General features: G+C 57.4%; 56 protein-coding genes (1 of these 56 only partly in view). 18 read left to right on the top strand and 38 right to left on the bottom strand.

Going from position 1 to position 52385, the window contains the following annotated elements; all coding sequences use genetic code 11:
• From PHA01_RS24325 to PHA01_RS24310, 4 genes are all read left to right on the top strand, one after another.
• Positions 1-255: hypothetical protein (locus PHA01_RS24325; RefSeq protein ID WP_271898862.1), on the top strand; the 255-nt coding region annotated here is incomplete at its 5' end.
• 45 nt (positions 256-300) lie between these two features.
• Positions 301-642, top strand: coding sequence for a hypothetical protein (locus PHA01_RS24320; RefSeq protein ID WP_271898861.1), 342 nt, complete (start codon positions 301-303; stop codon positions 640-642).
• An 83-nt stretch (positions 643-725) separates the two neighbouring features.
• Positions 726-1001, top strand: a complete 276-nt coding sequence (locus tag PHA01_RS24315; protein WP_271898860.1) for a hypothetical protein — start codon at positions 726-728, stop codon at positions 999-1001.
• Between the two features lie 110 nt (positions 1002-1111).
• Complete coding sequence (locus PHA01_RS24310) at positions 1112-1501, top strand: DoxX family protein (RefSeq protein ID WP_271898859.1); 390 nt, start codon at positions 1112-1114, stop codon at positions 1499-1501.
• Here the strand turns inward: PHA01_RS24310 and PHA01_RS24305 are convergent.
• The 14 genes from PHA01_RS24305 to PHA01_RS24240 form a co-directional block, all read right to left on the bottom strand.
• Complete coding sequence (locus PHA01_RS24305) at positions 1498-2274, bottom strand: amino acid ABC transporter ATP-binding protein (RefSeq protein ID WP_271898858.1); 777 nt, start codon at positions 2272-2274, stop codon at positions 1498-1500. The two genes, PHA01_RS24310 and PHA01_RS24305, sit on opposite strands and share 4 nt — an antisense overlap.
• 10 nt (positions 2275-2284) lie before the next feature.
• Positions 2285-2950, bottom strand: coding sequence for an amino acid ABC transporter permease (locus PHA01_RS24300; RefSeq protein ID WP_370637077.1), 666 nt, complete (start codon positions 2948-2950; stop codon positions 2285-2287).
• 1 nt (position 2951) lies between these two features.
• A complete protein-coding gene (locus PHA01_RS24295) occupies positions 2952-3614 on the bottom strand; it encodes an amino acid ABC transporter permease (RefSeq protein ID WP_271898857.1) in 663 nt (220 codons plus the stop codon).
• Between the two features lie 68 nt (positions 3615-3682).
• The gene (locus tag PHA01_RS24290) at positions 3683-4528 is read right to left on the bottom strand and encodes a transporter substrate-binding domain-containing protein (RefSeq protein ID WP_271898856.1); all 846 of its coding nucleotides are present in this window, start codon (positions 4526-4528) and stop codon (positions 3683-3685) included.
• Between the two features lie 217 nt (positions 4529-4745).
• Positions 4746-5249: a YciE/YciF ferroxidase family protein gene (locus tag PHA01_RS24285; RefSeq protein WP_224506530.1), complete on the bottom strand. Its 504-nt coding sequence runs from the start codon at positions 5247-5249 to the stop codon at positions 4746-4748.
• A 125-nt stretch (positions 5250-5374) separates the two neighbouring features.
• Positions 5375-6247 carry an SMP-30/gluconolactonase/LRE family protein gene (locus PHA01_RS24280; protein WP_417021029.1) on the bottom strand — a complete coding sequence of 291 codons (873 nt, stop codon included), beginning with the start codon at positions 6245-6247 and terminating at the stop codon, positions 5375-5377.
• A gap of 5 nt (positions 6248-6252) precedes the next feature.
• Positions 6253-6891, bottom strand: a complete 639-nt coding sequence (locus PHA01_RS24275) for a 2-dehydro-3-deoxy-6-phosphogalactonate aldolase (protein WP_271898854.1) — start codon at positions 6889-6891, stop codon at positions 6253-6255.
• 5 nt (positions 6892-6896) lie between these two features.
• Entirely contained in the window at positions 6897-7814 is a 918-nt protein-coding gene (locus PHA01_RS24270; protein ID WP_271898853.1) for a 2-dehydro-3-deoxygalactonokinase, read from the bottom strand.
• A complete protein-coding gene (locus PHA01_RS24265; protein ID WP_224506534.1) occupies positions 7811-8578 on the bottom strand; it encodes an SDR family NAD(P)-dependent oxidoreductase in 768 nt (255 codons plus the stop codon). Before PHA01_RS24265 ends, PHA01_RS24270 begins: the two co-directional genes overlap by 4 nt.
• Positions 8579-8819: 241 nt before the next feature.
• Complete coding sequence (locus PHA01_RS24260) at positions 8820-9446, bottom strand: nucleoside triphosphate hydrolase (RefSeq protein WP_271898852.1); 627 nt, start codon at positions 9444-9446, stop codon at positions 8820-8822.
• A 220-nt stretch (positions 9447-9666) separates the two neighbouring features.
• The gene (locus PHA01_RS24255; RefSeq protein WP_271898851.1) at positions 9667-10356 is read right to left on the bottom strand and encodes a D-lyxose/D-mannose family sugar isomerase; all 690 of its coding nucleotides are present in this window, start codon (positions 10354-10356) and stop codon (positions 9667-9669) included.
• A gap of 107 nt (positions 10357-10463) precedes the next feature.
• Positions 10464-11234, bottom strand: coding sequence for an ATP-binding cassette domain-containing protein (locus PHA01_RS24250; RefSeq protein WP_271898850.1), 771 nt, complete (start codon positions 11232-11234; stop codon positions 10464-10466).
• Complete coding sequence (locus PHA01_RS24245; protein ID WP_224506538.1) at positions 11234-12313, bottom strand: ABC transporter permease; 1080 nt, start codon at positions 12311-12313, stop codon at positions 11234-11236. The genes PHA01_RS24250 and PHA01_RS24245 overlap by 1 nt, the downstream gene beginning before the upstream one ends.
• Before the next feature lie 270 nt (positions 12314-12583).
• The gene (locus tag PHA01_RS24240; RefSeq protein ID WP_271898872.1) at positions 12584-13600 is read right to left on the bottom strand and encodes a sugar ABC transporter substrate-binding protein; all 1017 of its coding nucleotides are present in this window, start codon (positions 13598-13600) and stop codon (positions 12584-12586) included.
• Between the two features lie 244 nt (positions 13601-13844).
• Here PHA01_RS24240 and PHA01_RS24235 point away from each other — a divergent pair, with 244 nt between their 5' ends.
• From PHA01_RS24235 to PHA01_RS24225, 3 genes are read left to right on the top strand one after another with little or no spacing between them, the layout of a single operon-like run.
• Complete coding sequence (locus PHA01_RS24235) at positions 13845-15071, top strand: ROK family transcriptional regulator (RefSeq protein ID WP_417021028.1); 1227 nt, start codon at positions 13845-13847, stop codon at positions 15069-15071.
• On the top strand, positions 15072-15512 hold the full coding sequence (locus PHA01_RS24230) for an RbsD/FucU family protein (RefSeq protein WP_271898849.1): 441 nt from the start codon (positions 15072-15074) through the stop codon (positions 15510-15512).
• Between the two features lie 2 nt (positions 15513-15514).
• Positions 15515-16450, top strand: a complete 936-nt coding sequence (locus PHA01_RS24225) for a carbohydrate kinase family protein (protein WP_271898848.1) — start codon at positions 15515-15517, stop codon at positions 16448-16450.
• Position 16451: 1 nt separating this feature from the next.
• Here PHA01_RS24225 and PHA01_RS24220 read toward each other — a convergent pair whose 3' ends face one another.
• The 9 genes from PHA01_RS24220 to PHA01_RS24180 form a co-directional block, all read right to left on the bottom strand.
• Positions 16452-16850, bottom strand: a complete 399-nt coding sequence (locus PHA01_RS24220) for a type II toxin-antitoxin system VapC family toxin (RefSeq protein WP_271898847.1) — start codon at positions 16848-16850, stop codon at positions 16452-16454.
• Positions 16847-17086 (bottom strand): type II toxin-antitoxin system VapB family antitoxin, encoded by a 240-nt coding sequence (locus PHA01_RS24215; protein ID WP_224506542.1) that lies wholly within the window; start codon positions 17084-17086, stop codon positions 16847-16849. Before PHA01_RS24215 ends, PHA01_RS24220 begins: the two co-directional genes overlap by 4 nt.
• Positions 17087-17163: 77 nt before the next feature.
• Positions 17164-18792 (bottom strand): ABC transporter ATP-binding protein, encoded by a 1629-nt coding sequence (locus PHA01_RS24210; protein ID WP_271898846.1) that lies wholly within the window; start codon positions 18790-18792, stop codon positions 17164-17166.
• Positions 18767-19906: an ABC transporter permease subunit gene (locus tag PHA01_RS24205; protein ID WP_210003565.1), complete on the bottom strand. Its 1140-nt coding sequence runs from the start codon at positions 19904-19906 to the stop codon at positions 18767-18769. Before PHA01_RS24205 ends, PHA01_RS24210 begins: the two co-directional genes overlap by 26 nt.
• A complete protein-coding gene (gene oppB, locus PHA01_RS24200; RefSeq protein ID WP_271898845.1) occupies positions 19899-20822 on the bottom strand; it encodes an oligopeptide ABC transporter permease OppB in 924 nt (307 codons plus the stop codon). Before oppB ends, PHA01_RS24205 begins: the two co-directional genes overlap by 8 nt.
• A gap of 239 nt (positions 20823-21061) precedes the next feature.
• Positions 21062-22657, bottom strand: a complete 1596-nt coding sequence (locus tag PHA01_RS24195) for a peptide ABC transporter substrate-binding protein (protein ID WP_271898844.1) — start codon at positions 22655-22657, stop codon at positions 21062-21064.
• Positions 22658-22895: 238 nt separating this feature from the next.
• Positions 22896-24344, bottom strand: a complete 1449-nt coding sequence (locus PHA01_RS24190) for a cryptochrome/photolyase family protein (protein ID WP_271898843.1) — start codon at positions 24342-24344, stop codon at positions 22896-22898.
• A 113-nt stretch (positions 24345-24457) separates the two neighbouring features.
• Positions 24458-26083, bottom strand: a complete 1626-nt coding sequence (locus tag PHA01_RS24185) for a cisplatin damage response ATP-dependent DNA ligase (RefSeq protein WP_271898842.1) — start codon at positions 26081-26083, stop codon at positions 24458-24460.
• Positions 26084-27100 (bottom strand): ligase-associated DNA damage response exonuclease, encoded by a 1017-nt coding sequence (locus tag PHA01_RS24180; RefSeq protein WP_271898841.1) that lies wholly within the window; start codon positions 27098-27100, stop codon positions 26084-26086.
• Positions 27101-27208: 108 nt separating this feature from the next.
• Between PHA01_RS24180 and PHA01_RS24175 the strand changes: the two genes are divergently transcribed.
• Together PHA01_RS24175 and pdeM are read left to right on the top strand one after the other, a co-directional pair.
• On the top strand, positions 27209-29728 hold the full coding sequence (locus PHA01_RS24175; RefSeq protein ID WP_271898840.1) for a ligase-associated DNA damage response DEXH box helicase: 2520 nt from the start codon (positions 27209-27211) through the stop codon (positions 29726-29728).
• 17 nt (positions 29729-29745) lie between these two features.
• The gene (gene pdeM, locus PHA01_RS24170) at positions 29746-30441 is read left to right on the top strand and encodes a ligase-associated DNA damage response endonuclease PdeM (protein ID WP_417021030.1); all 696 of its coding nucleotides are present in this window, start codon (positions 29746-29748) and stop codon (positions 30439-30441) included.
• A 16-nt stretch (positions 30442-30457) separates the two neighbouring features.
• Here pdeM and PHA01_RS24165 read toward each other — a convergent pair whose 3' ends face one another.
• A complete protein-coding gene (locus PHA01_RS24165; RefSeq protein ID WP_271898838.1) occupies positions 30458-30919 on the bottom strand; it encodes an Lrp/AsnC family transcriptional regulator in 462 nt (153 codons plus the stop codon).
• A gap of 121 nt (positions 30920-31040) precedes the next feature.
• Here PHA01_RS24165 and hppD point away from each other — a divergent pair, with 121 nt between their 5' ends.
• The 3 genes from hppD to PHA01_RS24150 are packed head-to-tail and all read left to right on the top strand — an operon-like array spanning position 31041 to position 32816.
• Complete coding sequence (gene hppD / locus PHA01_RS24160) at positions 31041-32153, top strand: 4-hydroxyphenylpyruvate dioxygenase (RefSeq protein WP_271898870.1); 1113 nt, start codon at positions 31041-31043, stop codon at positions 32151-32153.
• A 58-nt stretch (positions 32154-32211) separates the two neighbouring features.
• Positions 32212-32442 carry a type II toxin-antitoxin system Phd/YefM family antitoxin gene (locus PHA01_RS24155; RefSeq protein WP_183662915.1) on the top strand — a complete coding sequence of 77 codons (231 nt, stop codon included), beginning with the start codon at positions 32212-32214 and terminating at the stop codon, positions 32440-32442.
• On the top strand, positions 32439-32816 hold the full coding sequence (locus tag PHA01_RS24150) for a type II toxin-antitoxin system VapC family toxin (RefSeq protein WP_271898837.1): 378 nt from the start codon (positions 32439-32441) through the stop codon (positions 32814-32816). Before PHA01_RS24155 ends, PHA01_RS24150 begins: the two co-directional genes overlap by 4 nt.
• Before the next feature lie 10 nt (positions 32817-32826).
• Here PHA01_RS24150 and maiA read toward each other — a convergent pair whose 3' ends face one another.
• From maiA to hmgA, 3 genes are read right to left on the bottom strand one after another with little or no spacing between them, the layout of a single operon-like run.
• A complete protein-coding gene (gene maiA / locus PHA01_RS24145; protein WP_271898836.1) occupies positions 32827-33471 on the bottom strand; it encodes a maleylacetoacetate isomerase in 645 nt (214 codons plus the stop codon).
• Positions 33468-34487: a fumarylacetoacetate hydrolase family protein gene (locus PHA01_RS24140; RefSeq protein WP_271898835.1), complete on the bottom strand. Its 1020-nt coding sequence runs from the start codon at positions 34485-34487 to the stop codon at positions 33468-33470. Before PHA01_RS24140 ends, maiA begins: the two co-directional genes overlap by 4 nt.
• Positions 34484-35815: a homogentisate 1,2-dioxygenase gene (gene hmgA, locus PHA01_RS24135; RefSeq protein WP_271898834.1), complete on the bottom strand. Its 1332-nt coding sequence runs from the start codon at positions 35813-35815 to the stop codon at positions 34484-34486. The genes PHA01_RS24140 and hmgA overlap by 4 nt, the downstream gene beginning before the upstream one ends.
• A gap of 78 nt (positions 35816-35893) precedes the next feature.
• On the opposite strand from hmgA, the gene PHA01_RS24130 reads away from it, so the two are divergent.
• The 3 genes from PHA01_RS24130 (at position 35894) to PHA01_RS24120 (ending at position 37083) form a co-directional block, all read left to right on the top strand.
• Positions 35894-36346 (top strand): MarR family winged helix-turn-helix transcriptional regulator, encoded by a 453-nt coding sequence (locus PHA01_RS24130; protein WP_271898833.1) that lies wholly within the window; start codon positions 35894-35896, stop codon positions 36344-36346.
• A 75-nt stretch (positions 36347-36421) separates the two neighbouring features.
• Positions 36422-36649, top strand: coding sequence for a CopG family transcriptional regulator (locus PHA01_RS24125; RefSeq protein ID WP_271898832.1), 228 nt, complete (start codon positions 36422-36424; stop codon positions 36647-36649).
• Positions 36649-37083: a TA system VapC family ribonuclease toxin gene (locus tag PHA01_RS24120; RefSeq protein WP_224506559.1), complete on the top strand. Its 435-nt coding sequence runs from the start codon at positions 36649-36651 to the stop codon at positions 37081-37083. Before PHA01_RS24125 ends, PHA01_RS24120 begins: the two co-directional genes overlap by 1 nt.
• A 9-nt stretch (positions 37084-37092) precedes the next feature.
• Here PHA01_RS24120 and PHA01_RS24115 read toward each other — a convergent pair whose 3' ends face one another.
• From PHA01_RS24115 to PHA01_RS24105, 3 genes are all read right to left on the bottom strand, one after another.
• A complete protein-coding gene (locus tag PHA01_RS24115; protein WP_224506560.1) occupies positions 37093-37854 on the bottom strand; it encodes an ABC transporter permease in 762 nt (253 codons plus the stop codon).
• Positions 37851-38777 carry an ABC transporter ATP-binding protein gene (locus PHA01_RS24110; RefSeq protein ID WP_224506561.1) on the bottom strand — a complete coding sequence of 309 codons (927 nt, stop codon included), beginning with the start codon at positions 38775-38777 and terminating at the stop codon, positions 37851-37853. The genes PHA01_RS24115 and PHA01_RS24110 overlap by 4 nt, the downstream gene beginning before the upstream one ends.
• A gap of 201 nt (positions 38778-38978) precedes the next feature.
• Positions 38979-40199 (bottom strand): MFS transporter, encoded by a 1221-nt coding sequence (locus tag PHA01_RS24105; RefSeq protein ID WP_224506563.1) that lies wholly within the window; start codon positions 40197-40199, stop codon positions 38979-38981.
• Positions 40200-40327: 128 nt separating this feature from the next.
• Here PHA01_RS24105 and PHA01_RS24100 point away from each other — a divergent pair, with 128 nt between their 5' ends.
• Positions 40328-41155 carry an AraC family transcriptional regulator gene (locus tag PHA01_RS24100; protein ID WP_224506564.1) on the top strand — a complete coding sequence of 276 codons (828 nt, stop codon included), beginning with the start codon at positions 40328-40330 and terminating at the stop codon, positions 41153-41155.
• Here PHA01_RS24100 and metH read toward each other — a convergent pair.
• The gene (metH, locus tag PHA01_RS24095; protein ID WP_271898831.1) at positions 41140-44916 is read right to left on the bottom strand and encodes a methionine synthase; all 3777 of its coding nucleotides are present in this window, start codon (positions 44914-44916) and stop codon (positions 41140-41142) included. The two genes, PHA01_RS24100 and metH, sit on opposite strands and share 16 nt — an antisense overlap.
• Before the next feature lie 181 nt (positions 44917-45097).
• Between metH and parS the strand changes: the two genes are divergently transcribed.
• Both parS and PHA01_RS24085 read left to right on the top strand, forming a co-directional pair.
• Positions 45098-45535 carry a type II RES/Xre toxin-antitoxin system antitoxin gene (gene parS, locus PHA01_RS24090; RefSeq protein ID WP_224506566.1) on the top strand — a complete coding sequence of 146 codons (438 nt, stop codon included), beginning with the start codon at positions 45098-45100 and terminating at the stop codon, positions 45533-45535.
• 8 nt (positions 45536-45543) lie between these two features.
• Positions 45544-46005 (top strand): RES family NAD+ phosphorylase, encoded by a 462-nt coding sequence (locus PHA01_RS24085; RefSeq protein ID WP_271898830.1) that lies wholly within the window; start codon positions 45544-45546, stop codon positions 46003-46005.
• 15 nt (positions 46006-46020) lie between these two features.
• Here the strand turns inward: PHA01_RS24085 and PHA01_RS24080 are convergent, their stop codons facing one another.
• From PHA01_RS24080 to PHA01_RS24050, 7 genes are all read right to left on the bottom strand, one after another.
• On the bottom strand, positions 46021-46812 hold the full coding sequence (locus PHA01_RS24080; protein WP_271898829.1) for a heme ABC transporter ATP-binding protein: 792 nt from the start codon (positions 46810-46812) through the stop codon (positions 46021-46023).
• 2 nt (positions 46813-46814) lie between these two features.
• Complete coding sequence (locus tag PHA01_RS24075; RefSeq protein WP_271898869.1) at positions 46815-47912, bottom strand: FecCD family ABC transporter permease; 1098 nt, start codon at positions 47910-47912, stop codon at positions 46815-46817.
• 14 nt (positions 47913-47926) lie between these two features.
• The gene (locus PHA01_RS24070; protein ID WP_271898828.1) at positions 47927-48805 is read right to left on the bottom strand and encodes a heme/hemin ABC transporter substrate-binding protein; all 879 of its coding nucleotides are present in this window, start codon (positions 48803-48805) and stop codon (positions 47927-47929) included.
• Between the two features lie 9 nt (positions 48806-48814).
• On the bottom strand, positions 48815-49873 hold the full coding sequence (locus PHA01_RS24065) for a hemin-degrading factor (RefSeq protein WP_271898827.1): 1059 nt from the start codon (positions 49871-49873) through the stop codon (positions 48815-48817).
• A gap of 22 nt (positions 49874-49895) precedes the next feature.
• On the bottom strand, positions 49896-50105 hold the full coding sequence (hemP, locus tag PHA01_RS24060; RefSeq protein WP_271898826.1) for a hemin uptake protein HemP: 210 nt from the start codon (positions 50103-50105) through the stop codon (positions 49896-49898).
• Between the two features lie 301 nt (positions 50106-50406).
• Positions 50407-51354, bottom strand: coding sequence for a substrate-binding domain-containing protein (locus tag PHA01_RS24055; protein ID WP_271898825.1), 948 nt, complete (start codon positions 51352-51354; stop codon positions 50407-50409).
• Positions 51355-51467: 113 nt separating this feature from the next.
• Positions 51468-52385: the 3' portion of an ABC transporter permease gene (locus tag PHA01_RS24050; protein WP_271898824.1), read on the bottom strand. The gene runs 93 nt beyond the window's last position; only the last 918 of its 1011 coding nucleotides appear in the window; its start codon lies beyond the right edge, outside the window — the gene reads right to left on this strand; its stop codon occupies positions 51468-51470.

Genomic DNA, 52385 nt, shown 5'->3' with positions numbered 1-52385 from the left:
ATTAAAATCCATCCCAAAATCTGCTTCCCGAATCTCGTTGCGATGAACGAGAAGGTGACACAGCGACATTTCTACTTTGCAGAAACAGGACATTTTAACTTTGCGCTTACACCCTGCTACACATCCTTGCTGCATAAGAATGGTTATGGAACTACGGTTCTCGCCAGAAGCTTAGACCGGCAATCCCACCGAGTTCTCGAAGGAAGATCGGATTTTGGTTCCGCAGTCATCGATAAGATATTCAAGCATGGTTGATTGTCACACAAAAGGATGGATAGTCACCAGAATGGAGAGCCGAAAATGAATCTCAATGATGACGACGAACACCTGATAGAGACGCTTTTCCGCAACGGCACGATTACCGTCGTGGGTGTGGTGCTTTCATTTTCCCTGGGCTTCCTTACGCAGTGGGCCAGCAATCCAATACCGTGGAGACTTACCGACCTGCCGACGCTGGTCGTCATAGCTATAGGCATTGTCTTTCAACTGCGTTCCCTCGCTTTACTTTTGCAAACGTCGTCACTGAAAAAAGTCGTCTACGACAAGGCAAGCCGGCTGTTTCTGAATGGCGTGATCATCACCGGCGCCGGCGTTTTTCTGGCGATCCTCGTTGACACGTTCCGGTTGCTGACAGTGCATTAACCGACACTTGCGATTGAAGGTTTGCGCCTCTTGATTTGCAACCAGCTGCCTGTTGTGTTGCCGGTTATCAAGGAGACCCTTCAATGCGATTAGAGACTGACTTTCCCGATCACCGAAACGGCCGATTTTCACGCGAACCTGTGCCATCCCATTGGCCCCGGAACGTAAGGCAATTGTCGCTGAAAGGCAGTGCTTTATTCGGCATCAATGAAGAGACCGGCAATCTCTATTGGGATGGCAAGTTGATCCAGACTTCCAATCGACTCGGCAATTTCGAGCGGGGCCTCGGTATTGTCCTGACCACAGCGATTGTTGTGATGGCCATACTTGATGCTGCAGGGTTCTTCTTCGGTCGGTAATTGCCTTTGGCAAACGACAGTGCCTGTTTTCATTTTTGTTTCGAATAGAATGGTCATTTTCGGTGTTATTGGCACACACCCCTCGTGAAGTGTTGTTAGCGGAGGATAGTATGGAAGGTTTTCAGGCCCCCGTCGCGCTACTGGCCAGGCTGTTTCTTGCTTATATCTTTGTCATGGAAGGCTGGGGCAAGATTGCCGACTATGCCGGTACTGCCGCGTATATGGAGACCAACGGTGTTTCAGCCAAGCTGTTGCCGCTCGTCATCCTAACCGAACTCGGTGGCGGCGTTCTCATCGCTGCCGGTTTCATTACCCGCTATGCTGCTGTCGCGCTTGCCGGGTTCTGTCTGTTAACGGCTCTTTTGTTTCACACAGACTTTGGAAATCTCGAACAATTGATCAATTTTAACAAGAACATCGCCATTGCTGGCGGGTTTTTAGCATTGTTGGCTTTTGGTCCGGGTGCGTGGTCAGTCGATGCATGGCGGAAACGAGGCTAACGCTCCCCGAAACTCGATGTCTTGAGAAATTCGGAAAGCCGTTCGCTCTTCGGCTTGTGAAACATTTCGCGCGGGTTCCCCTCTTCACCGATCCGCCCCTGGTTCATGAAGATGACGCGGTTGGAGACCTCGTAAGCAAACCGCATCTCGTGGGTGACGAGCAGCATGCTCATGCCGTCTTGAGCCAGCGACTTGATGACCTGCAAGACCTCGTTCACAAGCTCGGGATCGAGCGCTGATGTCACTTCGTCGAAGAGCATCAATCTGGGATTCATGGCGATGGCACGTGCGATTGCCACGCGCTGCTGCTGGCCACCAGAAAGCTGGCCGGGGAAATGATCGGCACGTGAGCGCAGACCGACGCGATCGAGCCATTTCTCGGCAATCGATCGTGCTTCGTCTTTGCTCAACTTCTTCACCTTCATCAGCCCGAGCATAACGTTGCGAGCAGCGCTCATATGCGGGAAGAGGTTGAATTGCTGAAAGGCCATCCCGGTCAATGCCCGCTGGCGCGCGATCTCCTTTTCCTTCTTACGGCGGCGCTGTCCACCTAGCGTCTCATAGCCGATCTCCTCGCCGTCGATGCTGATTGTGCCGCCCTGAAATTCCTCCAGCATGTTGATACACCGCAGCATGGTCGTCTTGCCGGAGCCACTCGATCCGATGATGCTGATGACGTCGCCTTGCGCCATGGTGCAATCAACGCCTTTCAGTACTTCGACATCGCCATAGCTTTTGTGCAGGTCGCGGATTTCCAGAAGATGGTTTGGCATCGTTATCGCCTCAGGACGGAATAGCGGTCTTGCGTTCGACATATCGGCCGAAACGCTCGATGGCATAATTGATGATGAAATAGAGAAAGCCGGCGAAGAAATAGAACTCGAGGCTGAGAAACGATCGCGAGATAATTTCTTGCGTACGCAGAAGCAACTCGGCAACGCCGATGATGGAGAGCAATGTCGATGCCTTGACCATTTCTGCGGCCGTATTCACCCAGGCAGGCAGAACCTGGCGCAGCGCTTGCGGCCCGAGCACATAGGCAAAGGTTTGCGGGAACGTCAGGCCGATCGCCTTGGCGGCTTCCGTTTGGCCCTTTGGGATGGCTTGCAGCGCTCCTCGGACTATCTCTCCGACATGGGAACTGCAGAACACAGCGAGAGCCAATACGCCGGCCTGAAACGGGCTGAGATCAAGGCCAATGGTACTGAGCACATAGTAACTTGCCAGCACGAGAACCAGAACCGGCGTACCGCGAATGAAATCCGTATAGCCGCGCACGATCCAGCGCAGCGGCCGAACGCCATAGGTCAGAGCAAGACCGACAAATATTCCAAGCAACGTGCCGAAGCAAATTGCCAACAGGGAAATCGAAATGGTGAAACCGAGACCCTTGAGGATCGGTATGCGGGCCAGCCAGAGAATATCGAGGAAATGAGCAATGTCCATCATCTCACCTCGGCACTGACAGGCGACGCTCGAGAGCACGCATCAGCGCGGCGAGGATCGAACAGGTTATAACGTACAGGCAGCTGGCGACGATCCAGGTCTCAATGACACGGAAGGTCTCGACATTGATCTTGCGTGCCTCGAAAGTCAGCTCCGGAACGGCGATTGCCGCCGCGAGTGACGTATCCTTGAACAGCGAGATGATTGTACTGCTCAGCGACGGCAAGACATTGCGGAACATCAGCGGCGCGATGATCGAGGTCCGAATCTGGATTTCCGTAAGGCCGATGGCGAGCCCCGCTTCTCGCAGCCCAACAGGAATTGACAACAGACCTGCGCGGAAAACCTCTGCAAGATATGCGCCGGAATAAAGTGCGAGCGTGAAAACGAAACTCTCGATCTTGCCTAGCCGGAAGCCCAGCTGTGGCAGTGCGAAATAGGTGAAGAGAACAAGCACGAGGATCGGCGTGTTGCGGATGATCGTCACGTAAATTCCGGCTGGACGCCGCGCAAAGCCGTTCTTCGATATCAGACAGAATGCCGTGAACAGGCCAATCGCTGCGCCAATCAGGATTGCACCAAAGGCCAGGGCGAGGCTGAGCGCCAGCCCTTCGAGCAGAAGATCGAAGCTTCGCCACACTGCAGCAAAATTCAGCGTATAACCCATGATGTTCCTGTTATCCGGAACGAGAAGGAAACGGCTCCGGAAATTTCCGAAGCCGCAGCGTGATCGCGTTACTTGTATTCGACCGGGAAGCCGATTTGCGGGGGCGTCAGATCCTTGCCGAACCAGGTTTTGAACGATTTCGCATAGAAGTCGAACTCAACACCGGTCATTGCTTCGTGTAGCGCAGTGTTGACGAAGTTCAGCCAATCCTGATCGCCACGCTTGACGCCGCAGGCATAGGTCTGCGGATTCCAGCCATAGCCGGCATCCTTGTAGCGGCCCTGGTTCTGGGTCATGTACCACGCAAGCGACGACTGATCTGTCGCCGCCGCGTCTGCCCGACCGGACTCAAGAGCCTGATAGATAAGGTCGACGGATTCGTATTGGTCGACCTTGGCTTCCGGCAGAGCTGCATGAACCATGCTTTCAGCATAGACATTCTGTAGAACGGAGATCGTGACCGCCGAGCCGGCAGCTTTCAGCGCGGCATAATCGGCATATTTGCTGTCGGCCTTGAGCATGAGACCAACACCTTCCCGGTAGTAAGGAATGGTGAAAGCGATCTGCTGTGCCCGTTCGCCTGTCACCGTCATGAACTGGCAGGTGATGTCGACTTTGTCCGTTGTGATATTCGGAATGCGCGCGTCGGAAGATTGATTGACGAATTCGATCTTCTCCGGGTCATTAAACAGAGCTTTGGCGATGATATGACCCATGTCGACGTCAAAACCCTGAAGCTTGTCGTCTACGCTCTTGAAATGCCATGGCGCATTGGTGCTGCCGGTGCCGAGGACCAGATGACCCCGGGCCAGAACCTCATCCAGTTTGCTTTTGGTTTCCTGTGCGAACGCCGTAAGTGAAGACAGCATCGCGAATGCGGCTACAGCGGCCGCTACACGCAGTCGGTTGGTCATCTTCGTTCCCCTATTCGTCTAGCGAATGTTTTCATTATGATCCATTATTATGGAATATAGTACCTAATAATGGATCGCCAATAGAATGACAGCGGCTTCGACTTGTCAAGGGTCCTTGAACGATGATGAACTCGACTGTTTTATTTACATGCTGTGGGCGATAAAACAGAAAGCCCGCATCAGCGGCTGATGCGGGCTTTTGCAGAACGGCACTAAATCAGGCCGCTGCGGCGTTGACCCGGCTTTCAGCCATAGCTGTCAATGCCTTGTCCGTATTCATTTCTTCCTGGAGATTCTGCTGGAGCAGCGCCGCACAGTCGTTACGCCCGAGCTGTTTTGCCCAAGCGACAAGGGTACCATAGCGCGTGATCTCGTAATGTTCGACCGCCTGCCCGGCGGCGATGAGCGCAGCATCCAGAACCTGATCGTCATCGACCTCGCCCGAGACATCATCGGCTTCCTCGAGAATGCCATCGATCGCTGGGCAATTGACGCCAGCAATGTCTACTCCATGTAATTTGAACACTTGTTCCAGACGATCGATCTGCATCTCGGTCTCCTGAAGGTGTTTCTCGAAACCGTTCTTCAACTCCTGATCGGAAGCCTTGTCGATCATTTCGGGCAGAGCCTTCACGATCTGGTTTTCCGCATAGTAGATGTCACGCAGCGTATGGACGAAGAGATCGTCCATCGTCTTGATATCTTTGGAAAAAAATCCCATGTCGTCCTCCTGGTTGGCCACAGCTACCCCTTCGACAGCTTTGCAGCTTCCGCAAAAAGTAGCTCGCTCACTTGGTTTACAGGGAAGTAACGATGGGTCGGACGAATGGTTCCTTGCCCGATGAACTACAGTCGCACGGGCGGATCGAACCGGCCTTTGCCGGCAACTTCCACCAGATACGTCTTTCCCGCATCGGGATCGCTCTGGTGCATGGCGTCACTCATTTCGTGGTAAGCCGTTGTCACAATGAGGTTGGCACTGTCTTCACTGATAAACGCCGGGCAGGATGGCTGGCAGACCGGTATTTCGATCGAACGGAGCCGCTTTCCCGCCGGCGAAAAGACATTAATGCAGGAGCCTCCCCAGCAAGCATTCCACAAACTTCCTTCGGCATCGACCACGGACCCATCGACGCCGCCCTTCTCCTTATGCTGGTAGAACAACACGGGTTCACCAATAGGAAGGCCTGTCTTCGGATCGGTGTCGACGCGCCAAATGATGTTCTTGCCGGTGTCAGCAAAATAGGAAATACGGCCATCCGGCGAAAAACAGATCGAGTTGGGAATCGATATATCGCTGAATAACTTGCGCAATTTGCCTTGGCGATACCAATAGATCGAGCCGGCTCCCTTCTGTGTCTTTCCCATTGTGCTGACCCAAAACGCTCCAGCGGGATGAACGCGCGCGTCGTTGGACCGGGTGGCAGGATTGTCAGCCTCGATCGGCTGATGCATCGTTGTATGCCCGGTCTGTCGGTCGCGGATGAAGAGCCCGGTTTCGGTAGCAATCAGTTGCCGCTTCTCATCGATGACAGCAAGGGCGCTCGCCATTTGCCCAAGAGCATGAACTCTGGCCGTACCGCCAGCCAAAGGCTTCTCGAACAGACGGCCGGTGACAATATCGAACCACCACGCGGTCTTTGTCAGCGGATCGTAGCCCGGCCCTTCGCCGAGCTGGACGGGCTCATCGTGGAACAGACTGATCTTCGGTTGCTGCACAATCATCACCCGGCAAAGACGCGATCATAGGCCTCGACCGTCGCCTTCGCGCGTTCTCGGACGAACGACGAAGTGGCACCGACCTTGTAAAGGCTCGAGCCCAAACCAAACGTGCGAACACCGACCTTTTTATAGGCAGCAAACGTTGTCTCATCGACACCGCCGACGGCGCCGATCACCGTCCCCTTCGGCAAAATGGCGCTGATCGCCTTGATCCCGTCAGGTCCGAGTGCGCTCGCAGGGAAGAACTTGAGACCGGATGCGCCGGCCTTCAATGCAGCCAAAGCTTCAGTTGGCGTGAAGACGCCGGGCATCGTCACCATGCCCGCTTTGGCTGCAGCCGCCAGTACTTCGGCATCGACATTCGGACTGATCATCAGCCGCCCGCCAGCCGCATCGAGCCGCGCGATATCGGCAGGATCAAGCACGGTACCGGCTCCGATCAACACATGCGCGGGCATGTTTTTCACAAGCAATTCAATGGATTGGAATGGTTCCGGTGAATTCAGCGGTACTTCGATAACGTCGATACCCGCCTCGACCAGTTCCTCGCCAATGGCCAGAACCTCGTCCGGTTTGACGCCGCGCAGAATGGCGATGAGATCGCGCTTGAGCTTCGGCCACGGAGCGGAGACTTGAGACATAGAAACTATCCTTTGGCTGGCCAAATGCTGGAAGCGGCTACGAAAAGGCCTTTGCGCACGGCTTCGTCGGCGTCGACAAGGTCGAAATCGAGACCGGCGATATGAAGTGCCTTGCCGTAAAGGGCCGCCATCGCACCGGAAGCCACGAGTGTTACCCTGCTTTCAGATTTTGCTTTTGCGCCGGCAATTTCCGCGCCGATGAGCAGACCCGACAGACGCGATGCCGCGCCCTCCGGAGACAAATTATCAAGCAGCATGGCGGCGCGAATCCCGAAGAGTTCGCCAAGCATACGCTCCCCGGACAGCATGAGTTCGACGGCAGCCTTGAATTGTGGATGGTCCGGCGAAGCGTGTGTCGCGGCATCGCCAATGGAATGGCGCAAGATCGATTGCGAGGCGAGCAGCGCGTAAAGTTCGCCCGTAAGGTAGGTGGAAAAGCTCCTCGCCTTCCCCTCTTCCAATGCGACCCACTTGGAGTGCGTCCCCGGCATCGCAATGATTCCATTGGATAAATCACGATCGAGGATCGCGCCGAGCAGTTGCGTTTCCTCACCGCGCATGACATTCGGAGAACTCCCGGATTGCGACAGTCCGGGAATGATGCGCACATCGCGAGTGATGCCTTCGATCTTCACTGCACCGGAAAGGATGGCCTTTAGATCGGCCGGGACCGGGACGTAATTGGCTTCGACCCAACCCTGGCGCGATCCGGCCATTCCGCAGATGATAACCGGAAGATCGGCTGGCGCACCAAGCGCTGACAAATGGCCTTCCAGCGTCTCCGTAAAACCACGAGCACGGGATGTATCGAGGCCGTCGTCGGAGCGTTTCTCAGCTAGAACATGCCCGTTTCCGTCGACAAGCCAAAGGCGAAAACGGCTTGTTCCCCAATCGCTTAGCGCATAACAGGCCGCGTTGCTCACAGGTAACCGCCGTCGACAATCAACGTCTGGGCGCTGAGCATGCGGGCAGCGTCGGAGGCAAGGAAAAGGCACGGTCCAACCATGTCGCCAGGCAGGATTTCCTCGCGCAGAACCTGCTTGTTGAGATGGACCCGAAGGCCTTCTTCCGTGACCCAGTGAGAGCGCTGGCGATCAGTCATCACCCAGCCCGGTGCGATGGCGTTGACGCGAATTTTTTCCGGTCCAAGCCGCCCCGCCAACCCCTTGGTAAGGCCGATGATTCCGGCCTTGGCCGCCGTGTAGGCGGGCAGATTGCCCTGGTTGATCATGAAGGAGGTCGAGGTGAAATTGATGATCGAACCGCCACCCGATTGACGCATGCCGGGCACGACAGCCTGCGCCGCAAAGAACTGCGGACGCAGATTAATCGACTGGTTCTTGTCCCAATATTCGACGGTCACATCGTCGATATCGTGCCGGTCGTCCCAAGCCGCATTATTGACCAGCACTGTAATTGGTCCATTGTTATCAATGGCTTGCGCAATCGCGTTCCGCAGGGCTTCGATGTTGGAAAGGTCCGCTTTGAGGTAAAGGGGCCGGTTGCCGTACTGCTCGTCTAGGGAGTCTACGAGGGCCTGTGAGGCCGCCTCGGCGATGTCGATAAAGGCAACACGCGAACCTTGGGCGACAAAGCCTTCGGTGAGCGCGGCACCGATGCCCGACCCTCCCCCGGTAATGAGTACGGAACGATCTTTCAGATCCGGAAATATGGCAGAGGGCATCATAGCAGGAAACTCACACGGAAAGTTCCACTATTGGAACGGTATTGGCGGAGCAGGATTGTCATCTTGCAAGGGTGAAAGTCAAGGGAGTGAAAATGCCACTAGGCGCAAACAAATTTCCCGTATTGATTGAAAATTCTGCACCAGAATCGCACATTCTTGCACCAGTTTTGGGACTTCTTGTACAGGAAACGTCGAAGTTCGTGCGCAAAAATGTTTTGGTTTTCGCGCTCTATCCTAAAAATCAGTTTTTGACGGTATAGTCCGCCGCTCTCGACTCCTCCAACACCAGTTCGGCATTGGGCATATCGTTGGAGAGGGCGCGCGCCTGAGCCGAGCCGACATTATGTCCGAAGCCGAGCCAGCGCTGCACCAGCCGGTTTTCGAGTTCGAGCCGGTCGACGTCGAGGAAGATCGTCACGTCGAAGAGTGGCGCCAGCCGATTCCATGGCGGCTGATCGAGCAACAGGTAGTTGCCTTCGACAAGAAGGATGCGCTGATCCGCCTTGACGATGCCGGCCCCTGCCCTCGCCAGATCGAGCTTGCGATCGAACAGCGGTATGACGACATCCTCGCGTGTCTCGCGCAGCCGCCGCAACAGCTCCTCGAAACCGGCAACGTCGAAGGTCGGCGGTGAGCCTTTGCGCTTGCGCAGGTCCAACGCGTCGAGAATGGCATTGTCGAGATGAAACCCGTCCATCGGCACGACAATCGCTGCGTCTGCTTCCTGCAGGTTGATGGCCGCACAAAGCGAGGCGGACGCGGTGGATTTGCCAGATCCAGGAGGACCGGCAATCGCCACGATCAAGCGAGGAGTACCTGCCGCCTTGGCAAGTATCTCCGGAACCAGATCTTCGAGGGTAGTCAGCATGGTTGTGTGCTCATTGGAAGGTATGCCGGTTATCTCTCCCCTTGTGGGAGAGAAAGTGATTTCAGCATCTTAGCGTAAGCTAAGTGCTAGAAATCACAAGAGAGGGGATTTCGTAAGGTATGTTCCAAAATCGCCCCTCTTGGGTTTTCCAAGGATTTAGCGAAGAGGCTAAATCCAGGAAAACCCATTCTCCCCCACGAGGGGGGAGTAAGGTCAGGACTCACGCCAGCCATTTGTCGTAGTCGGAGACAAGCAAATGCAGCGGTGCCTCATCCTCGTCGATAGAGGAAAAACGGCCGATCGGCTCGCGGAAGATATTGTCGGTGAGATCGTCATTGACGGTGGAGACTTCGCCGATAAGCACGTCGCCACCCTCGCCCCAGAATGCATGCCAGTTGCCCGGCAGAAGCGTGACGCTCTCGCCCGGCTGCAGCTTGAGCAGCCCACCCGCCTTCTGGCGCACGATGCGCCCGTCGGTGGCCACTTCCACGTCGGTCTTCTCATCGACGCTGCCGTCGGGATCGGAGTTGAAGAGTTCGAGCACAAGTGTGCCGCCGCCGCGGTTGATGATGTCTTCCGCCTTGACGATGTGGCGGTGCATCGGCGACAGCTGCTTCTCGCGGCTGATCATGATTTTTTCGGCATAGAGCATGCCCCCGCCCTTTTTCAGGTCTTCCTGATTGCCATTGCGGGTGGTGAAGAGGAAGAGCCCAAGCTCATCAAATTTTCCCTGGCCGTAATCGGTGATATCCCAGCCAAGACGCGCCTGCAGGATGGCCTTCGAATCGGTCGCGGTACGGGTCTTCAGCTCTTCCGGCGACCAATAGGCGAAGGGCGGCATGACATAGCCGAACGAACGGATGAACTTGTCGCTTTCGCGGATGATCTCATTGACTTCAGAACGCTTCATCTCTCAAAAAAATCCTTTAACTGTAGTCGCTCAAGTGACGCCGGACTATCTCTCCCACAAGGGGAGAGATAACCAGCGCCATCGTTTCCATCCAAATTCGTCTCGTTCTAGCTGGGCGGCGGTGCCTTGGCGCCCGTCATGAAGGCGACGGCATCCGACATCGTATAATCCGTCGGGTTGATGACGGTAAGACGCTTGCCGAGACGATGGATGTGGATGCGGTCGGCCACTTCGAAAACGTGTGGCATATTGTGCGAGATGAGCACAATCGGTAATCCGCGCTTTTTGACGTCCTGGATGAGTTCGAGGACCCGGCGGGATTCCTTGACGCCGAGCGCCGCCGTCGGCTCGTCCATGATGACGACCTTGGAGCCGAAGGCGGCGGCGCGCGCCACTGCCACACCCTGCCGCTGACCGCCGGAGAGTGTCTCGACGGCCTGGCTGATGTTCTGGATGGTCATCAGGCCGAGCTCGGTAAGCTTGTCCCGCGCCTTCTTTTCCATCGCCTTGCGGTCGAGCATGCGGAACCAGTTGCCTAGGACGCCTGGCTTGCGGATTTCGCGGCCAAGAAACATGTTGTCGGCAATCGACAGTGCCGGCGAGAGTGCCAGGTTCTGATAGACGGTTTCGATCCCGGCATCGCGTGCTTCCATGGGCGAGCGAAAATGGATCGTCTTGCCTTCCAGCGTCATCTCGCCCTCATCGGGACGTACTGCGCCGGAAATTGCCTTGATGAGCGATGATTTGCCGGCACCGTTATCGCCGATCACCGCCAGCACTTCGCCCGGGTAGAGGTCGAAATCCGCGTGATCGAGCGCTGTGACGCGGCCGTAGCGCTTGACCAGTCCGCGTGCGGTAAGAATGGGTTCTCTTGACATCAGCCTGCTACCTTTCTGATCCACTGGTCGATAGCGACAGCGAGGATGATCAAAACACCGATGATGAGGTACGTCCATTGAACGTCGGTACCGTACATGCGCATCCCGAATGAGAAGACGCCGACGATCAACGCGCCGAAGAGCATGCCCATGATGGAGCCGCGGCCGCCGAAGAGCGACATGCCGCCGATCACCACAGCGGTGATGGATTCAATGTTGGCGAACTGGCCGATCTGCGGGGAAACCGAGCCGTTGCGTCCGATCGAAACCCAGCCGGCCAGCGCACAGATGAGACCGGCGAGCACGTAGACAGCAATGAGCACGCGCTTGGTACTGACGCCGGAGAGCTTTGCCGCCTCGGGATCATCGCCGATGGCATAGACATGGCGACCCCAGGCGGTGTGGTTGAGCACGTACCAAAGTACGGCAATCAGCAGGATCATGATGAAGACGCCATAGGTAAAGGTGGCGCCGCCTATGGGTACCTTCTCGCCAAAGAACTGCAGGAGCTTGGCGTTCGCCTCGATATCCTGGGCGCGGATCGTCTCGTTCGCTGAATAGATGTAGGTCGTCGCCAGATAGATCTGCCAGGTACCGAGCGTGACGATGAAGGGTGGCAGCTTGAGGTAGGCGATGAGGACGCCATTGATGAAGCCGCACAGGGCACCCAGCGCGATCCCGCACAGGATGGCCAACTCGACCGGCATGCCATAGCGGAAGGTGAACTGGCCCATGATGACCGACGTCAGCACCATGATGGCGCCGACTGAAAGGTCGATACCTGCGGTCAGGACGACGAGGGTTTGCGCAGCGCCGACAATGCCGACGATCGCCACCTGCTGCAGGATAAGCGACAGCGCAAACGGGGTGAAAAAGCGCGAGCCGACAATGACCGCAAAGATCACCAGCGACAGCACCAGAACGATGAGGGGAACGGAAGCCGGGCTGGAATGAAGGAAATGCCGGATCCTTTCGAGAAGACTTTTCTCATGGGTGTCGAAGCTGGCGACCGCGGTTTCCCGTGCCACCGCGCTTTCGAATTCTTGAGGCGTTCGAGGCGTTTGCGGTGTGTCTGTCATAATGTGACCTCCTGTAAATATTCATAGCAGTCCGACAAGGACATTTATACGGTGGAGTTCTTATGCGCGAGGATGCCGACTATCTCCCCCCTTGCGGGAGAGAAAGCGATTTCAACATCTTGGCCTTGGCTAAGTGCTAAGAAATCGCAAGCGAGGGGATAGTGATGGTGTACTGCAAATTCCCTCGCCTGGATTTTCTTGGAATTTGGCAAAGAGGCTAAATTCAAGAAAATCCCTTCTCTCCCACAAGGGGAGAAATAAGGCGCTAAATCAGCCCCAGCACTTGCTGGTGCCAGTTTTGACATCGATGGATTCAAGGCCCTGAACAGGCTTGTCGGTGACAAGGGAAACGCCTGTGTCGAAGAAGTTTTTGCCTTCGGTCGGCTTCGGCTTTTCGCCGCTGTCGGCAAACTTCTTGATCGCTTCAATGCCGAGCGATGCCATCAGCAGCGGATACTGCTGCGATGTTGCGCCGATCACACCGGCCTCGACGTTCTTCACGCCTGGGCAGCCGCCATCGACGGAAACGATGAGGACGTCTTTTTCCTTGCCGAAGGCCTTCAGCGCTTCATAGGCGCCGGCAGCGGCAGGCTCGTTGATCGTATGAACGACATTGATGCCCGGATCCTTCTGCAGAAGGTTTTCCATGGCCTTGCGGCCACCTTCTTCATTGCCGTTGGTCACGTCATGGCCGACGATGCGCGGATCTTTTTCATCACCGATCTTGTTGATATCGACGACATCGATGCCGAAGCCCTTCATGAAGCCCTGGTCACGCAGAACGTCGACGGTCGGCTGCGACGGGGTCAGGTCAAGAAATGCGATCTTGGCGTCCTTGGCCTTGTCGCCGAGGGTTCCAGCAGCCCATTTGCCGATCAGTTCGCCGGCGAGGAGGTTGTCCGTGGCGAAGGTGGCATCGGCTGCGTCGGCAGGATCAAGCGGCGTATCGAGTGCGATGACGAGGAGGCCCGCATCGCGTGCCTGCTTGACCGAGGAAACGATACCGGCCGTATCGGACGCAGTGATAAGGATACCCTTGGCGCCATCGGCGATGCATGTCTCGATAGCTGCTACCTGGCTTTCGCTGTCGCCGTCGATCTTGCCCGCATAGGTCTTCAGGTCAACGCCGAGTTCCTTCGACTTGGCGAGGGCGCCCTCTTTCATCTTGACGAAGAACGGGTTGGTATCGGTCTTGGTGATGAGGCATGCACCCACCCCGGCAGCCTGTGCCGGAACGGCAAAGGCAGCAATGGCCACAGCGGCGGCGCTAAAGATAGTCGATTTCAGATAGATGCTTCTACGCATGTCACTTCCTCCCAAAAAAAATCGCGCAAATACGCGATGGACCGATGGTGATCAAGCCCTGTTTCCGCGTTAAACAGCTCGGACAGATATCCTCCCGGCCAAGTGTTGAAGCATAGCAAATACCACTCATCGCGACGTGTCAACATTAATAAATCACTCTGATTTAATATTGACAGCATTGCCCAATATCTCCATTGTCCGCCATATTCATGGGAGGACCAGGTCCTTGAGTATTCGAGTATCGGAGCGTTCCGGCACGGGAGGATCCAGGCTGACGCTTCATCACGGTACCAATCAAAGTGGCATGCGCGATCACAATGAGCGTGTGGTGCTTTCGCTTCTGCGCCAGCATGGCAGCCTGGCAAAGACGGCTATCGCCCGGATGACCGGACTTTCGGCGCAGACGAGCTCGATCATCATGCGCATGCTTGAAGCTGACGAGCTCCTGTCGCGAGAGGAGCCCTTGCGCGGACGCATCGGCCAGCCACTGATCCCGATGTCACTCAACCCGGAAGGCGCATTCTTCTTCGGTCTAAAGATCGGACGCCGCAGTGCCGACCTGGTGCTGATCGATTTTATCGGCCGCATTCGTTCCATGCTGCATATGCCTTACGATTATCCAACGCCGGAACCGATCTTCAGCTTTGCTGCCACGGGCTTGACGCAGATGATGGAGGCGCTGACGCCAAAGCAGCGCGAACGGGTCGCGGGAATTGGCATCGCCGCGCCATTCGAACTGTGGAAATGGGCCGATACGGTGGGCGCACCGCAGGCGGTCATGGACGAATGGCGTGACTGCGATATTCGCGCAAGGGTTGCGGCGCTTTGTTCGTTCCCCGTCTATTTGCAGAACGACATGACTGCCGCCTGCGGGGCTGAACTTGTGTTCGGCCAGACCAAGGACATCAATGATTTCGTCTATTTCTACATCGGCTCCTTTATCGGTGGCGGCATCGTCATCAACGGCGGCCTTTATGCGGGCCGCAGTGGCAATGCCGGTGCGCTGGGCTCGATGCCGGTGCCGGGACCGGACGGTACTGCGCGGCAGCTGATCGACATCGCGTCGATCACTGCGCTGGAACGCGATGTTACCGAGCTTGGCCGGGATCCCTCGCCGCTCTGGGCTTCTCCTGAAGACTGGGGCGAGATGGGCGTAGAGCTTGACGCATGGATCGAGCGCGCCGGCAAAGCGATCGCGCAGGCGGTTATCGCGTCGTCCTCGGTCGTGGACTTCGAGGCGGCCATCATCGATGGCTGGATGCCGTCAAGCGTACGGGCGCGGATTGTCGACGCGGTGCGCAGACATGTTGAGACATTCGATCTGGAAGGCATTCAATTGCCGGCGATCTTCGAGGGAACGGTCGGCATTCACGCGAGAGCACTTGGCGCCGCCAGCCTGCCGCTGTCGGATCGGTATCTTCTGGGACAGAAGCTTTTCAGGAAGGGTAGTTAAGTGCTGATCGGCATTCCGCCCATGCTCGGGCCTGAGCTTCTGGCGACACTGCGGGCCATGGGTCACGGCGACGAGGTCGCGCTTGTCGACGGCAATTATCCGGCACTTGAGCATGCGCGGCGGCTGATCCGCACCGATGGCCTGCCGCTGATCCCGTTGCTCGATGCCATATTGCAGGTGCTGCCGGTTGACGACTTCGTGCCGCAAGCGCTGTTTCGTGCCTCGGTGAAGGGCACTGCTCCGCTGGCCGATCCGGTCCACGATGAAATGGAAGCGGTGTGCGCCCGGCGTGTACCGGGCTTTGCGCTGGTTGCGCTCGATGGTGATACGTTTTATGCGCGTGTGAAAAACGCCCACATCATCATTGCGACGGGCGAGCCTCGGCTTTATGCCAATATCATCATCCGCAAGGGTGTCATTTATCCAGGAAAAGAGATTTAGACATGATTTTGTGTTGCGGAGAAGCGCTGATCGACATGCTGCAGCGGGAGAGCGATGCCGGAGAACCGGCCTTTGCACCCTATGTCGGCGGCGCCGTGTTCAATACGGCAATCGCGCTGGGGCGGCTTGGGGTGCCGACCGAATTCTTCTCGGGAATTTCCTCGGACTTCTTTGGCCAGATGCTGCTGGACAGCCTGACCGCCAATCATGTCGGTACACATTATGCGCATATCTCGCAGCAGCCCACCACGCTTGCCTTCGTGCGCCTGACCGATGGCCAGGCGAGCTATATGTTCTATGACGAGAACAGTGCGGGGCGCTCGCTCGCGATCGAACATCTGCCAGCGCTCGACGATAATGTGACTGCCCTGCAGTTCGGCGCAATCAGCCTGATCCCGGAGCCGAGCGGCTCGACCTATGAGGCGCTGCTGGCGCGCGAGCATGAAAAGCGCGTGATCATTCTCGATCCGAACATTCGTCCGGGGTTCATTCCCGACAAGGAGAAGCACCTCGCCCGCATGCGCCGCATGATTGCCATGACCGACATCGTCAAGATTTCAGATGAAGACATGCGCTGGTTCGGCGAGAGCGGTACGATGGACGAGATTGCCCGGCGCTGGATCGTCCCGGCAGATCAGCAGGGACCGAAACTCATCCTCGTCACCCATGGGGCGGACGGCGTGACCGGCTATACCGCCGATCTCACGGTGCACGTCGCGGCGCAGCGCGTACCGGTCGTCGATACGGTTGGCGCCGGGGATACATTTACCGCGGGCGTTTTGACCTCGCTGCAAGAGGCCGGAGTGCTGGTGAAATCCGCCCTGACTACCCTGACCGAAGCCCAGATCCGCGATGCATTGACCTTGGGTGTCAAGGCGGCGGCAGTGACGGTTTCGCGCGCCGGTGCCAATCCACCATGGCGCAACGAGCTCGGATAGATCAGGCGATCTCTATGTCGGTGTAGGGAAAATCGTTGCCTTTGCACAATAGCCGCAGGTCATGCGCCTTGGCACAGGCATAGGTGAAGCAATCGCCCATGTTGAGAGCGGCCTTGTGCCGCCCGCGTCCAAAGGTGTTGAACGCCTGGACAGCATTCCCGCCGATCTCGGCGGTGATATCGAGGGTTTGAGCGTCGGTCTGATCGATGAAGATATCGATTGCTCGTTCAGCGACCTCGATCGTACAAGCCCTTTTGCGCGCAAGACCGGTTATGGATTCGTAAACGACCATGGGTGAGATATAGACAGACGAATCGTCCGCCAGGCGGGCAGCAAGCGAAACCGCGTCGTCTTCGCCATCGACGATGGCGATCAGAGCCGATGCATCAACAAAGATCATTCATTACCCGAAAGGTCGTCAAAGAAAGCCTTATCCGCTTCGAGGCCTGTCTTTGGGTACTTCCGATACTCTTCAAAAATCTTCGACAGCTTTTCTTGCAGCGGAGTTTCTTTCTTGGCACGATCATACTCGTGCACGACGGCTTCGCGGATGGCCTCCGTCAGGCTGGTATTCTTCAGTTTTGCCAAGCGCCTGACGGCTTCGTCAGTCGCCTTGTCTTTTATGGAAAAGGCCATTCTATATCTCCGCGTCTATACGTATAGACGAAACTGTCTATAAAATGAGCCTTTCCCCTGTCAAATGCAAGACCCCATCACTCGAGATCGAATGCTGCCGCCAAAAGGGTTTTGGTGTAGGTGTGATGCGGCGTATCGAAGATATCCTCCGTTTCGCCTTCCTCGACGATCTTGCCGTTCTTCATCACGATCACATAATCCGACATCGCCTTGATCACAGCCAGATCGTGGCTGATGAAGATGTAGGAAAGGCCATGCTTCTCCTGCAGGTCGCGCAAGAGCTCGATCACCTGTCCTTGCACGGATCTGTCCAATGCTGAAGTTGGCTCGTCGAGAATGACCACCTTTGGCTTCAAAATCATGGCGCGGGCGATGGCGATGCGCTGGCGCTGGCCGCCGGAAAACTCATGCGGATAACGATTACGCGCCGCCGGATCGAGCCCGACCTCCTTCAGCGCCGCGATGGCGCGCTTGTCCCGTTCGGCGCGTGACAGTTGAGACTCGTGGATAAGCAGGCCCTCGGTGATGATCTCGCCGACAGTCTGCCTCGGCGACAAGGATCCATAGGGGTCCTGGAACACCAGCTGCAATTCCTTGCGCAAGGGCCGCATGGCCGAGCGATCGAAATTCGAGATGTTCTTGTCGCCGAAATGATAATGCCCGCTGCTTGGCAGAAGTCTGAGAAGCGCCCGCCCGAGCGTCGATTTGCCGGAGCCGGATTCTCCGACGATGCCGATGGTCTGTCCGCGTTTCAGCCGGACTGTAACGCCATCGACGGCCCGGAAAAGCTTGGTCGCCCTGGTGAAGAACCCGCCTCCGATGGCGAAGTCCACCGCCACATTGCGACCCTCGAGGATGATCGGTGCGCTGTCTTCCGGCGGCTCTTTGGCACCGCTCGGCACGGCATCGATCAGCATCCTGGTATAGTCCTCCTTTGGATGCTCGAATATTTGCTCGATATCGCCGCGCTCCACGACTTCGCCGCGACGCATGACGACGACGCGATCGGCGAAATGTTTCACAATGCCGAGGTCATGGGTGATGAGCACGATCGCCATGCCAAAACGCTTCTGCAGTTCGCGCAGCAGATCGAGGATCTGCGCCTGGATGGTCACATCGAGAGCCGTGGTGGGCTCATCGGCGATGAGGAGATCCGGCTCGTTGGCGAGCGCCATGGCGATCATGACGCGCTGCCGCTGGCCGCCGGACATTTCATGCGGATAGGAATTGATACGCCGCTCGGGATCGGGAATGCCGACAAGCTTGAGCAATTCAAGCACACGCACCTTCGCCTGTTTGAAGCTCACCCCCCTGTGATGGACGATGGGCTCGGCGATCTGCCGCCCGATCGTATAGAGCGGATCGAGCGAGGTCATCGGCTCTTGAAAGATCATCGTGATCTTGGCGCCGCGCACCTCATTGAGGCCCTTGAGCGGCAGACCGATCAGCTCCTGGCCGCGATATTTGGCCGAGCCGGTGACGCGGCCATTGTTGGCCAAGAGGCCCATGATACCCATCATGGTCTGGCTCTTGCCGGAGCCGGATTCGCCCACAACAGCGAGCGTCTCACCCGGCTTTACATCGAGATCTATGCCTTTGACGGCCTTGACGTCGCCGTCCGGCGTGGTGAAGTCGACCTTGAGGCCGCGCACGGACAATACATTGGCTTGCATATCCATCTCAGCGGTCCTTCGGGTCGAGTGCATCGCGCAAGCCGTCGCCGATGAAGTTCAGCGAGAACAGCGTGACGACGAAGAAGATGGCGGGGAAAATCAGATACCACGGCGAAGACTGCATCTTGTCGGCACCCGCCGAGATCAGCGCACCCCAACTGGTAAGCGGCTCCTGGACGCCGAGCCCGAGGAAGGAGAGGAAGCTTTCGAGCAGGATCACTTTCGGTACCACTACCGTGACGAAGATAACGACCGGTCCAATCGTATTCGGGATTATGTGGCGGCGGATGATCTGCCAGTCCGTCAAGCCGAGGGCCTGCGCCGCGCCGATAAATTCACGTCGCTTCAAGGCAAGTGTCTGGCCCCGGACGATGCGGGCCATGTCCAGCCATTCGACGGCCCCGATCACCAGAAAGATCAGGATGAAACTCCGGCCGAAAAACACCACCAGAACCACAACGAGGAAGACGAATGGCAGCGAGTAGAGGATTTCTATGAGACGCATCATGACGTTATCTACCCGGCCGCCCAGATAACCGGATATGGCGCCATAGATCACACCAATGAACAGCGATACAAGACTGGCGAGACAGCCGATCGTGAGTGAGATTTGTCCGCCGAGCATGACACGGGCCATCAGGTCACGGCCATTTTGATCGGTACCAAAAAGGAAATATTCGCGCTTGACGTCACCAGTCAGCTTAAGGGTCTTGCCGTCCTCTTCGGTGGCGGTGACTTGTGTATTGTCGAATTCGTTGGCGCGGTCGAAATAGCGCGTCGAGCGCGGATCGATGGCCTTGTCCGCGTGGATCGTCGCGGTAAACGTATTGCCGTCCACGGCAAACTCACGCAGCTCGACGCGGGCTCTATCCGCCACGCCCTTCATGACGTCGCCGAGCGTGTCTGCCCTCGGCAAGGCTTCCAGGCTTGGCGGGACGTTGACGTAGGAAGGGAAAACCTCGTCATATTTATGACTGATGACGTAGGGTCCGAAGAACGAGAACAGGGTAATCAGCAACAGCACCACGCAGCCGGCCATCGCTGCATAATTGCGGCGGAAGCGGATAACCGCGAGCTGAAACAGACTTCGCCCTTTTGACTCTTCAGGCGGGATGATGGTGGTGGGGATACCGCTCAGATCAGTCATGGCGAACCCTCGGGTCAAGAAGGCCGTAGAGAATATCGACCAGAAGATTGAAGACGATGACGAAGATCGCGACGAGAACGACAGTTCCCATGACAAGCGTGTAATCGCGATTGATGGCGCCGAGGACGAAATATCGGCCGACGCCGGGAATGGTGAAGATCGATTCGACGACGGCAGAGCCCGTCAACAGGGCAGCGGCGCATGGCGCCAGATACGATACCACCGGAAGCAGCGCGCCCCGCATGGCGTGGGTGATGACGACCACTCTCGGTGGTAGTCCATAGGCGCGTGCGGTGCGGATGTGATCCGTGTGCAGCCCCTCGATCATCGAGCCACGCGTCAGCCGTGCAAAGACGGCGAGCTGCGGCAGGGCCAGTGCAATCATCGGCAGGATGAGGAAGCGCCAGGAGCCGTCGCCCCAGCCGCCTGCGGGCAGCAGCGACAGCAGCACAGCGAAAACCAATGTCAGTACCGGACCGACAACGAAGTTCGGCACCGTAACGCCGACCGTTGCAATGGACATGATGAGGAAATCGAGAAAGCTGTTTTGCCGGAGGGCGGCAATCGTGCCGATAATCACGCCGCCAAAAAGCGCCAGCAACAACGCATAGGAGCCGAGCGTGATCGAGTAGGGCAAACCCTTGCCGATCAGTTCAGCGATTGTGTTGTCCTTGTAGATGTAGCTTGGACCGAAATCGCCGGTGATCGCATTCTTCAGATATTGCAGATACTGGTTCCACAGCGGCTGATCGAGATGGTAGGCCTTCATCAGGTTCTCCATCGTCGCCGGCGGCAGCGGTCGTTCTAGATTGAAGGGTCCTCCTGGCGCAAAACGCATGAGGAAGAAGGATAGCGTGACGACAATGAACAGTGTCGGCACTGCACTCGCCAAACGGCGGAGGACAAAATGGAACATCGAGTTTAACTCTTCCTGTTGACGTGCCCTGTCAGGGCTCTAACCCCAGGCACGCTCACACGATAATCCCCAGAGAACTGCGTTCCGTTGCAAAGTTCAAGAACTTCCATTCGCCCCTCTCATCACGAGAGGCTGCGGGAGCATATTCCTGATCTGAGTGGTCTGGCGGAAAGCGAAAACATGGGGCCTGAGCATGCGAAATGCGCAACCCGGATAATCCGGATTGCGCATATTCAGTCTTACTTGATGCTCAGGTACTTGCTCAGATGTTCATTGTTGCCGTTGTCGCCCCAGCCCTGAACTTTGTCAGCAACGAGCCAGAAATTGGCGTCGTTGACCAGCGGAGCAATTGGCTGGTCGCGCATGATCAAAGCTTCAGCTTCATGCAGGATCTTCGAGCGGGCCGCCGGATCGCGTTCCTCGTAGGACTTCTTCATCAGCGCATCGAATTCCGGATTTTCATAATGTCCGTAATTGAAGGTCTTGTTGCTGCTGACGTTGAGGTTGAGGAAGTTTTCGGCATCGGCATAGTCGGCAGTCCAGCCGGCACGCGCGACATTGAATTTTCCACCTTCCTGCAGGTAGGCATAGTGGGCGCTGATATCGAGATTCATCAACGTTACATTGGCACCGAAAGTCTTCTTCCACATGTCGGCAACGGCGGTCGCTGCCTTCTGGTGGTTCGGATTGGTGTTATAGCGGATCTCGATATTCAAAGGCTTGCCGCCTTCGCCATATCCGGCTTCCTTCATCAGCTCCACGGCTTTGTCTTCACGATCAAGCTGGGACATGCTGGCAAAATCGGCCTTCGAGGGTTCGCCATAGTTTTCGAGACCCGGAGGAACGAGCGAATAAATCGGCATTTTCGAGTCGTTGAAAATATCGTGCGAGAGGAAATCACGATCGACCGACATGGAAAGTGCCTGACGAACCCGCACATCGTTGAACGGTTCTGTGCGTGTGTCGAAGGGATAATAGTATGTGGCGAAGGCAGGCGTCACATGAACCTGCTTTGCATTTGCCTTGCGCAAGCGATCGATCTGATCGGTGGAGAAGTTATAGACGAGATCGAGTTCCCCGGCTTCATAGCGGCGGACGGCGGCGGCCTGATCTTCCTGCGGATAGAAGATGACCTTGTCGAGCTTGACGTTGGCGGCGTCCCAGTAGTTTTCGTTCTTGACCACGGTCAGGTGATCGTTCGGCACATGTTCGGTGAGCTTGAATGCACCATTGCCGACAAGCTTGCCTGGCTTGACGAAGTCAGCGCCGTTCTTTTCGAAGCTTGCCTTGTTGATCGGGAGCGCTGTCTGGTGCGACAGGAGTTCGATGAAGAAGGGGGTCGGGCGCTCCAGGGTGATTTCGAGCGTCTTGTCGTTGATTGCCTTCATGCCAAGCTGATCGACGGGAACGGTCCCCTTGTTGATCGGTTCGGCATTTTTGATGGGATAAAGAATGTTCGCATAGCCAGCTGCGGTCTTCGGATCTTCGACGCGGCGCATCGAGAAGATGAAGTCTTCGGCAACCACTGGCGATCCATCGGACCATTTGGCATTGTCGCGGATCTTGAACGTGTAGACCGTGCCATCATCCGAAACGGTCCAGCTCTCGGCCGCGCCCGGCACTATCTTGCCGTTCGCATCATAGACGGTCAGGCCCTCATAAAGGTCCTTGACGATGAAAGCTTCGATATCGATGGAAGTCTGCGACTGGTCGAGGGTCTGCGGCTCGCCGCTATTGCCACGATGGAGCACCATTTCGGCCAATGCAGGGCTTGCGCCCAGCATCAGCGATCCGAGCAGCAATGCCGCGCGGAGATTCAGTTTCATTAAGGTCATTTTTCTGTTCCTTCCCCTCTAAGAGAATTGCGAAGGCATGAACAAAGGCCAAAAAATGGCCAAACGCAAGCAGGGGCTAATGCTTTCGTAGTAATATTTTTGCAAGGAGCGGGTTACGGGAACGTCAACGAATTGTTGCACCATATGGACCAAGGCGCCTTTTTCCGGCGTTTTTCGAAGGAAATGCGGCATAGCCTGGTGTGGACGGCAAATTCTCCGGATTATGTGGAAAACCGGGCTACCGGGTCTTTTCGAACGCCGCCAGGGCCTGCTTTCGGGCGCGCTGATGGTCGACAATGGGCTCTGGATAGGTTTTGCCGAGGTCGACCTTTGCCTTTTTAAGGGTGTCTTCGGGCGCAGTCCAAGGCTGGTGAAGGTACTTGTCCGGTAGTGCGGCGAGCTCCGGCACGAATTCGCGCACGTAGTCGCCCTTCGGGTCGAATTTTTCGCCCTGCAGAACAGGATTGAAAATGCGGAAATAAGGTGCCGCGTCCGCGCCGGAACCAGCTACCCATTGCCAGCTCGCAGCGTTGTTCGCCGCGTCCGCATCGACGAGCGTATCCCAAAACCACCCTTCCCCGCTCCGCCAATCGATGAGCAGATGCTTGATCAGGAACGAGGCAACGATCATGCGCACGCGGTTATGCATCCAGCCGGTCTGCCACAGCTGCCGCATGCCGGCGTCGACAATCGGATAACCGGTCATGCCGTGTTTCCAGACACTGAGATGGTCTGGCCGGTTTTCCCAGGGAAAAGCATCAAAAGCGGTGTTGTAGTTTTCCGATCCCAGTTTCGGGTTGTTGCACAGGAGATGATAGGAAAACTCGCGCCATCCAATTTCCTGGCGAAACTTCGAGGCCCCCGCGCGCGCTTCATCATGTATCGGGGTCTTCGTCGCCTGCCATATCTGGAAGGGCGTGATCTCACCGTGGGCGAGGTGTGGCGACAGGCGTGACGTCGCTTCTATATCCGGCCTGTCGCGATCCTCAGGATAGTCCCCGATCTTGTCATTGAGGAAAGTGTGCAGCCGATCGAGGGCGCCTTGCTCGCCAGGGGTCCAGATCTCGGCAAATCCTTTACTCCAGTCCGGATGCTTCGGCAGCAGGACCCAATCGTCGAGCTTGTCGGAAGTCGGCCCGTGAGGCCAACGCTTCAGCGCGCGCGGCGGCGGCAACGGGTCTCGCGGATCGGGCATGGAATTCAGCGCGCGCCAGAAGGGCGTGTAGACCCGATAACGCCCGCCGGACGCCGTCTTGAGCGCAGACGGTTCGTGCAGGATGTGGCCCTCGAAGCTCTTCGATGCAATGGCTTGGTGTGAGAGTTGCGCCTGCAGCGCCTCATCAATTTTGGCGCCGGGCGGGTCGTAGCGGCGGTTCCATACAATCATATCCGCGCCCGTCTCCTTGATCAGCGTGCCGATGACCTCCTCGGTCCGGCCGCGTTTGAGCACGAGCGGAGCACCGAGCGCCTGCAGTGAAAAGTCCAGCGCGGTCAGCGAATGGTGCAGCCACCAGCGGCGGGCACCGCCGGTGGGACGGCTGTTGCCGCTAACCCTCTCGTCAAGCAAAAATACCGGAATGACCGGTTTCCCGCTATCCGATGCGGTAGAAAGCGCGCGATTGTCACCGAGCCGCAGATCGTGACGGAACAGGACAATGACGGGCTTCTCGACGTCGGAACCGCTCATCTGACAGCTGCATACCCCTGCAGAATGACCATCACACCTCAACCCTTATCGCGTTCTCGCCATGTTGACCATCGGCAACGCGCGGGCACGACGACATGTTCCACATGCGGATTTCAATCCATGGTTTCTGAATCGCGCAGGAGGGCTTCAAGCGTTTCCAGTCGGTCGGCTTCTATGGGCGGCTTGTCCCAGCGCAGGCGTGAAATGCGCGGAAACCGCATCGCGACACCGGATTTGTGGCGCTTGGAGCGGTTGAGGCCTTCGAATGCCACCTCAAGTACAAGGCCGTGTTCGGGTTCGGCGCGGACGGAGCGCACGGGGCCGAAACGCTCGGTGGTGTTGTTGCGCACGAAGGCGTCGAGCTGTTTCAGCTCTTCATCGGTAAATCCGAAATAGGCCTTGCCGACCGGCACCAGATGCGGCTCGCTTTCCGGTCCTGTCCAGACGGCAAAGGTATAATCCGAATAATAGCTCGAACGCTTGCCATGGCCGCGCTGCGCATAGACGAGCACAGCATCGATGATGAACGGATCGCGCTTCCATTTGAACCACGGACCCTTTGGCCTGCCGGGGACATAAGCTGATGAGCGCTGCTTCAGCATCAGCCCTTCGATGATCGGATGCGGCGGGTTCTTGCGCAGTTCGACGAGGTCGTCGAAGCTCTCGAAAGGAACCAGTGGTGAAAGATCGAAGCGCGTTGGCTCCAGGTGTTTGACGAAGGCTTCGAGGCGGGTGCGACGCTCGTCAAATGGAAATGCGCGGATGTCCTCCTTGCCGTCAAAAAGCAGATCGTAGAGCCGGACAAAGGCTGGATGGCTTTCAAGCTGCTTGGCCGAGACGATCTTGCGGTTAAGACGCTGCTGGAGGTCGCCGAAAGCGCCGATCTCGATAGCGGTATCGACGCTGCGCGCGACGAGCAATTCACCGTCGAGCGTGCCTTCGAAACTCATGAAATCGGCAATGTCGGGAAAGGCATGGGAGATGTCGTCGCCGGTGCGCGAATAGATACGCCGCGCTCCGCCTTCCGCCGTCAACTGCACGCGAATGCCGTCCCACTTCCATTCGGCGACGTAATCATCCGAATTGATTCTGGCATAGTCCGGCTCTTCGAGGGGCGTCGACAGCATGACCGGGCGGAACGGTGCAGCGGCAAGGCTTTCCGGTTTGTCGGCAGTCTTCTCCAGCCAGGCGAACAGCGGTTGGTAGGGCGGCTTCAGCCCATGCCACAGTTCTTCGATCTCCGTGACATCGATTTCGCCGAATTGCGCCAGCGCCTGCTTGGCAAGCCTAGCCGAAACTCCGATGCGCATGCCGCCGGTGACAAGCTTCAGCAGCGCATAGCGGGCGGAGGCGTCGAGCTGATCCAGCCATTTCTCGACAAGCCTTAACGCGTCGCTGCGCGAGGCATGTTCCAGAGAAGTGACGACATCGCCGAGCGTCGGCACGGCATTGGCGCGGACGGGTTCGTCCGTTGACCAGACCAGCGAAATGGTTTCGGCGAGATCCCCGACGTAGTCATAGGAATAGGCAAAAAGCTGCTCGTCCATGCGCTCGGCGATCAAGGCGCGGATCATCGCGGGCTTGACATTGGCGATGTTGAGATCGCCGGTGATGGCGGCAAGCGCGAGGCCACGATCCGGATCAGGCGTATCGCGGAAATAGTCGACAAGCAGCGTCAGCTTGCCGTTGCGCGCGGGGGTGAGGACCAGCCGGTCGAGGAGCTCGGCGAATTCCTCCATTCAATCGCCCTCGTCTTCGTAGCCAACGAGGTGCAAGGGCCGCGCGGCGAAATCGTTCAGTTCGCACCAGCGCACCAACGCTTCCTCGCGTCCGTGGGTGACCCAGACCTCGCGCGGTCCAAGCTCGGTGATCGTGCCGGTCAACTCGTCCCAGTCGCAATGGTCGGAAAGAATGATCGGCAGTTCGACACCGCCCTGGCGTGCTCGCTGGCGAATTCGCACCCAGCCCGAGGCAAAGCACGAGACCGGATCGGGAAAACGCAGCGCCCAGCGATCGAGAAAGGCCGAGGGCGGCCCGATGACAATGGCGCCGGCGAAATCCTGCACGCTGCCCTTCTCGGTGGTCGCCGGTGCCAGAGATCCAAGATCGATGCCTTGCGACTGGTAGTAGTTGCATAGCTTCTCAAGGGCGCCGTGGATATAGATCGTCCTGTCATAGCCGGCATCGCGCAGCATGCGGATGACCCGCTGCGCCTTGCCAAGCGCATAGGCGCCGACGAGATGGGAGCGCTCTGGGAACTGCTCGACGGATTTGAGCAGCTTGGAGATTTCGTCGCGGCTGTCGGGATGGCGGAAGACCGGCAGTGCGAAGGTCGCCTCTGTGATGAAGACATCGCAGGCGACGGGCTCGAAACCGAGGCAGGTCGGATCGGCTCGGCGCTTGTAATCGCCGGAGGCGACGATGCGCATGCCATCTTTTTCGACGGCGATCTGCGCCGAACCGAGCACATGGCCGGCCGGGTGAAAACTCACGCTGACACCATTGACTTCTAGGGATTTGCCAAGCTCTGCAGCCTGTGTTTCGCCGGCGAAATTTGCGCCGTAGCGCAAGCCCATGATGTCGAGCGTCTGCTGCGTCGCCATCACCTTGCGGTGACCGGAGCGGGCATGATCGGAATGGCCATGGGTGATCAATGCCCGCTCGACGGGACGAACCGGATCGATATGGAAATCACCGGCCGGGGAATAGAGGCCGGCAGGCGTCGAACACAGCAGAGCTTCGGGACGTTTCAGCACGGCATTCCTCGATTTTACGACCTAACGAACATAGGCCGCATTTGGCTCCGTACAATCCTGACAAACAATGTCTTGGCGCTTTGAGTCCGTACAACTACATTTGCTGCAGTGAGCATCAGCAAATCACCCCTGGCCGAAATCGGCACCCCTCTTCTGCCGCCGTCCTTCCTGAATTGGTTTCAGGCGAAGGGCTGGTCGCCGCGCGCCCATCAACTTGCCTTGGTGCAGGAATCACAAGATGGGAATTCGACGCTCCTGATTGCACCGACAGGCGCGGGCAAGACGCTGGCCGGATTTCTGCCGGCGCTGGTCGACCTGGCGCAGCGCGGCAAGAGCGATGCGTCGAGCCGCGGCATCCATACGCTGTATATCTCGCCGCTGAAGGCGCTGGCTGTCGATATCCATCGCAACCTGGAAAAACCCATCTCGGAGATGGGCCTCGATATCTCGCTCGAGACGCGCACCGGCGATACGCCGGCCTATAAACGGCAACGGCAGAAACTGGCGCCGCCGGACATATTGCTGACGACGCCCGAGCAGCTGGCACTTCTGATCGCGGCCAAGGATGCCGGGCGCTTCTTCGAGGATCTGCGCTATGTGATCTTCGATGAGTTGCATTCCCTCGTTACGTCCAAACGGGGCCACCTCTTGTCGCTCGGGCTGGCGCGGCTGCGGCGCTTGCAACCCGGCGTGCAAACGATAGGACTTTCCGCCACGGTCGCCGACCCGGATGGGTTGCGGCGCTGGCTTCTGCCGCAAACTGGCGGTGCACCAATGGCCAGTCTTGTCACCGTGGAGGGCGGCGCAAAACCGCACATCACCATTCTCGAATCGGACGATCACGTGCCGTGGGCCGGGCATTCGGCTGTCTATGCGCTGCCTGGCATCTACGATGCGATCAAGCGGCATGGCACGACGCTGATCTTCGTCAACACCCGCAGCCAGGCGGAGCGGCTGTTTCATGATCTGTGGATGGCGAACGACGACAATATGCCGATTGCGCTGCATCACGGCTCGCTCGATGTTGGCAAGCGGCGCAAGGTGGAGCAGGCCATGGCGGCCAATGCCTTGCGGGCGGTGGTCGCGACATCGACGCTCGATCTCGGCATCGACTGGGGCGATGTCGATCTCGTCATTCATGTCGGGGCACCCAAGGGCGCAAGCCGCCTCGCGCAGCGCATCGGCCGTTCGAACCATCGCATGGACGAACCCTCGCGCGCGATCCTCGTTCCGGCCAATCGCTTCGAGGTGATGGAATGTCAGGCGGCGCTGGACGCCAATTATATCGGTGCGCAGGATACCCCACCGCTGGGTGACGGTTCGCTCGATGTACTGGCGCAGCACGTGCTCGGCATGGCCTGCGCCGAGCCGTTCCGCGCAGACGATCTCTACGCTGAAGTCACCACCGCCCTGCCCTACGCGGCGCTGCCTCGTGAAACCTTCGATCGCATCGTCGATTTCGTCGCGACTGGCGGGTATGCGCTGAAAAGCTATGAACGCTTCGCCAAGATCAAGCAGACCGCGGATGGCACCTGGCGTGTGACCCACCCGCACTTTGCCCAGCAGTACAGGTTGAATGTCGGCACCATTATCGAGGCGCCAAGCCTCAATGTCCGGCTCACCCGCCAGCGGGGGAAAGGCGCAAACGTGAGAGGCGGACCAGTGCTCGGCAAGGTGGAGGAGCATTTTATCGAAGCACTGAGCCCGGGTGAGACATTCTTCTTTTCCGGACGCGTACTACGTTTCGAAGGCATTCGCGAGAATGAATGCATCGTCACCAATGCGGAAGGGTTCGATGCCAAAATACCATCCTATGCGGGCGGCAAGTTTCCTCTGACCACTTATCTCGCCGATCAGGTTCGCGGTATATTGGCTGATCCCGCCCGTTGGGGCGCCTTGCCTGACCAGGTCAGCGACTGGCTGCGTATCCAGAAGGAAAAATCCGTGCTGCCGCAGCCGGGCAGTCTGCTTGTCGAAACCTTCCCGCGTGGCGAGCGGTCTTACATGGTGATATATCCGTTCGAGGGTAGGCTGGCACATCAGACGCTGGGCATGCTGCTCACCCGCCGGCTGGAACGCGCCAAGGCGCGGCCGCTCGGCTTTATCGCCACCGACTATGCCGTATCGATCTGGGGTCTGCGCGACATGGGGCGGATGTTCAAAAATGGCGAATTGCCGCTTTCGGAGCTCTTCGACGAGGACATGCTCGGTGACGATCTCGAAACATGGCTGTCGGAGAGTTTCATGCTGAAGCGCACTTTTCGCAATTGCGCGCTTATCTCCGGCTTGGTTGAAAAACGTCATCCCGGACAGGAAAAATCCGGACGACAGGTGACCGTTTCCACCGACCTGATCTACGACGTGCTGCGTGAGCACGAGCCCGATCACATCCTCATTAAGGCGACGCGCGCCGATGCCGCAACAGGTCTTCTCGACATTCGGCGTCTGAGCGATATGCTAAGCCGAATCAAGGGTCATATCGTTCACAAGAACCTCGACCAGATCTCGCCTTTTGCCGTTCCCGTGATGATGGAGATAGGCAAGGAACGTGTCCCCGGTGAAGCGCATGAGACGCTTCTGGAAGAGATCGCCGACGAACTGACCCGGGAAATGATGGATCATAAATGACGCCGGTGTTTCAGACGATCAAGACAGCCTTGCATGGTGCAGCCGAAGTGACTGTCGCCGGGCACAGCGGCGTTTGCGATCCGTCGGGTGCACTTTATCTCGAAAGTGACCGCATCCTCGTTGTCTCGGACCTGCATTTTGAAAAGGGCTCGTCATTTGCCCGGCGCGGCATGCTGCTGCCGCCATACGACACGGCGACGACGCTTGCCGCGCTTGCGAAGATAATCGCGCGCTACAACCCGACCTGCGTGATAAGCCTCGGCGACAGTTTTCACGATGGTCAAGCGGCAGCGCGCCTGCCCGCACTCTATGCGGCGGAACTCGCCGCATTGATGGCTGGGCGCGAATGGATCTGGATCACCGGCAATCATGACCCGGAACATCCGGCGGATTTGCCGGGCGAGACATTCACAGAGCTGGCACTCGGCAATCTGGTCTTCCGCCACGAGCCGTCGAAATCTCCTTTCGCGGGCGAGATAGCAGGACATTTGCACCCGGCGGCAAAGGTGGTGCGGCGCGGGCAGGCGGTGCAGCGCCGCTGCTTCGTCAGCGACCGCTCGCGCATGATCATGCCGGCTTTCGGCGCTTATACCGGCGGGTTGAACATTCTCGGCCGTGCCTTTCATGGATTGTTCGACGCGCAAACAATTACCGCCTATATGCTCGGCCATGCCCGGGTCTATCCGATGGTGAGGAAGGCGCTGTTTCTCTAGGGCTTCTAAGGCATCCTCATATCGGCAAGCGGCCGTCCTCCTTCAGCGTATCGAGCACGATGGCGGTTTTGACATGCTGGACGGATTCATGCGGTAGCAGAACCTCGTTGACGAAAGTCGAAAGTCCGCGCAGGTCCGGTGTCACCACTTTGATGAAATAATCCATCTCGCCAGTCAGAGCATGGGCTTCCATGACCTGAGGCAGTTTCGAGATGAGTTCTGAAAAGCGTTGCGCGTTGTCCCGGTTGTGCGTCGCCAGTGTTACAGAGATGATGTTGACGATACCGAGGCCAAGCTTTTCCCGGTCGATCTCCGCGCGGTAGCCGCGAATATATCCTTCTTCTTCCAACCGCGATCGCCGGCGCGAACATTGCGATGGCGAGAGGTTGATGCGCTCGGAAAGCTCGTTGTTGGTCAGCCTCCCATCTTCCTGCAGGCAAGTGAGAATTTTGCGGTCAGATGGATCAAGTTGCTGCATATGTGCATCCTTTGCAATATTTTTGCACGGAACATGCAAAATATACGCCTATCGAGCGTCTAAATGCAAGCACATTGCAGGCGGTTTACGCGATAATGGCGGCTACCGCATGGAGGATGATATGGGCCCGTTTCCGCACGACGCACCGAAAGCCACGATCAGCAAGGATAACCCCGCTGGAACAGACGGGTTCGAATTCGTTGAATTCTCTCATCCGGAGCCGGAGAAACTGGAAGAGCTGTTTGCGCGCATGGGTTATGTGCCTGTGGCCCGCCACAAGACCAAGAACATCGCCGTCTGGCGCCAGGGCGACATCAATTACATTCTCAATGCCGAGCCGGGTTCCCATGCGACGAAGTTCGTCGACAAGCATGGCCCTTGCGCCCCTTCCATGGCCTGGCGGGTAGTCGATGCCAAGCACGCCTACAACCATGCGGTTGCCAAGGGCGCGACACCCTATAAGGGCGACGACAAGACACTCGATGTTCCGGCGATCGTCGGTATCGGCGGATCGCTGCTGTATTTCATCGAAACCTATGGCGACAAGGGCTCGGTCTACGATGCGGAGTTCGAATGGCTGGGCGAGCGCGATCCAAAGCCGGAAGGTGTCGGTTTCTATTATCTCGACCACCTCACCCACAATGTCTATCGCGGCAACATGGACAAATGGTGGGCGTTCTATCGCGAACTCTTCGGTTTCAAGCAGATCCATTTCTTCGATATTGCCGGCAAATTTACCGGTCTGGTTTCGCGCGCGATCACCTCGCCTTGCGGCAAGATCCGCATCCCGCTGAATGAATCGACCGACGACAAAAGTCAGATCGAGGAATATTTGCGCAAGTATAAGGGCGAAGGGATCCAGCACATCGCCGTCGGGACGGAGGCGATCTTTGACGCGACCGACAAAGTCGCCGATAACGGGTTGAAGTTCATGCCCGGACCGCCAGAGACCTATTATGAGAAATCGCATGACCGTGTAAACGGCCATGATGAGCCGATCGAGCGGATGAAGAAGCACGGCATTCTCATCGACGGAGAAGGCGTTGTCGATGGCGGTATGACGAAGATCTTGCTGCAGATTTTCTCAAAGGCGGTAATCGGACCGATTTTCTTCGAGTTCATCCAGCGCAAGGGGGACGAAGGCTTTGGCGAAGGCAATTTTCGCGCTTTGTTCGAGTCGATCGAGGAGGATCAGATTCGCCGTGGCGTGATAAAAATCGCAGCGGCGGAGTAGTTCGACGGTTGTATTCGACTCAATTATGACCTAAATTATGGTCATAAGGAGTTTTGCTGTGAACATCTCTATCGCTGAAGCCAAAGCGAAATTTTCTGAACTGATTACCCGCGCGCAGTCGGGCGAGGAGATCGTGCTCACACGACATGGCAAAGCTGTTGCCACGATTTCCCCCTTGTCTGATCCGCATAAAAAGCCTGGTAGTTTGATAGGCGCAATGAAGGGGCAGATAGAAATATCCGATGATTTCGATAAACTTGGTCCCGAGTGGGACGAGTATGTGAAGTGAGCCGTCCGCTCTATCTTATCGATACGCACGTATTGCTGTGGGCCGTCAGTGATGATCCCAGACTTTCCATACGGCAGAGGGAAATACTGCATCAAGGTGAAGACCTCATTGTGAGCGCTGTGTCTATATGGGAGATCGCCATCAAGCGAGCGTTGGGTAAGCTTTTCCTGAACGGCGATATCGTCGATGCAGTGAAATCGCGTAATATTCCATTTCTCTCAGTCAATGAACGACATGCTGCGCGTACGGAACACCTCGGCGATCACCATCGAGATCCATTTGATCGGCTCCTCATTGCTCAGGCGCAGGTCGAGAATCTCACGATCCTGACATCGGATACGATATTTCGTCAGTATGACGTTATGGTACTCTGACCCTGCATCTTCAGAGGTCCTGTTTTACCTTGTCCGGATGCGCCGCTGCGAAGGCGTCGATAGCCCTGCACCGTTTGACGATTGCGCTTATGCGTTTGAAGCCGCTCGTTTTAACACCCCAGCGTTTGGCATTGTAAACTTGGGGAACGAGACAGAAATCTGCCATGCCGGGCGTGTTGCCGTGGCAGAATTTTCCCGTATCCGGATGGTGCAGCATCGCCTCGAATGCGGAAAGGCCCTCGGCGATAAACTTGCGCATCCAGGCGATGCGGACCTTGTCGCCACCTTCAGTCAAAAACAAGATGTGGGCCATCACACCCATGTTACAGACCGGATGGGTCTCCATGGCTATGGCATAGGAAAGTGCCCTCACCCGCTGCCGTCCTGCCGGTTCCTGCGGCAGGAAACCTGCGTCCAGATAGATCTCATCAAGATATTCGATGATCGCCAGTGACTGGGTCATCATCCGCCCGTCCATGGCGAGCGTTGGAACGAGACCTTGCGGGTTACGGCTGAGATTGTCGGCACCCTTGTGTTCGTCCTTGAGGAGATTGACCGGCACGGTTTCATATTCGAGACGGAGACGATTGAGCGCGATACGCACCCGATAGCTGGCGGATGAGCGCCAGTAGTCGTAAAGGACGATGCCGTTCATGCTTCACGCCCGTAATTGATCACCTGCTGCTCGATGGCGCCGAAGATCGAATGACCATAAGGGTCCTTCATCTCGATCCGCACAAGATCACCGAAACGCAGGAATGGCGTCTGCGGAGCGCCTTCCCGGATGGTCTCGATCATGCGGATTTCTGCTATGCAGGAATAGCCCGCCCCGTCCTCCTCGACGGGCTGGCCCGGTCCACCGTCGAGCTTGTTGGAGACCGTGCCGGAGCCGACGATCGTACCCGCACCAAGCGGCCGCGTCCTGGCGGCATGGGCGATCAGCGTCGGAAAATCGAAGGTCATGTCGATACCGGCATTGGCGCGGCCGAACGGCCTGCCGTTGAGGTCGACATGCAATGGCAGGTGCACCTTGTTGCCGTCCCAGGCTTCGCCCAGTTCATCGGGGGTCACGGCAACGGGCGAAAACGCCGATGATGGTTTGGACTGGAAAAACCCGAAACCTTTCGCGAGTTCCGCGGGGATAAGCCCGCGCAGGCTGACATCATTGACCAGCATGACAAGGCGGATTGCATCACGTGCCTCGTCGACACTCGCACCCATTGGCACGTCCTCGACAACGACGGCGACCTCCCCTTCCATGTCAATGCCATAGGCCTCGTCGGCCATGCGGATCGGTTCGCGGGGTCCGAGGAAACTGTCGGAGCCGCCTTGATAGATCAGAGGATCGGTCCAGAAGCTCTCTGGCATCTCGGCGCCGCGCGCCTTGCGCACCAGTTCGACGTGATTGACATAGGCCGAACCATCCGCCCATTGATAGGCGCGCGGCAATGGCGCCATTGCCTCATGTTCGTGGAAGCGGCCGATGGGGACCGCACCAAGCTCAAGACTTTTGCCAAGGGCTTCCAGATGCGGTGCTATACGCGCCCAATCGTCGAGCGCCGATTGCAGGGTCGGCGCGAGAAACGAAGCGTCGGTATAGCGCGTCAGGTCGCGCGACACGAGGACGAGCTTGCCGTCGCGGGTACCGTTGTCCAGGGAGGCGAGCTTCATTTGGTATTGTTCTCCTCTGGCCAGTCGCCTTCGGGCGTTCCATTGAACCGCTTCTTCAGGTCTTTCCAGCAATCGGCGTAATTGTCCTGCAGCGATTCGAGTTCTGCGGCAAAGCGGGTCAGATGTTGCGGGAAACGCGTCTCGAACATGAACGCCAGAGTGTTCTCAAGGCGTTGCGGCTTGAGCTCCACAGTCGAAGCCTTGTTGAATCCCATCGCGTCGGGTCCATGTGCCAGCATCATGTTGTGCAGGCTCATGCCGCCTGGCACGAACCCCTCCTCCTTGGCGTCGTACTGACCATATACCAGTCCCATGAATTCCGACATGATGTTGCGGTGGTACCAGGGCGGGCGGAAACTGTGTTCTGCCACCAGCCAACGCGGCGGGAAAATCACGAAATCAACGTTGGCCGTACCCTCTTCGCCGGAGGGTGCGGTGAGTACGGTGAAGATCGATGGGTCCGGGTGATCGAACAGGATGGCGCCGACGGGTGAGAACGTGCGCAAATCATATTTGTATGGTGAATAATTGCCGTGCCATGCAACGACATCGAGCGGCGAATGATCGAGCATGGTTTCATAGAACTTGCCGCACCATTTCACATGCAGACGGCACGGCGTTTCCTTTTCCTCGAAGGCGGCAACGGGCGTTTTGAAATCGCGCGGATTGGCCAGGCAATTGGCGCCGATCGGGCCGCGATCCGGCAATGAGAATTTCGCGCCGTAATTCTCGCAGATATAGCCTCGTGCCTCACCGTCAAGGGCGGCAACCTTGAACATCATGCCGCGCGGGATGACGCAGATCTCCGAAGGTTCGATCTCGATGATGCCCATTTCGGTGAAAATACGGAGCCTTCCCTTTTCCGGCACCAAAAGCATTTCGCCATCGGCATCGAATAAATAGTCGTCTTCCATATTGCGGTTGAATGCATAGACATGCGCTGCCATCCCTGCCTGGCCATGGACATCGCCGGCCGTGGTCATGGTCCGGATGCCATCGATGAAACTCGTTGGCTGCTGCGGCATCGGCGTCGGATTCCAGCGCAACTGGCCGATCGGCAATTTATGATCATCGAGGTTGGGCGCGGTCTTCCAATGTTCGCGCTTCGATGGTGTGAACCGGCCGCTGTGCTTGACCGAAGGTCTGATACGATACAGCCAGGAACGTTCATTGATGCCGCGCGGTGCGGTGAAGGGAGAGCCGGACAGTTGTTCGGCATAGAGCCCGTAAGCGCAACGTTGGGGCGAGTTCTGCCCCTGCGGAAGAGCGCCAGGCAGAGACTCCGTTTCGAAATCATTGCCGAAGCCAGGCATGTAGTTGAGGGTCATGATCGTACCTCCCGATATTAGTTGCAAGTGTGACGATCTATTTTGTAACTATCAACCGCAAAGGGAGATTTCGCTGAAATGGAAAATGAGACGCCCGAAACACCGCCGCTGGTTCTGGAGGACTTCATCCCCTACCGGCTGAACAAGGCGGCGGAGGCGGTCAGCCAGCGCTTCGCCAGCATCTATCGTGATCGATACGGATTGACGCGGCCTGAATGGCGCACGCTGGCGACGCTTGGCCAATTCGGTATTTTGACGGCCACTGCAATCGGCGCGCATTCCTCCATGCACAAGACCAAGGTTTCGAGGGCGGTGTTCACGCTGGAAAAGCGCCGATGGCTAAGTCGCAAGCGTGATGACATCGACCGGCGCATCGAGAATCTGGAACTCACACCCGCAGGGCGGAAGGTCTATGCCGATCTGGCCAAGGTCGCGCATGCCTTCGAGGCGGAACTTCTGTCAAACCTCGGCTCAAAAGGCGAGAAGGAGCTCAACGCCGGACTGGCTGCGTTGGAAGCCTATTTTGGATAGAGATATCATTGATATTGTCTCAGGAACACTCCATATTGATGCGTGATGTTTGATGCGCGATGTTTGGAGATTGAAATGCGAACGACTTTAGCTATTGATGACGACGTGCTTGCGGCAGCCAAAGGCTTGGCCGAACATCAAAACAAGACAATCGGCGAGGTCATATCAATGCTTGCCCGGAAATCTCTACAGGCGCCAGTTGCCAGCATAAGCGAGCGCAACGGCGTACCACTGCTTACTGTAAAGGATGGCACTCCGGTCACTATGGAATTCGTCAATCAGTTGCGCGATGAACTGCCCTGATGGCATTTTTGCTCGACGTCAATGTCTTGATCGCATTATTTGATCCAGTACATATTCATCACGTTTCCGCCCACAACTGGTTCGCAGAGATTGGTCAGTCCGCTTGGGCCACCTGCCCCCTTACGGAGAATGGCGTCATTCGCATTATCGGAGACCCGCGCTACCGGAATTCCCCCGGTTCTCCAGCCGCGATTGCGTCGTCGTTGGCAATTTTTACGTCCAGGCCCGGCCATGAGTTCTGGGCGGACAGTATCAGCCTTATGAGGTCAAAACTGATCGACCCGTCGAGGCTGCTAATTTCGAGTCAGATTACAGACACCTACCTTCTTGCACTTGCGAGGTCCAATGAAGGCCAGTTGGCAACTTTTGACCGGCGCCTGGTGACTGACGCTGTGCCCGGTGGAAAAGATAACCTTCACCTGATCGAATTGTGACTCTGCACACTAACTCTTCAATCTATACCCCGTCGTGAAGATCCAGCGCAGGATGAGAATGCATGCGATGAGGAACAGCGCCGTCATGGCGAGGCTGGTGCCGATGTGCACGTCTGACAGGCCAAAGAAGCTCCAGCGGAAACCGCTGATCAGGTACACGACCGGGTTGAACAGCGTCACTTTTTGCCAGAAGGGCGGCAGCATTTCGATGGAGTAGAAACTGCCTCCGAGGAAGGTCAGCGGTGTGATGATCATCAACGGGACGAGCTGTAGCTTTTCGAAGCCGTCGGCCCAGATGCCGATGATGAAGCCGAACATGCTGAATGTAACTGCAGTCAGCACCAGGAAGAGCAGCATGACGAAGGGATGCTCAATCCGCAGCGGAACGAAGAGGGCGGCCGTGGCCAGAATGATGACGCCAAGAATGATGGATTTGGTCGCTGCGGCCCCGACATAGGCGACGACGATCTCCAGATAGGACACGGGTGCCGATAAAAGCTCGTAGATCGTGCCAACGAACTTCGGAAAATAAATGCCGAAGGAAGCGTTCGAGATGCTCTGCGTCAACAGCGAAAGCATGATCAGGCCCGGCACGATGAACGCGCCATAGCTGACCCCGCTGATTTCAGGAATGCGTCCGCCGATGGCCGAGCCGAAGACGACGAAATAGAGGCTCGTGGAAACGACCGGCGAAATGACGCTCTGCATGATCGTGCGCCATGTGCGGTGCATCTCGAACAGATAGATAGCCTTGATGGCATAGAGGTTCATTTGCGTTCCCTCACGAGATTCACGAAGATTTCTTCCAACGAACTTTCACGCGTCTGGATATCCTTGAAACGGACACCAGCCTTGTCGAGATCTTTCAGCAAGGCTGTAATCCCGGTGCGTTCTTTCTGCGTGTCATAGTGGTAGATGAGCTCGCAGCCGTCGGACGAAAGCTCAAGCTCATATTGGGCTAACGCCTCCGGTACCTCGTCACGTTTTTCCTGGAGAAACAGCCGCAATTGCTTCCTGCCGAGCGAGCGCATCAATTCAGCCTTCTCCTCGACCAGAATGATTTCGCCGTGGCTGATGACGCCGATGCGATCGGCCATCTGCTGGGCTTCCTCGATATAATGCGTGGTCAGGATGATGGTGACACCTGACTCGCGCAACGCCCGCACGACATTCCACATGTCGCGCCGAAGCTCGACGTCGACCCCGGCCGTAGGCTCATCCAGAAACAAGATCTCCGGTTCGTGCGACAGAGCTTTTGCGATCATCACCCGGCGCTTCATGCCGCCGGACAGTGTCATGAGCTTCGAATCCTTTTTGTCCCACAACGAGAGTTCTTTCAGGATCTTTTCGATATGCGCCGGCTTGGCCGGCTTGCCGAAGAGACCGCGACTGAAACTGACCGTATTCCAGACCGTCTCGAAGGCGTCGGTCGTCAGTTCCTGTGGCACGAGGCCGATCTTGCTGCGGGCGGCGCGATATTCCTTGATGATATCGTGGCCATCGGCGAGGATTGTTCCCGACGTCGGATTGACGATGCCGCAAATTGTCGAGATCAACGTGGTCTTGCCGGCGCCGTTTGGACCGAGCAGCGCGAAGATCTCGCCATGGCGAATGTCGAGATTGATATTCTTCAGCGCTTCGAAACCGGTTGAATAGGTTTTGTAAAGGCTGGAGACAGAGATAGCTGAGGACATGAATTTACCTGGAAAGGAATTTCGGTCTGGACGTATCTGGCGGAACAATCTTGAAGCGCGGGCGCGCCGTTGAGAATGGTGTTCCTTATATGGGGTTAGATATCGTTTTTCAAACCGGCATTCCTGACAATGACGTCAGCAGCGTTGATAAAAGGGAACTAGCCAAAGAAAAACCCGGCAGCGAGACCGGGCTTTTGTTGTTCAGGCCGTTGCTGGCTCGCCTCGGACTTCCCGCATACTCGGCAGGAAGATCGTCAGCAATCCAAGGAATGGCAGGTAGGAACAGATCATATAGACATAATCGATGCCCTTGGCGTCGGCGACGAAGCCGAGCACCGCCGCGGCAATGCCGGCCATTCCGAAGGCAAAGCCAAAGAAGATGCCGGCGATCATGCCGACCCGGCCGGGTACCAGCTCCTGGGCAAAAACCACAATCGCGGGAAAGGCGGACGAGAGGATGAAGCCGATGAAAACCGTGAGCACACCCGTCCAGAGCAGATTGGCGTAGGGCATCATCAACGTGAATGGCAGGACGCCAAGAATCGAGAACCAGATGACGGCCTTGGTGCCGATCTTGTCGCCGATGGGGCCGCCAAGAATAGTCCCGACAGCAGCAGCACCGAGGAACAGGAACAGCATCATCTGCGATTGCTGCACCGAAATGCCGAATTTGTGGATGACGTAGAACGTGTAATAGCTGGAGATACTGGCAAGGTAGATGTTCTTGGTGAAGACCAGCAGCGTCAGGATCAGCAACGATGTAATGACCTTTTTGCGTGGCAGCTTCAGAACACGGCTGGCGGCCGGCTTGTTGGCGTTGGCGAGGCGATAGCGCTGGTACCAGTTGCCGACCTGATAAAGGATGATCATGCCGATCAGGGCGGCAGCGGAGAACCAGGCAATGCTTTGCTGGCCGCGCGGCAGAACGATGAAGGCCGCAAGCAAAGGCCCGAGTGCCGTGCCGAAATTGCCGCCGACCTGAAAGAACGACTGTGCCAGACCATGGCGCCCGCCCGAGGCGAGACGGGCCACACGCGAGGATTCCGGGTGGAAGATCGACGAACCGATGCCGATGAAAGCAGCGCCGGCGAGCAACATGACATAATGCGTGGCGATGGAAAGCAAGCCGAGCCCGACCAGCGAAAAAGCCATGCCGACAGGCAGCGAATAGGGCATCGGTCGCTTGTCGGTATAGGTGCCGACGATCGGCTGCAGCAGCGAGGCAGTGACCTGGAATGTCAGCGTCAGAAAACCGATCTGCTTGAAGTTGAGGCCATAATTCTGTTTGAGCATCGGATAGATAGCTGCAAGCAGCGACTGCATCATGTCATTGAGAAAATGGCAGAAGCTGACGGCGAAAATGATGGCGAAGACAGTTGTTTCAGCGGAAGATCGCTGAGCAGGCAAGGCAGTATCGGTCATGGTGTGCGTCCATCGAAGAAAGAGGGCGCACCGCCCAAGCGGTCACCCTTCCTGCGCAACTGATATACCTGTTGCGCGCATCCTGCTTTCGTGGTTTGGTCCAGTTCTTTCGAGTGTGGGCCAAAACAATGCGCTATCAGACATTTGCTGCCCGGAACGCTGCCGGTCTGCGGCTTGAGGAGCTGCACAAGGTGCGGCTGGACTGGCTTGAGCAAGCCGAGGGCGACGTTTTTGCGTTGGCGACGGTTTATCCGTCGGGATTTCATATTCCCGACCATCATCACAGCCAATCGCAACTCCTGCATGCCATCAGCGGCGTTGCCATGGTGACGACCAAGTTTGGCCGCTGGATGGTGCCGCCACATCATGCATTGTGGCTGCCGGCAGGTACGGAGCATGCGGTGGACATGCTCGGCGATGTCTCGATGCATTCAATCTACGTGCGACCGGACGCCGTGGCGGGGTTGAAACGGCATTTGCACGTGGTTGGGCTGACGCCCTTGATGGACAACCTGATCCGTGAGGCAGTGGCGGCACCTGCCGACGTGCACGCCGATCCACGGACAACATTTGTCATGGGGTTGCTGCTGCATGAAATCCCCAACCTTCCGGAACGGCCACTCGGCCTGCCATTCCCGGAAGACCGGCGGCTGGCGGCACTGTGCCGCGGGTTTCTTGAGGACCCCTCGCCCCACACAAATATCGATAATTGGGCGGATCGGCTCGGAATGAGCCGGCGTACTTTCACGCGGACATTTCGGCGCGAAACCGGCCTCAGCCTCTCAACATGGCGCCAGCAGGCTTGTCTTTTGTCAGCGCTGCCCCGCCTGACAAAGGGTGAGCCAGTGACCAGCGTTGCACTCGACCTTGGCTATAACAGCGTGCCGGCGTTCACCACCATGTTCAAGCGCATGCTCGGCGCCCCGCCCCGGCATTACCTTCATTCGGCGGCCTGAACCCTTGGTGCAGGTACGTAGTTGAGGATCGGCCCGAGCCAGCGCTCGACCTGTTCGACCGGCATTTGCTTGCGTTCCGAATAATCTTCCACCTGATCGCGCTCGACTTTGGCGACGCCGAAATAATAGCTTTCCGGATGGGCGATGTAGATGCCCGAAACAGATGAGCCCGGCCACATGGCAAAGCTCTCGGTCAGGCGAACGTTGATCCTGGCTTCTGCGTCAAGAATGCGGAATAGCGTCTCTTTCTCGGTGTGGTCGGGCTGCGCAGGATAACCTGGCGCAGGGCGGATACCGCGATAAGGTTCACCGATGAGTTCCTCCGGCGCAAGATCTTCGCCGGGTGCATAACCCCAGAATTCCTTGCGCACGCGCTCATGCATCAATTCGGCAAAGGCTTCGGCAAAACGGTCCGCCAGTGCCTTGACGAGGATGGAGGAATAATCGTCGTTGGCACGTTCGAAGCGCTCGGCGATGGCGATTTCCTCGATACCAGCGGTGACAACGAAAGCGCCCATATAGTCCTGAACGCCGCTGTCGATAGGCGCTACGAAATCGCCCAGTGCCACGTTCGGCCTCCCATCGCGTTTCGACAGTTGCTGGCGCAGGGTGTAGAAGGTCGCGAGCTCTTCCTTCCGCTCCTCATGGGCGAAGACGCGAATGTCGTCGCCCGTCGCTCCTGCTGGCCACAGGCCGATGACAGCTTTTGGATTGAACCACTTCTCCGCGATGATCTTCTTCAGCATCGCCTGGGCATCATCGAACAATTGCCGGGCAGCTTCGCCCTGCTTCTCGTCTTCGAGAATGGCAGGATAGCGGCCTTTCAGCTCCCAAGTCTGGAAGAATGGCGTCCAGTCGATATAGCGGGCGATCTCCGCAAGATCATAGTTCTCGAAGACGCGCGTCCCGATGAAACTCGGCTTGGTGGGTTCATACGAGGTCCAGTCGACCTTGTGCGCATTCGCACGGGCCCTGGCCAGTGGCAGGCGCTGCTTGTCGGCCTCGTTGCGCGCATGCGCATCCGCGACCTTGATATATTCGGCCTCGATCGCTTCGACGTAACCCGGCTTGGTTTCCTTCGACAGAAGATTGGACACAACACCCACCGCGCGGCTCGCATCGGTGACATAGATCGTCTGTCCCTTATTGTAGCGCGGGTTGATCTTGACAGCCGTATGCACACGGCTGGTCGTTGCACCGCCGATCAGCAGCGGAATGTCGAAACCCTCGCGCTCCATCTCCGAGGCCACATGGACCATCTCGTCGAGGGACGGCGTGATCAGGCCGGAGAGGCCGATAATATCGACATTCTGTTCGCGAGCCGTCTGCAGGATCTTGGTTGCAGGCACCATGACGCCGAGATCGATGATCTCGTAATTGTTGCAGGCCAGGACCACACCGACGATGTTCTTGCCGATATCGTGGACGTCACCCTTGACGGTTGCCATCAATACCTTGCCGGCGCTCTCACGCTCCCCTGTGCCGCCATTGGCAAGCTTTTCCGCCTCCATGTAGGGCAATAGCAGCGCCACGGCCTGTTTCATGACGCGCGCAGATTTCACCACCTGTGGCAGGAACATCTTGCCCGCGCCGAACAGATCGCCGACGACATTCATGCCGGCCATCAACGGCCCTTCGATCACGTGCAGCGGGCGCTCAGCCTCCTTGCGCGCCTCTTCGGTATCGACATCGATGAATTCGGTAATGCCGTTGACCAATGCATGCTCGATGCGTTTTGCGACGCTCCATTCGCGCCAGGCGAGATCGCGTTCGCGCGCTTCCTTGCCGGCAGAACCCTTGTAGCGCTCGGCGAGATCAAGCAGCCGCTCGGTAGCGTCATCGCGGCGATTGAGCACCACGTCTTCGCAGGCTTCACGCAGTTCCGGATCGATCGACTCATAGACCGCGAGCTGGCCCGCATTGACGATGCCCATGTCCATGCCGACCTGGATGGCATGGTAGAGAAACACCGCATGCATCGCCTCACGCACCGGTTCATTGCCGCGGAACGAGAAGGAGAGATTTGAAATGCCGCCGGAAATATGCACGTGCGGCAGGGTGTCGACGATCTGCTTCGTCGCTTCGATGAAGGCGACGCCATAGCCATTGTGCTCTTCGATACCGGTGGCAACAGCAAAGACATTCGGATCGAAGATGATGTCTTCCGGCGGGAAGCCTGCGTCCTTGGTCAGGAGTTCATAGGCGCGTGTACAGATCGCAACTTTCCGCTCCAGCGTATCGGCCTGTCCGTCCGTGTCGAAGGCCATGACGACGACGGCGGCACCATAGGCGCGCACTTTTTTGGCATGGTCGAGGAAGGCCTGTTCACCTTCCTTCATCGAGATCGAGTTGACCAGCGGCTTGCCTTGCACGCACTTCAGGCCTGCTTCGATGACGTCCCACTTCGAACTGTCGATCATCACCGGAACGCGGGCGATATCGGGTTCTGCCGCGATGAGGTTCAAGAATTCGACCATGGCCTTTTCACTGTCGATCAGGCCTTCGTCCATGTTGATGTCGATGATCTGTGCGCCGTTCGCCACCTGATCGCGCGCGACATCCAACGCCGTGGCGAAATCGCCGGCAGTGATGAGCTTGCGGAACTTCGCGGAGCCGGTGATGTTGGTGCGCTCACCGACGTTGACGAAGGGAATATCCTTGGTCAGCGTGAAGGGTTCGAGGCCCGACAGGCGCATATGCGTTTCCGTCTCGGGGATCTCGCGCGGCTTGTATTTGCTGACTGCTTCGGCAATCGCCTTGATATGCTCCGGGGTCGAACCGCAGCAGCCGCCCACGATATTGAGCAGGCCCTCGCTGGCGAAACCCTCGAGCTGCGCTGCCATCGCTTCCGGGCTCTCATCGTATTGGCCGAATTCGTTGGGCAGGCCCGCATTGGGATAGGCGCAGACGAACGTATCCGCGACGCTGGAAATCTCGGCAAGATGCGCGCGCATGGCATTGGCGCCGAGGGCACAATTCAAGCCGATGGTGAAGGGCTTGGCGTGACGGACCGAATGCCAGAAAGCGGTCGGCGTCTGGCCGGAAAGCGTGCGGCCGGAAAGGTCGGTAATCGTGCCGGAGATCATCACCGGAAGGGTGATCCCCTTTTCTTCAAACACTTCGTTCGTGGCGAAGATTGCTGCCTTGGCGTTGAGCGTATCGAAGATGGTCTCGATGAGGATAATGTCCGCGCCGCCATCGATGAGGCCGCGCACCTGGGTCCCATAGGCGGTGCGCAGGTCGTCGAATGTGACAGCGCGATAGCCGGGGTTGTTGACGTCAGGCGAAATCGATGCCGTACGGTTTGTCGGGCCGAGCGCTCCGGCGACAAACCTGCGGCGGCCATCCGTCTGTTCGGCTTTCAGGGCGGCACGGCGGGCAAGCCGCGCACCATCGCGGTTAAGTTCATACACGACCTCTTCCATGCTGTAGTCAGCCTGGGCGATCGTGGTGGAGGAAAATGTGTTCGTCTCAAGGATATCGGCGCCCGCCATGGCATAGGCGTAGTGAATATCTTCGATAGCTTGTGGCTGCGTCAGGATCAGCAGGTCGTTGTTGCCCTGCAGATGGCAGGAGCAATCTGCAAAACGATCGCCGCGAAAGTCATCTTCGTTGAGGCTAAGGCCTTGAATCTGCGTGCCCATGGCGCCGTCAAGGATCAGTATCCGTTCTTTCGCCGCCTTGGTCAAAGCTGCAAAAACTTCGGAGCCGTCCCGAGGAGAACCCATGGGACCGAATAGATTATCAACCGCAATATTCATAACTCGGTACGCCTCATGATCCATGATCCGGATGAGGGCTAAGGTCACATAAAGATATCTTTATGTCAACAAGTCAATTCTGTTGGCGGCATGATATGTCGCAGTTGCGGTGGTCGCGCGGATTTGTAAAACGGCAATATGCCGTCTATATTGAAGCAAGTTGCCGCAAGGGAGCACGTAGATGTCAAAAGTCATTGTCGAGGAAGTTGCCCGAAAGCTCGGTGGGACGCTGGTGCTCGGGTCTGAAGTTCGTTCGCAGGCGGATCTCGCCATGGCTGTTCGCAATCGCCTGCCTTTGAGTGCTCTCAAAGGCTTGACCCTTGCTGGACTGACCAATCAGGAAATCGAGCAATTCGTTATTCCTCAGCGAACGAGGCGGCACCGCGCCGACAAGAAGCAGCCGCTGACTGTTGACGAGTCCGACAGGACAGTCCGTTTGATGCGTATCCAGACACTGGCTGAAGAAACGTTTGGCGACAAGGAAAAGGCCAACCGCTGGTTGCGTCGAACGCTGGCTGAACTCGGCGGCGAAACGCCGCTTGTGATTGCGCAGACCGAAGCTGGCGCCCGCGTCATCGAAACCATTCTTGGCAAGATCGCCTGGGGTGCAGCCGCCTAGAGGTCCTAATGCGGCTTTGGCGATTATCCGGCAAACAGCATGCGGAGACTTTCGACGGCGGCTATGGACTGTTGTTCGATGGCCGCTGGAACAGCGTTGGCCATGCGGTGACCTATTGTGCGACGTCGCCCGCCCTTTGCGTCCTTGACAAGCTGGTGCATGTCGAAGATCCGACACTTTTGCCGGAGCTCGCTATGGTGACCTATGAGGTGCCGGACAATATTCCTGTCGAGAACATCGCAGTCCAATCTTTGCCATCAGACTGGCGACGGCAGGAGGGCCTGACCCAAGGTATGGGCGATGATTGGCACAAGGCCAAGACATCACCGCTGCTGATGGTGCCGTCAGCGATTGTTCCTATCGCCGGTTCGCCCGATATCAACGTGCTGATCAATCATTCGCATCGATTGGCGGCGGAGATCAAAGTGCTCACATTGGAGCCGTTCACGTTCGACCCGCGACTTTTATAGACGGGCAGCTGGAGTTCACATCACTGCCGACTGCGGCAAGACAAAAGGCACATGTTTGTCGGGCAAGGCGCCAACTTTCAACGCACACTCATAGACACGCAGGATACGGTCGTCCGTAAGGACCTCCGCGGGCGTACCCACGCTATCGATACGGCCCCCGTGCATGACCACGACGCGGTCCGCATACATAGAGGTCAGGTTGAGATCGTGCAGGATCGCGATCACGCCACCGCCACGCGTGGCAAAGGCGTGGGCGATCTGCATGATGATGAGCTGATGCTTGATATCGAGACTGGAGACGGGCTCGTCAAGAAACAGAAAGCGCGGCTGCCCATCCAGAACCGGCTGCCAGACCTGGCACAGAACGCGTGCGAGTTGTACGCGCTGCTGTTCGCCGCCGGAAAGCTCCTGGTAGAAACGACGGCCAAAGCCAGCAAGATCGACGAGTGCCAGCGCTTCATCGGGGAGGTTTTCGGCAACATCATGCGTCGCACCGGAGCGGCCGCTGGTAAGACCGAGCCTGACGATTTCGCGTACGGTGAATGGAAAGGACAGCGAGGTCGATTGCGGCAGGATTGCCCGCATCGCGGCCATCTGCCACGGTTTCAGATGGCCGAGCGGGTGTCCGTTGATCGTTATGCGTCCGGTGAAAGGCAGATCGCCGGAAAGCGCTCGCATCAGCGTCGTCTTGCCTGAACCGTTCGGGCCGACGATGACAGTCAACGCCCCTGCCTGAGCATTGAAACTCGCCTCTTTGATAATGGCCTTGCGTCCAAGCACGACGCTGACGTCGGAAAGGCTGATCATGGTCAAAGATCCACAATGCCGCGGCGACGCAGCAGTATCCATAGGAAGAAAGGCGCACCGACGGCTGCCGTAACGATGCCAATAGGCAATTCCGAAGGGGCGACGATGGTGCGGCTGACTGCGTCCGCCAGCAGCAGCAGGCTCGCGCCCAGGAGTGCCGACGCCGGAAGCAGATAGCGATGGTCCGGTCCTATGACCAGACGGAGCAAATGTGGCACGACAACGCCGACGAAGCCGATGCCACCGCTGACGGCAACCGATGCGCCGGTTGCAGCAGCGACCACAATGATGGCCACGCGCTTGAAACGCTGGACCGGAATGCCAAGGTGGCTTGCGGAGGCTTCACCAAGTGCGAGGGCATTGAGGCCGCGCCCAAGAAAGGGAGAAACCAGCAGCGCCAACACGATGAAGGGACCAGCCGTAGCCATCTTGGCCCAATTGGAACCAGCGAGTGATCCCAGCGTCCAGAATGTCAGATCGCGGAGCTGCCTGTCATCGGCAAGAAATGTCAGGAGGCCTATATACGCCATGGCCATGGCGCCAAGTGCAATACCGGCCAGAAGCATTGTGGCGATGGAGGTTTGTCCGCGCCGCGTGGCAACGGCATAGAGAATGAGCGTGAAAACAAGCGCGCCGATAAAGGCAGCAACCGGCAGGGCGAATAAACTGAAGGTCGCAATGAAGGGTGCCAGCACCGTTCCACCAAGGACAATGACGCTGACGGCTCCAAGTCCCGCACCCGCAGACACGCCGACAATACCGGGATCCGCGAGCGGATTGCGAAACAAGCCCTGCATCACCGCACCGGAGACAGCAAGCGACGCTCCGATCATCGCGCCGAGGATAATGCGCGGCAACCTTATATCCCAGATAATGATGCTGTCGCGCAGGGAGAGGACATTATTGTCACTGCTTGCGCCTCGCACCAAAGCGCTGATAACCGGGATGACCGATGCGTCGGAAGCGCCGGCCGTAAGGCTGAACAGCATCGTCGCCAGCAGAGCCAAACCCAGCAAGACGATGACGCCCTTGGCCAGGAATGAACGGTCGCCTTCCGGACGGGTTTTACCTTGCCCAGACCGAAGAACGGCAGGTCGCATCAAGACAGACTCGCTCATTGGCTCGCTTCAGATCCGTAGAATGCCTTGGCCAGATCATGCACCGCTTTTGCCGTCCGCGGCCCGAAGCCGAGCAGATACTGCCCGCCCATGCGCACGATGTTCTTTGATTGGCCGGCAGGCGTCGCTGCAATTGCCTTGTTGGCCAGAAGGTCGGCATCAGCTATAGCGCGCGGACCGTGGACATCCATCACGAGAATCACATCCGGCTGTGCCGTGAGGATCGCTTCCTCTGTCATTGTTTTGTAGCCGGAATATCCAGTGACGACGTTGTCGCCGCCTGCAAGTTCGATAATGCCGTCAGCCGCCGTCTTGGTGCCTGCTGCCATGATCTTGCCGCCTGTGGCACTCAGGACGAAGAGCACACGTTTGCGGGTCTTGATATTTTTGGTTTCGGCTTCTGCTGCCGCCAATTCCTTCTCGACTTTGGCAGATAGCTTCTCGGCCTTGTCTTCAACGCCAAGTGCCTTGCCGACAATCCGGATTTTTTCCGACACACTTTCGGCGGTGTAGTTTTCGGGAACGAACACGAAAGGCACGCTGGCTTTTTTCAACACGTCGATAGCTTCACGCGGGCCCGAACCTTCGACGGCAATGATCGCAGTCGGGTTAATCGACAAAACGCCTTCCGGCGACAACGCACGCATGTATCCGACGTCAGGTATCTTGTGCACAGCTTCGGGGAAAACGCTGGTCGTATCGCGACCGACCAACCGTCCCTCTTCACCCAGATCATAGATGATCTCGGTGATCGACCCGCCGATGGAGACTACACGACTTGCATCGGGAATGGGGCCGGAGATTTCTTCGGCAACTGCATTCGCCGGCAGCGCCAGAATGCCAAGCGCTGCTACCATGAGGGGAAATCTGTTCATTGTCATTTCCTATGCCGCGGCGCGCATGAGGCGTGGCAGAGCTTCGACAAGCTGACGCCAATCGCCACGTTCGCCGGAGCCCTCATGGCGCTTGCCGAAGAACTGGACGATCATGTCGCCCTCGACGCCATAGGCTTCGAGCGAGGTAACATGCCCGTCCTTGGTAGGCTTGCGCACTGCCCAAAGCTCGGCAATGTGATCGGTACGCAGATGCATATGAAAGGTTTCGTCGAGGATGTTGATCCACGGACCCATCGGCTTCACGTTGTGAATTGGTCCCGAATGAATCTGGATGCAGCCGCGATTACCGACAAAGCACATGATCGGCAGTTGCTCCTGCGCTGCATCGTGCATCATTGCGGTCAATGCGGCCGTATCGAGTTGCCACGCGTAGTCTTGTCCGATCACCTGTACCGCCTGATGACGGGTCATATTCAGTGAACGCAGGATGCCGAAAAATTCGTGTACATCCTTCATCTGGGTCCAGCGGTCGCGCAAGCCGGTCGCGTCCAACTCTTCAAGCTCTGCGGTTTTTTCCTCCGGCTTCGGCAGGGCTGTCAGTTGCACGGACTGTGACTGATCATCGAGACGAAGTTTGGCTACGAGAGTTTGGTAGGCTTCCAGATTGGAGGCTGGGCGAAGGTGGATCTTGTGGATGGCCTCGCCGGCTGCATCGAAAAATTGCAGGCTGCGGCGTACGTCTTCGCCGTCCTGCTTTTCGACGGCAAAGCCATGTGCCCAGGCATTGGGAAAAAGCCGCATATCGATCTGCTCGCCGAGCAGCATGGAGGCGTGCTTGCCAACGATCGGCTTGTCATAGACACCGATCTTCTCATGTACGGCGCTTTCGTTGCGGGTGAGCGCCATCACTTCGCCAAGCGATTCGATTTCAGTCAGAAAGGTTTCGATGTGCGGGTTGATGCGAACGACATTGATCCCGCAATTGGCGGCCACCAGATCGGCTTCCGAGATCTGCAGCTGTTGCGCAAGATCGCGCTCGCGCATTTTCGGGTTGTCCGCCCGCGCCTGCCGAATTGCCTCGGGTGTTGGTTTTACTGCGTCAGTCATGTTTCTAGCCTGTTGATGGGAACTATTTATTCAGGATCAGTTTGCCCTGCCGGGTGATTTTGAGTCGGTAGAGAGAGCCAGCGTGTTCAATACCAACCTCATTGGTGCCGTCGAAAAGGATGTCGCTACCGTAGACGCGGATGTCCTTTTGTATCGACGCGGAAAGATTGGCGCGAACCGGCGCAGTGTTGGGGAGACGCACCTGCATATCGATGATTTGACGTGGGGACATGGCAGTGAGCCTTTTCTGTTCCTTTTTGTCCGGGACAACGCTGCCCGCATCATCCCGCTTATTTAAACTTGACTATCTTATTCATCTTTATTACTCAACCTAAACGAGAGTCAATAACTCAAGTTAAAAAGACCTGCCAATTTGCAGCAAGCATTGGCCATAGCATGACCGCTGTTACAGCCATATTCCTGCTTGCCGCAACAGGGTGGCGTCGGGGTTAGAGTCCCCCCGGCGCCAACCCTGACCAAACAAAAAGGGCCCTTGCGGGCCCTTTCTTTTTCAATGGGATATGCGTCTCAGATCAGAAGGGCGAATCCGGGAAGTAGAACTCCTTGGCGTTATCCTTGGTGACCAGTGTGGCATCGAGGATGTATTTGCCGCGCACAGGAACCTGGTCGTAGAAGTTTGCGACCGTGAGTTCCATTGCCGTCGCAATCATTGAAGGCGGATAGAGCACGTTGATCGGTGTCATTGCATCGCCGTCGGCAACGCGCTTGATCATGTCCTTCATGCCGGCACCGCCGATGACCATCTTGATGTCAGTGCGCTTTGCCTGGCTGATGGCCTCGAGTACGCCGACAGCCATATCGTCATCCTGGCACCACACAGCGTCGATCTTCGGAAATTTGGTCAGGTAGTCCTGCATGATCTTGAAGGCATCGTCGCGCGACCAGTTACCAAACTGCTTGTCGAGAACCTTGATGCCGCTGCCGGCGATTGCATCGTCAAAACCCTTCTGGCGCTCTTCGTCGATGACGATCGGCAGACCACGGATAACGACGACATCGCCTGTCTTCAGCGTATCCTTGAGGTACTCGCCAGCGACGCGGCCGAGCTCCGGGTTGTTACCGGCAACGTAGAGATCCTGAATCGTCGGATCCGACAGAGCGCGGTCAACCACGGTGACAAACACGCCCTTTTCCTTGACCTGACGCAGCGGATCGGTCAGTTCGTCGGAATTGTGCGGCAGCGTAACGAGGGCGTCGATGCCCTGCGTCGTCAGATCTTCCAGTGCATTTGCCTGCGATGCACCATCCGGCGAAGTCTTGATGGTGATCTTGAGGCCCGGATGAGCAGCTTCAAGAAGCTTGGCAGCCCGTTCGGCGTGGTAGACAACGCCGCCTGTCCAGCCATGATCTGCCGCCGGAATGGAGACAGCGATGTTGACCTCTTTTTTGTCCTGAGCGTAGGCGAAGGTCATGGTCGAAGCGAGCGCCGCCCCGGCAAGACCGATCAAAAGTTTACGCATTTGGTTTCTCCCAATTTAGCTCGGGCCTTGATTGCGGCTCGGTGGGTGGCCCTTTTCCCCCCGTTCCCTTAGAAGGAGCAGCCTCCCGCCCCCTTATGTGTATAGTCTGCCGACTATTTTTTCTTTTGCAGCGTTCGTTGAACCAGCATGGCGATAATGATGATCGTGCCCTGTACCGCGCCGATCAGATATTCACTGACGATATTCGAAAGCACCATGATGTTGCCGACGATCTCCAGCATGAAGGCGCCGCAGATCGTCCCCCAGATGCGGCCGACACCGCCACGCAGTGCAGTGCCGCCGATGACCACTGCGGTGATCGCCTGCAGCTCCCATAGCATGCCTGTTGTCGTGGTCGCGGCGCCGAGGCGGGGGACGTAGACGACGACGGCGATGGCGACGCAGATGCCTTGAATGATATAGGTCATGGCGCGGACGCGATTGACGTGGATCCCCGAATATTTTGCCACATCCTCGTTTGAACCGACAGCGACCACATGCCGTCCGAACGACGTCTTGTAAAGGATGAACGCGCCGAGCAGGCCCGCGGCGATGATGACCCATACCGGTATCGGCAGGCCGAGAAACACGCCGGTGTAGACCGGGCGGAACATATTGCGCATCGCAATGGATTTCATTGCGATCGAACCGCCATCCGCCAGCCAGACCGTGACCGACCGGAAGATCGCCATGGTGCCGAGCGTGACGATGAAGGGTTCTATCTTGCCGATGGTGATAACGGCGCCGTTGAGCAGCCCCGCAAGAGCGCCGACACCGATCGCAACGACAATGCCCGTGGCCAGCATGGCCATGTCGCCATCGATTGCTCCCGAATTCAGGAACAGGATCATGATGCCGGCGACAAGCGCCGCCATGGAACCAACCGACAGATCGAGACCGCCGGCGGAGATGACGAATGTCGCGCCAATCGCAATGATCGCTATGAATGACGACCGGGTGAGGACGTTGAGCAGGTTGTCGATCGACAGGAAATTTGGATTGACCAGCGCGCCGAGAACGAACAACGCGGC

It is taken from the genome of Candidatus Phyllobacterium onerii (assembly GCF_028331445.1).
GTDB classification, from domain to species: Bacteria; Pseudomonadota; Alphaproteobacteria; order Rhizobiales; family Rhizobiaceae; genus Phyllobacterium; species Phyllobacterium onerii.
This window is presented reverse-complemented; position numbering and strand designations above follow the sequence as displayed.

What these genes read in the sequence shown, in the direction of transcription:
- PHA01_RS24165 (WP_271898838.1), bottom strand. Translation starts at nt 30,919, where the DNA reads ATGCAGCAACTTGATCCATCTGACCGCAAAATTCTCACTTGCCTGCAG.
- PHA01_RS24065 (WP_271898827.1), bottom strand. Translation starts at nt 49,873, where the DNA reads ATGACTGACGCAGTAAAACCAACACCCGAGGCAATTCGGCAGGCGCGG.
- PHA01_RS24115 (WP_224506560.1), bottom strand. Translation starts at nt 37,854, where the DNA reads ATGAACCTCTATGCCATCAAGGCTATCTATCTGTTCGAGATGCACCGC.
- PHA01_RS24100 (WP_224506564.1), top strand. Translation starts at nt 40,328, where the DNA reads ATGCGCTATCAGACATTTGCTGCCCGGAACGCTGCCGGTCTGCGGCTT.
- maiA (WP_271898836.1), bottom strand. Translation starts at nt 33,471, where the DNA reads ATGAACGGCATCGTCCTTTACGACTACTGGCGCTCATCCGCCAGCTAT.
- PHA01_RS24300 (WP_370637077.1), bottom strand. Translation starts at nt 2,950, where the DNA reads ATGATGGACATTGCTCATTTCCTCGATATTCTCTGGCTGGCCCGCATA.
- hemP (WP_271898826.1), bottom strand. Translation starts at nt 50,105, where the DNA reads ATGTCCCCACGTCAAATCATCGATATGCAGGTGCGTCTCCCCAACACT.
- PHA01_RS24275 (WP_271898854.1), bottom strand. Translation starts at nt 6,891, where the DNA reads ATGTCTCAAGTCTCCGCTCCGTGGCCGAAGCTCAAGCGCGATCTCATC.
- PHA01_RS24320 (WP_271898861.1), top strand. Translation starts at nt 301, where the DNA reads ATGAATCTCAATGATGACGACGAACACCTGATAGAGACGCTTTTCCGC.
- PHA01_RS24255 (WP_271898851.1), bottom strand. Translation starts at nt 10,356, where the DNA reads ATGAAGCGTTCTGAAGTCAATGAGATCATCCGCGAAAGCGACAAGTTC.
- PHA01_RS24285 (WP_224506530.1), bottom strand. Translation starts at nt 5,249, where the DNA reads ATGGGATTTTTTTCCAAAGATATCAAGACGATGGACGATCTCTTCGTC.
- PHA01_RS24140 (WP_271898835.1), bottom strand. Translation starts at nt 34,487, where the DNA reads ATGAAGCTCGCCTCCCTGGACAACGGTACCCGCGACGGCAAGCTCGTC.
- PHA01_RS24310 (WP_271898859.1), top strand. Translation starts at nt 1,112, where the DNA reads ATGGAAGGTTTTCAGGCCCCCGTCGCGCTACTGGCCAGGCTGTTTCTT.
- PHA01_RS24105 (WP_224506563.1), bottom strand. Translation starts at nt 40,199, where the DNA reads ATGACCGATACTGCCTTGCCTGCTCAGCGATCTTCCGCTGAAACAACT.
- metH (WP_271898831.1), bottom strand. Translation starts at nt 44,916, where the DNA reads ATGAATATTGCGGTTGATAATCTATTCGGTCCCATGGGTTCTCCTCGG.
- PHA01_RS24075 (WP_271898869.1), bottom strand. Translation starts at nt 47,912, where the DNA reads ATGCGACCTGCCGTTCTTCGGTCTGGGCAAGGTAAAACCCGTCCGGAA.
- PHA01_RS24185 (WP_271898842.1), bottom strand. Translation starts at nt 26,083, where the DNA reads ATGGAGGAATTCGCCGAGCTCCTCGACCGGCTGGTCCTCACCCCCGCG.
- PHA01_RS24290 (WP_271898856.1), bottom strand. Translation starts at nt 4,528, where the DNA reads ATGACCAACCGACTGCGTGTAGCGGCCGCTGTAGCCGCATTCGCGATG.
- PHA01_RS24305 (WP_271898858.1), bottom strand. Translation starts at nt 2,274, where the DNA reads ATGCCAAACCATCTTCTGGAAATCCGCGACCTGCACAAAAGCTATGGC.
- PHA01_RS24130 (WP_271898833.1), top strand. Translation starts at nt 35,894, where the DNA reads ATGGAAAATGAGACGCCCGAAACACCGCCGCTGGTTCTGGAGGACTTC.
- PHA01_RS24260 (WP_271898852.1), bottom strand. Translation starts at nt 9,446, where the DNA reads ATGCTGACTACCCTCGAAGATCTGGTTCCGGAGATACTTGCCAAGGCG.
- PHA01_RS24120 (WP_224506559.1), top strand. Translation starts at nt 36,649, where the DNA reads ATGGCATTTTTGCTCGACGTCAATGTCTTGATCGCATTATTTGATCCA.
- PHA01_RS24250 (WP_271898850.1), bottom strand. Translation starts at nt 11,234, where the DNA reads ATGTCAAGAGAACCCATTCTTACCGCACGCGGACTGGTCAAGCGCTAC.
- hppD (WP_271898870.1), top strand. Translation starts at nt 31,041, where the DNA reads ATGGGCCCGTTTCCGCACGACGCACCGAAAGCCACGATCAGCAAGGAT.
- PHA01_RS24085 (WP_271898830.1), top strand. Translation starts at nt 45,544, where the DNA reads ATGCGGCTTTGGCGATTATCCGGCAAACAGCATGCGGAGACTTTCGAC.
- PHA01_RS24245 (WP_224506538.1), bottom strand. Translation starts at nt 12,313, where the DNA reads ATGACAGACACACCGCAAACGCCTCGAACGCCTCAAGAATTCGAAAGC.
- PHA01_RS24225 (WP_271898848.1), top strand. Translation starts at nt 15,515, where the DNA reads ATGATTTTGTGTTGCGGAGAAGCGCTGATCGACATGCTGCAGCGGGAG.
- PHA01_RS24080 (WP_271898829.1), bottom strand. Translation starts at nt 46,812, where the DNA reads ATGATCAGCCTTTCCGACGTCAGCGTCGTGCTTGGACGCAAGGCCATT.
- PHA01_RS24070 (WP_271898828.1), bottom strand. Translation starts at nt 48,805, where the DNA reads ATGAACAGATTTCCCCTCATGGTAGCAGCGCTTGGCATTCTGGCGCTG.
- oppB (WP_271898845.1), bottom strand. Translation starts at nt 20,822, where the DNA reads ATGTTCCATTTTGTCCTCCGCCGTTTGGCGAGTGCAGTGCCGACACTG.
- PHA01_RS24190 (WP_271898843.1), bottom strand. Translation starts at nt 24,344, where the DNA reads ATGAGCGGTTCCGACGTCGAGAAGCCCGTCATTGTCCTGTTCCGTCAC.
- PHA01_RS24220 (WP_271898847.1), bottom strand. Translation starts at nt 16,850, where the DNA reads ATGATCTTTGTTGATGCATCGGCTCTGATCGCCATCGTCGATGGCGAA.
- PHA01_RS24265 (WP_224506534.1), bottom strand. Translation starts at nt 8,578, where the DNA reads ATGATGCCCTCTGCCATATTTCCGGATCTGAAAGATCGTTCCGTACTC.
- PHA01_RS24110 (WP_224506561.1), bottom strand. Translation starts at nt 38,777, where the DNA reads ATGTCCTCAGCTATCTCTGTCTCCAGCCTTTACAAAACCTATTCAACC.
- hmgA (WP_271898834.1), bottom strand. Translation starts at nt 35,815, where the DNA reads ATGACCCTCAACTACATGCCTGGCTTCGGCAATGATTTCGAAACGGAG.
- PHA01_RS24315 (WP_271898860.1), top strand. Translation starts at nt 726, where the DNA reads ATGCGATTAGAGACTGACTTTCCCGATCACCGAAACGGCCGATTTTCA.
- PHA01_RS24215 (WP_224506542.1), bottom strand. Translation starts at nt 17,086, where the DNA reads ATGGCCTTTTCCATAAAAGACAAGGCGACTGACGAAGCCGTCAGGCGC.
- PHA01_RS24210 (WP_271898846.1), bottom strand. Translation starts at nt 18,792, where the DNA reads ATGCACTCGACCCGAAGGACCGCTGAGATGGATATGCAAGCCAATGTA.
- parS (WP_224506566.1), top strand. Translation starts at nt 45,098, where the DNA reads ATGTCAAAAGTCATTGTCGAGGAAGTTGCCCGAAAGCTCGGTGGGACG.
- PHA01_RS24055 (WP_271898825.1), bottom strand. Translation starts at nt 51,354, where the DNA reads ATGCGTAAACTTTTGATCGGTCTTGCCGGGGCGGCGCTCGCTTCGACC.
- PHA01_RS24205 (WP_210003565.1), bottom strand. Translation starts at nt 19,906, where the DNA reads ATGACTGATCTGAGCGGTATCCCCACCACCATCATCCCGCCTGAAGAG.
- PHA01_RS24195 (WP_271898844.1), bottom strand. Translation starts at nt 22,657, where the DNA reads ATGACCTTAATGAAACTGAATCTCCGCGCGGCATTGCTGCTCGGATCG.
- PHA01_RS24125 (WP_271898832.1), top strand. Translation starts at nt 36,422, where the DNA reads ATGCGAACGACTTTAGCTATTGATGACGACGTGCTTGCGGCAGCCAAA.
- PHA01_RS24295 (WP_271898857.1), bottom strand. Translation starts at nt 3,614, where the DNA reads ATGGGTTATACGCTGAATTTTGCTGCAGTGTGGCGAAGCTTCGATCTT.